This is a genomic window from Streptomyces sp. NPDC002130, from assembly GCF_040296465.1.
Taxonomy (GTDB): Bacteria; Actinomycetota; Actinomycetes; order Streptomycetales; family Streptomycetaceae; genus Streptomyces.
This window is the reverse complement of the sequence record NZ_JBEOXI010000054.1, coordinates 1-40,879: the sequence shown is the minus strand read 5'-3', so window position 1 is coordinate 40,879 and position 40,879 is coordinate 1. Positions and strand designations below refer to the sequence as shown.

The 40,879-nt window shown below is 72.4% G+C and carries 36 protein-coding genes and 3 tRNA genes; 17 read left to right on the top strand and 22 right to left on the bottom strand.

Features of this window, described 5'->3' with window-relative positions; all coding sequences use genetic code 11:
- Nucleotides 1–127: 127 nt before the first annotated feature.
- Nucleotides 128–556, bottom strand: coding sequence for a peptidase inhibitor family I36 protein (locus ABT116_RS13335; RefSeq protein WP_351631937.1), 429 nt, complete (start codon nucleotides 554–556; stop codon nucleotides 128–130).
- A gap of 234 nt (nucleotides 557–790) precedes the next feature.
- Here ABT116_RS13335 and ABT116_RS13330 point away from each other — a divergent pair, with 234 nt between their 5' ends.
- Complete coding sequence (locus ABT116_RS13330; RefSeq protein WP_351631934.1) at nucleotides 791–1,999, top strand: helix-turn-helix domain-containing protein; 1,209 nt, start codon at nucleotides 791–793, stop codon at nucleotides 1,997–1,999.
- 6 nt (nucleotides 2,000–2,005) lie between these two features.
- Here ABT116_RS13330 and ABT116_RS13325 read toward each other — a convergent pair whose 3' ends face one another.
- From ABT116_RS13325 to ABT116_RS13305, 5 genes are all read right to left on the bottom strand, one after another.
- A complete protein-coding gene (locus ABT116_RS13325) occupies nucleotides 2,006–2,773 on the bottom strand; it encodes an SDR family NAD(P)-dependent oxidoreductase (RefSeq protein ID WP_351631931.1) in 768 nt (255 codons plus the stop codon).
- A 79-nt stretch (nucleotides 2,774–2,852) separates the two neighbouring features.
- Entirely contained in the window at nucleotides 2,853–3,437 is a 585-nt protein-coding gene (locus tag ABT116_RS13320; RefSeq protein WP_351631928.1) for a TetR/AcrR family transcriptional regulator, read from the bottom strand.
- Between the two features lie 45 nt (nucleotides 3,438–3,482).
- Nucleotides 3,483–3,833, bottom strand: a complete 351-nt coding sequence (gene nirD / locus ABT116_RS13315; RefSeq protein WP_351631925.1) for a nitrite reductase small subunit NirD — start codon at nucleotides 3,831–3,833, stop codon at nucleotides 3,483–3,485.
- A complete protein-coding gene (gene nirB / locus ABT116_RS13310; protein WP_351631922.1) occupies nucleotides 3,830–6,439 on the bottom strand; it encodes a nitrite reductase large subunit NirB in 2,610 nt (869 codons plus the stop codon). Before nirB ends, nirD begins: the two co-directional genes overlap by 4 nt.
- Nucleotides 6,439–7,656 (bottom strand): NAD(P)/FAD-dependent oxidoreductase, encoded by a 1,218-nt coding sequence (locus ABT116_RS13305; protein ID WP_351631919.1) that lies wholly within the window; start codon nucleotides 7,654–7,656, stop codon nucleotides 6,439–6,441. Before ABT116_RS13305 ends, nirB begins: the two co-directional genes overlap by 1 nt.
- A 173-nt stretch (nucleotides 7,657–7,829) precedes the next feature.
- Here ABT116_RS13305 and ABT116_RS13300 point away from each other — a divergent pair, with 173 nt between their 5' ends.
- Complete coding sequence (locus ABT116_RS13300) at nucleotides 7,830–8,612, top strand: sulfite exporter TauE/SafE family protein (RefSeq protein WP_351631916.1); 783 nt, start codon at nucleotides 7,830–7,832, stop codon at nucleotides 8,610–8,612.
- Here the strand turns inward: ABT116_RS13300 and ABT116_RS13295 are convergent.
- A complete protein-coding gene (locus ABT116_RS13295; RefSeq protein WP_351631913.1) occupies nucleotides 8,609–9,502 on the bottom strand; it encodes an imine reductase family protein in 894 nt (297 codons plus the stop codon). The genes ABT116_RS13300 and ABT116_RS13295 overlap by 4 nt on opposite strands.
- A 106-nt stretch (nucleotides 9,503–9,608) precedes the next feature.
- On the opposite strand from ABT116_RS13295, the gene ABT116_RS13290 reads away from it, so the two are divergent.
- The gene (locus ABT116_RS13290; protein WP_351631910.1) at nucleotides 9,609–10,001 is read left to right on the top strand and encodes a winged helix-turn-helix transcriptional regulator; all 393 of its coding nucleotides are present in this window, start codon (nucleotides 9,609–9,611) and stop codon (nucleotides 9,999–10,001) included.
- Here ABT116_RS13290 and ABT116_RS13285 read toward each other — a convergent pair.
- Nucleotides 9,939–10,598 carry a class F sortase gene (locus ABT116_RS13285; protein ID WP_351631907.1) on the bottom strand — a complete coding sequence of 220 codons (660 nt, stop codon included), beginning with the start codon at nucleotides 10,596–10,598 and terminating at the stop codon, nucleotides 9,939–9,941. The two genes, ABT116_RS13290 and ABT116_RS13285, sit on opposite strands and share 63 nt — an antisense overlap.
- Before the next feature lie 112 nt (nucleotides 10,599–10,710).
- Nucleotides 10,711–11,232, bottom strand: a complete 522-nt coding sequence (locus ABT116_RS13280; RefSeq protein ID WP_351631906.1) for a GVDTG sorting domain-containing protein — start codon at nucleotides 11,230–11,232, stop codon at nucleotides 10,711–10,713.
- A 268-nt stretch (nucleotides 11,233–11,500) separates the two neighbouring features.
- Here ABT116_RS13280 and ABT116_RS13275 point away from each other — a divergent pair, with 268 nt between their 5' ends.
- Nucleotides 11,501–12,109, top strand: coding sequence for an NADPH-dependent FMN reductase (locus ABT116_RS13275; protein WP_351631903.1), 609 nt, complete (start codon nucleotides 11,501–11,503; stop codon nucleotides 12,107–12,109).
- 87 nt (nucleotides 12,110–12,196) lie between these two features.
- On the opposite strand, the gene ABT116_RS13270 is transcribed toward ABT116_RS13275, so the two are convergent.
- Complete coding sequence (locus ABT116_RS13270) at nucleotides 12,197–12,613, bottom strand: gamma-glutamylcyclotransferase family protein (protein WP_351631900.1); 417 nt, start codon at nucleotides 12,611–12,613, stop codon at nucleotides 12,197–12,199.
- Between the two features lie 140 nt (nucleotides 12,614–12,753).
- On the opposite strand from ABT116_RS13270, the gene ABT116_RS13265 reads away from it, so the two are divergent.
- The gene (locus ABT116_RS13265) at nucleotides 12,754–14,400 is read left to right on the top strand and encodes a M4 family metallopeptidase (protein WP_351631898.1); all 1,647 of its coding nucleotides are present in this window, start codon (nucleotides 12,754–12,756) and stop codon (nucleotides 14,398–14,400) included.
- Between the two features lie 121 nt (nucleotides 14,401–14,521).
- On the opposite strand, the gene ABT116_RS13260 is transcribed toward ABT116_RS13265, so the two are convergent.
- Nucleotides 14,522–16,648, bottom strand: a complete 2,127-nt coding sequence (locus tag ABT116_RS13260) for a molybdopterin oxidoreductase family protein (protein ID WP_351631896.1) — start codon at nucleotides 16,646–16,648, stop codon at nucleotides 14,522–14,524.
- A 393-nt stretch (nucleotides 16,649–17,041) separates the two neighbouring features.
- Between ABT116_RS13260 and ABT116_RS13255 the strand changes: the two genes are divergently transcribed.
- From ABT116_RS13255 to ABT116_RS13245, 3 genes are read left to right on the top strand one after another with little or no spacing between them, the layout of a single operon-like run.
- The gene (locus ABT116_RS13255; protein WP_351631893.1) at nucleotides 17,042–18,562 is read left to right on the top strand and encodes an amino acid adenylation domain-containing protein; all 1,521 of its coding nucleotides are present in this window, start codon (nucleotides 17,042–17,044) and stop codon (nucleotides 18,560–18,562) included.
- Nucleotides 18,559–19,815: an FNR domain-containing protein gene (locus tag ABT116_RS13250; protein ID WP_351631891.1), complete on the top strand. Its 1,257-nt coding sequence runs from the start codon at nucleotides 18,559–18,561 to the stop codon at nucleotides 19,813–19,815. The genes ABT116_RS13255 and ABT116_RS13250 overlap by 4 nt, the downstream gene beginning before the upstream one ends.
- An 11-nt stretch (nucleotides 19,816–19,826) precedes the next feature.
- On the top strand, nucleotides 19,827–20,600 hold the full coding sequence (locus ABT116_RS13245; RefSeq protein WP_351631888.1) for an enoyl-CoA hydratase-related protein: 774 nt from the start codon (nucleotides 19,827–19,829) through the stop codon (nucleotides 20,598–20,600).
- Nucleotides 20,601–20,639: 39 nt separating this feature from the next.
- Here ABT116_RS13245 and ABT116_RS13240 read toward each other — a convergent pair whose 3' ends face one another.
- Nucleotides 20,640–21,338, bottom strand: coding sequence for a SanA/YdcF family protein (locus ABT116_RS13240; protein WP_351631885.1), 699 nt, complete (start codon nucleotides 21,336–21,338; stop codon nucleotides 20,640–20,642).
- Nucleotides 21,339–21,551: 213 nt separating this feature from the next.
- Between ABT116_RS13240 and ABT116_RS13235 the strand changes: the two genes are divergently transcribed.
- From ABT116_RS13235 to dnaG, 4 genes are all read left to right on the top strand, one after another.
- Complete coding sequence (locus ABT116_RS13235; RefSeq protein ID WP_351631882.1) at nucleotides 21,552–22,319, top strand: sirohydrochlorin chelatase; 768 nt, start codon at nucleotides 21,552–21,554, stop codon at nucleotides 22,317–22,319.
- Between the two features lie 119 nt (nucleotides 22,320–22,438).
- Entirely contained in the window at nucleotides 22,439–23,716 is a 1,278-nt protein-coding gene (locus ABT116_RS13230; protein ID WP_351631879.1) for a deoxyguanosinetriphosphate triphosphohydrolase, read from the top strand.
- 134 nt (nucleotides 23,717–23,850) lie between these two features.
- A complete protein-coding gene (locus ABT116_RS13225; RefSeq protein ID WP_351631876.1) occupies nucleotides 23,851–25,116 on the top strand; it encodes an NAD(P)/FAD-dependent oxidoreductase in 1,266 nt (421 codons plus the stop codon).
- Between the two features lie 47 nt (nucleotides 25,117–25,163).
- The gene (gene dnaG, locus ABT116_RS13220) at nucleotides 25,164–27,083 is read left to right on the top strand and encodes a DNA primase (RefSeq protein WP_351631873.1); all 1,920 of its coding nucleotides are present in this window, start codon (nucleotides 25,164–25,166) and stop codon (nucleotides 27,081–27,083) included.
- A 6-nt stretch (nucleotides 27,084–27,089) separates the two neighbouring features.
- On the opposite strand, the gene ABT116_RS13215 is transcribed toward dnaG, so the two are convergent.
- Both ABT116_RS13215 and ABT116_RS13210 read right to left on the bottom strand, forming a co-directional pair.
- Nucleotides 27,090–28,088: a nucleotidyl transferase AbiEii/AbiGii toxin family protein gene (locus ABT116_RS13215; RefSeq protein WP_351631870.1), complete on the bottom strand. Its 999-nt coding sequence runs from the start codon at nucleotides 28,086–28,088 to the stop codon at nucleotides 27,090–27,092.
- Nucleotides 28,085–28,702, bottom strand: coding sequence for a hypothetical protein (locus ABT116_RS13210; RefSeq protein ID WP_351631867.1), 618 nt, complete (start codon nucleotides 28,700–28,702; stop codon nucleotides 28,085–28,087). Before ABT116_RS13210 ends, ABT116_RS13215 begins: the two co-directional genes overlap by 4 nt.
- A gap of 139 nt (nucleotides 28,703–28,841) precedes the next feature.
- Between ABT116_RS13210 and ABT116_RS13205 the strand changes: the two genes are divergently transcribed.
- A complete protein-coding gene (locus tag ABT116_RS13205) occupies nucleotides 28,842–30,146 on the top strand; it encodes an RNA polymerase sigma factor (RefSeq protein ID WP_351631864.1) in 1,305 nt (434 codons plus the stop codon).
- A 156-nt stretch (nucleotides 30,147–30,302) separates the two neighbouring features.
- Here the strand turns inward: ABT116_RS13205 and ABT116_RS13200 are convergent, their stop codons facing one another.
- The 4 genes from ABT116_RS13200 to ABT116_RS13185 all read right to left on the bottom strand — a co-directional run bounded on the left by ABT116_RS13200 (nucleotide 30,303) and on the right by ABT116_RS13185 (nucleotide 35,981).
- Nucleotides 30,303–32,231, bottom strand: a complete 1,929-nt coding sequence (locus ABT116_RS13200; RefSeq protein ID WP_351631861.1) for an ABC transporter ATP-binding protein — start codon at nucleotides 32,229–32,231, stop codon at nucleotides 30,303–30,305.
- On the bottom strand, nucleotides 32,231–33,964 hold the full coding sequence (locus ABT116_RS13195) for an ABC transporter ATP-binding protein (protein ID WP_351631858.1): 1,734 nt from the start codon (nucleotides 33,962–33,964) through the stop codon (nucleotides 32,231–32,233). The genes ABT116_RS13200 and ABT116_RS13195 overlap by 1 nt, the downstream gene beginning before the upstream one ends.
- A gap of 112 nt (nucleotides 33,965–34,076) precedes the next feature.
- Nucleotides 34,077–35,525 carry a xylulokinase gene (locus ABT116_RS13190; RefSeq protein WP_351631855.1) on the bottom strand — a complete coding sequence of 483 codons (1,449 nt, stop codon included), beginning with the start codon at nucleotides 35,523–35,525 and terminating at the stop codon, nucleotides 34,077–34,079.
- 150 nt (nucleotides 35,526–35,675) lie between these two features.
- On the bottom strand, nucleotides 35,676–35,981 hold the full coding sequence (locus ABT116_RS13185; RefSeq protein WP_104780832.1) for a YtxH domain-containing protein: 306 nt from the start codon (nucleotides 35,979–35,981) through the stop codon (nucleotides 35,676–35,678).
- A gap of 160 nt (nucleotides 35,982–36,141) precedes the next feature.
- On the opposite strand from ABT116_RS13185, the gene ABT116_RS13180 reads away from it, so the two are divergent.
- The 4 genes from ABT116_RS13180 to ABT116_RS13165 all read left to right on the top strand — a co-directional run bounded on the left by ABT116_RS13180 (nucleotide 36,142) and on the right by ABT116_RS13165 (nucleotide 37,018).
- Nucleotides 36,142–36,214, top strand: a tRNA-Asn gene (locus ABT116_RS13180).
- A gap of 5 nt (nucleotides 36,215–36,219) precedes the next feature.
- Nucleotides 36,220–36,292, top strand: a tRNA-Asn gene (locus ABT116_RS13175).
- Between the two features lie 190 nt (nucleotides 36,293–36,482).
- Nucleotides 36,483–36,559, top strand: a tRNA-Ile gene (locus ABT116_RS13170).
- A 312-nt stretch (nucleotides 36,560–36,871) separates the two neighbouring features.
- Nucleotides 36,872–37,018, top strand: a complete 147-nt coding sequence (locus ABT116_RS13165; protein ID WP_351631853.1) for a hypothetical protein — start codon at nucleotides 36,872–36,874, stop codon at nucleotides 37,016–37,018.
- Nucleotides 37,019–37,077: 59 nt separating this feature from the next.
- Here ABT116_RS13165 and uppS read toward each other — a convergent pair whose 3' ends face one another.
- The 4 genes from uppS to ABT116_RS13145 all read right to left on the bottom strand — a co-directional run bounded on the left by uppS (nucleotide 37,078) and on the right by ABT116_RS13145 (nucleotide 40,628).
- Nucleotides 37,078–38,964, bottom strand: coding sequence for a polyprenyl diphosphate synthase (gene uppS / locus ABT116_RS13160; protein WP_351631850.1), 1,887 nt, complete (start codon nucleotides 38,962–38,964; stop codon nucleotides 37,078–37,080).
- A gap of 68 nt (nucleotides 38,965–39,032) precedes the next feature.
- Nucleotides 39,033–39,998, bottom strand: a complete 966-nt coding sequence (locus tag ABT116_RS13155; protein WP_351631847.1) for a YihY/virulence factor BrkB family protein — start codon at nucleotides 39,996–39,998, stop codon at nucleotides 39,033–39,035.
- A gap of 71 nt (nucleotides 39,999–40,069) precedes the next feature.
- Nucleotides 40,070–40,312 (bottom strand): DUF6411 family protein, encoded by a 243-nt coding sequence (locus tag ABT116_RS13150; RefSeq protein WP_053672211.1) that lies wholly within the window; start codon nucleotides 40,310–40,312, stop codon nucleotides 40,070–40,072.
- A 154-nt stretch (nucleotides 40,313–40,466) separates the two neighbouring features.
- On the bottom strand, nucleotides 40,467–40,628 hold the full coding sequence (locus ABT116_RS13145; RefSeq protein ID WP_351631844.1) for a hypothetical protein: 162 nt from the start codon (nucleotides 40,626–40,628) through the stop codon (nucleotides 40,467–40,469).
- Between the last annotated feature and the right edge of the window lie 251 nt (nucleotides 40,629–40,879).

Sequence of the window (40,879 nt, the reverse complement as noted above, 5' to 3'; positions counted from 1 at the left end):
TGTCGGAGGCGGTGCTGGAGCAGGTGCCCGCCGCCGGGAAGGCCGGGCTGGTCGTCCTCACCGAGGCAGGGCTCGCGTGCACACCCGAGCGGGCGTGCACGCCACCGCGTTCGTATGCGGGGCCGGTTCAGCCGCAGCTGCCCGAGATCCACCGGTGGGAGCGGACCTTGTACGTACCGGCCAGGTTGCCGCCGTGCTGCTGGCGGGTGCAGCCGACGCGGTTGGAGTAGTCGGCGCCCCGGTAGTACGCGACGCCGCTGGAGCTGCTGGTGCCGGCGTTCCACACCGACTTCACGTTGGTCGTGGCGGCCCAGGAACAGCGGACGGCACCGCTCTGCCAGTCGGGGTCGGCCACGTCCCACGAGCACTTGCTGCCGGTGAAGTTGGCGCCGGTCCAGAAACAGACGTGCCCGGACGCGCAGTCCACCGCGGCGGGCGCGGCCGGGGCCGCCGATGCGGAGCTGGGCACGGCCAGGGCGGTGACGGCCGCGGCGCTGACGGCGAGAACCGCGAGCAGCGGGTTCCTACGGGTGTGCCGGAGTGCGGAAAGGCGCATGAGCCTGGTCTCCTCGAAGCCTGGGGGGACGGTGGTGCGGACGGCCCGACGCTGGCAAGGCGAGACCGGGCCCGGCAAGGACGGCCGGGCCGGTTGGGATGCCGGGACGGCGTCCCACCGCCCGCCTGGCGCGTTCCCGAACCGTTGGGACGGCCATGGGACGCCTTTGGTGGCACAGTGTCGGCACGAGACGCCCGACCAGCGTCCGCTGGGGATTCCGAGGGGGGAGAGGCGTTGTCCGCATGCCCTGAAACGGAGCGGTTCGCCGCGCTGTTGCGTTCGCTCAAGAGCCGGTCCGGGCTGAGCTACGAGGCCCTCGCCAGGAAGTCCGGGCTGTCCGGTTCGTCGTTGCACCGGTACTGCCGGGGCACCTCGGTGCCGCAGGACTACGGAAGCGTCCACCGGCTGGCCACGGTGTGCGGCGCCACCCCGGACGAACTGCGCACCCTGCACCGCCTGTGGGCCCTGGCGGACGCGGCGCGGGCCGCCGCGGACGCCCCGGCATCAGCCCCCGGCCGGCCCGGCGCCTCGGCCCCGGACCAACCCGACCCATCGGCCCCGGACCAACCCGGCGCCTCGGCCCCGGACCAACCCGATGCCTCGAACCCCGCTCTCCACCGGGCCGACGCTCCGTCCCCGGCCCCCGACCAGACGGACGCCCCGCCCCCGGCCCCCGACCGGAACGGTGAGCCGGACACCGAGCCGGGCCCGGGGCCCGCCGGACGGCCACGCCGGCGCCGGCTGCGCACCTCCGTCGTCACCGCCGTGATCGTCGCCGCCGTCAGCGTCTCCGCCTGGGCCCTGACGAACGGCCGGTCGTCCTCCGGCGGCGAACGCGGCACCGGCGAGGACCGGCCGTTGTTCTCGGCCGGCTGCCCGCCGGTGATCGCGATGGGCGAGCACGACGAGTGCGTGCGGGAGGTGCAGCGTCTGCTGCACGCCAAGGGTGCGGACATCGGTGTGGACGGGGACTTCGGGCCGCAGACCCTGCGCCGGGTCACGGCGTTCCAGGTGCTCGCCGGGCTGCAGCCCAACGGAGTCGTCGGGGAACCCACCAAGAAGGCGCTCTACACCTCTGACGTGCGGATGAGCGTGTGGCCCCCGGAAAAGGTGCGCGAGCGGGTCCGCGAGGTGTTCCCCGAGACGCCCGACAAGGCGGTGGCGATCGCCGACTGTCAGTCCTTCCTCGACCCGCTGCACATCCTCCCCAACACCAACGGCACCCGGAACTGGGGTCTGTTCCAGATCTCCGACACCCGCCTGCGTGACCTGGGCGGCTCGCCACGCGAGGCCCTGGACCCGGAATGGAACATCCAGGCGGCCCGGAAACTGTGGAGCCGGGACCACGACTTCGGCGACTGGCCCCACTGTGAACGCGCCGCCGACGCCCCCCACACCCCGGCACCCCGGCATTCGTCCACGACGGCACGGCCACCGCGCTGAACCGGCTCAGGCCGTGGAGCCGCCGTCCACCACCAGGTCGGTGCCCACGACCGACGCCGCGTCGTCCGAGGCCAGGTACAGCACGGCGGCTGCGATCTCCTCGACCGTGGAGACGCGGCCGACCGGTACCGCGGTCCGCATGCGCTCCGCGCGGTCGGCCTCCGTCTCGCCCGGCTTGAGGGACATGGAGGTGGCGCCGGCGCCGGGTGAGACGGCGTTGATGCGGACGCCGTCGGCGATGTGGTCCAGGGCGGCGCCGCGCGTGAGGACCGACACGGCCGCCTTCGTGGTGCCGTACGCGGTCATGCCGGGGATGCGGCCGTGAACGCCGATGCGGGAGGCGATGTTGACGATGGCGCCGCCACCCGGCTGGGTGCGCATCTGGCGCACCCCGGCCTGGAGGGCGAGCAGCACACCGGTGACGTTGATGTCGAGCATCCGACGCCAGGCGTCCTCGGAGACGTCCGCGGCAGGCTGCCCGCCGGCCTCCAGGACTCCCGCGTTGTTCACCGCGACATCGAGCGATCCAAAGCGGTCCACGGCGGCGTCGACCAAGTCCCGCAGGTCGGCGGCCCGGGTGACGTCGGCGGTGACGGCCAGGGCCTTGCCGCCCGTCTCCTCGATCAGCGTCACGGTCTCGTCGAGCGGTTCCCTGCGCCGTCCCGCGACGACGACGTGCGCGCCCTCCGCCGCGAACGCGAGGGCGGTGGCCCGTCCGATGCCGGAGCCCGCGCCGGTGACGAGGGCCGTCCTGCCGGTGAAGCGGTTCGTCATGATCTCTCCTGATGAGTTTCTTGACTGATCGGTTCAGTATTCGGGCATGAAAAAGGGGCACCCTCTCGGGGTGCCCGTTTCAGTCCAGCAGGGCCAGAGCCTGCTCCGCGGCGTCCCGCACCCGGGCCGGGTCCGCCGACGCCTTGCCGACGACCCGCAGTCCCTGCATCAGAACCAGCAGCATGCGGGCCAGGGCGCGCGGGTCGCGGTCCTGGTCCAGTTCACCCTGGGCCTGCGCGCGGACCAGGGCCGACCGCAGCAGGGTCTCCAGCTGGTCCCAGCTGTGCTCCACGCGGCGGCACGCGGCGCTGTCGTGCGGCGCAAGTTCGGCGGCCGTGTTGACGACGAAACAGCCGGTCAGCCGCCGGTCTTCGGCCGTGGACTCGGCGGCGAAGCGGCGCACCACCGCCCGTACGGCGGGCAGCGCCGGCCCCGGCAGTGACAGCTCGCTCAGCAGCTGCGGGTCGCACGACTGCTGATAGCGGTCCAGCGCCTTCAGATACAGCTCGTGCTTGCTGCCGAAGGTCGCGTAGATGCTGGCGCGCCCCACGCCGAGGTGCGCGACGAGGTCAGACATCGACGTCGCCTCGTAGCCGCGCCGCCAGAACAACTCGAGAGCTGCCTGGAGCGCGGCGTCCGGATCGAACTCCTTGGTCCTGGCCACGTACCGCAGCCTAGGCTTATCGAGAACGATCAGTCAATAAAGGTTCTACGAGGTCCGCACCTTGTACGCCGTCACCCGGACCGACTCGTCGTCCAGGCACTGGCCGGACGTCAGGTCGAAGCGCTGCTTCAGCAGGGGCGAGGCGACGAAGGGGCGGCCCTGGTGGGTGCCGGTGAGGCCCCGGGAGAGGACGGCCGCGCCGGTGAAGGGGTCGCGGTTGTCGATGGCGAACAGCTCACCGGAGCGGTCGCGGAAGACCGCGGCCTGCCGGCCGTCCGGCAGCAGTGCGGCCACCCCGCGGCCCGGGAGCAGCGCGCGCAGGTCGCACACCTTGAACCAGTCGTCGTCCAGGGCGATTTCGATCGTGAGGTCGGTGGTCTCGGGTGCCAGGGTCATCGCTGGGCGCTTCCTTCCAGTACGTCAGCGGCGGGTCGCATGCCGATGGACAGCAGCGGCAGGTCGGGCTTCATCTGGTCGCGCTCGGGCACGAAGGCGACGACGGGGTCCGGGGTGTCCGGGGCGTTCACGAAGGACACGAACCGGGCGAGCTTCTCGGGGTCGTTGATGGTCTCGGCCCACTCGTCGCGGTAGTGCGCGACATGCGCCCGCATCAGCTGCTCCAGCTCGTCGCAGATGCCGAGTGAGTCGTGGACGACGACGTCCCGCACGTGGTCGAGGCCGCCGGGGATCCGCTCCAGCCAGGTCGACGTGCGCTCCAGGCGGTCGGCCGTACGGATGTAGAACATCAGGAACCGGTCGATCAGCCGGACCAGTTCGGCGTCCGACAGGTCCTGGGCCAGCAGGTCCGCGTGGCGGGGCGTGGCGCCGCCGTTGCCGCCGACGTACAGGTTCCAGCCGTTGGCCGTGGCGATCACGCCGAAGTCCTTCGACTGGGCCTCCGCGCACTCGCGCTGGCAGCCGGAGACCGCCGACTTGAGCTTGTGGGGGGACCGGAGCCCCCGGTAGCGCAGCTCCAGGTCGATCGCCATCTTCACGGAGTCCTGGACGCCGTAGCGGCACCAGGTCTGGCCGACGCAGGACTTCACCGTGCGCAGCGACTTGCCGTAGGCGTGGCCGGACTCGAAGCCGGCGTCCACCAGCCGGGCCCAGATCAAGGGCAGCTGCTCGACGCGGGCGCCGAACATGTCGATCCGCTGACCACCGGTGATCTTCGTGTAGAGGCCGAAGTCGCGGGCGATCTCGCCGATCACGATCAGCTTCTCCGGGGCGATCTCGCCGCCGGGGATCCGCGGCACGACCGAGTACGAGCCGTTCTTCTGCAGGTTGGCCAGGAAGTGGTCGTTGGTGTCCTGCAGGGCCGCCTGCTCGCCGTCCAGGACGTAGCCGCTCGCGCCGATCGCCGGAGCGAGGGAGGCGATGATCGAACCGACGGCCGGCTTGCACACCTCGCAGCCGTCACCGCCCCGGGCCTCCTCGCGGCCGTGCCGGTCCAGCAGGTCCTGGTAGCTGTTGATGCGCAGGGCGAGGACGATCTCGTAGAGCTCCTCGCGGGTCTGCGCGAAGCAGCCGCACAGGCCCTTGTCGACCTCGACGCCGCTCGCCTCCAGCTCGGCGTTGACGAGCTGGCCGAGGACCTTCACGCAGGAGCCGCAGCCGGTGCCCGCCTTGGTGCACTTCTTCACCTCGGGCACGGTCGTGCACTGGTGGTCGGTGACCGCGCCGCGGATCGTGCCCTTGGAGACGTTGTGGCAGGAGCAGACGATCGCGTCGTCCGGCAGCGCCGACGGGCCGAGCTGGACGGGCTCCCCGGCACCGGCCGGCAGCACGAGCGACTCGGGCGAGACCGGCGGGACCGAACCGGTGAAGGCCTTCAGCGTGCCGTACGCCTCCGCGTCGCCGACCAGGATGCCGCCGAGCAGCGTGCCGTCGCGGCCGATGACCAGCTTCTTGTACAGGCCGGCGCGGGAGTCGGAGTAGACGACGTCCAGGCAGTCCTCGGCGGTGCCGTGCGCGTCGCCGAAGGACGCCACGTCCACGCCGAGCAGCTTCAGCTTGGTGGAGAGGTCCGCGCCGGTGAAGGACGCCTCGTCCGAGGCGATCGTGGCCGCCGCCGTCTCGGCCTGCTCATAACCCGGGGCCACCAGGCCGTACACCCGGCCGTCCGAGGCCAGCGCGCACTCGCCGATCGCGAAGACGTGCGGGTCGGCGACCGTACGGCACTGCTCGTCGACCGTGATGCCGCCGCGCTCGCCGACCGTCAGTCCGCAGTCGCGGGCCAGCTGGTCGCGCGGGCGCACACCGGCGGAGAAGACCACCATGTCGGTGGCCAGTTCAGAGCCGTCGGAGAGCTTCATGCCGGTGACGGCACCCTCGGAGTCGACCAGGATCTCCTGCGTGCCCACGCCCGTGTGGACGCTCAGGCCCATCTCCTCGATGGTGCGCAGCAGCGCGGCACCGCCGCCGTCGTCCACCTGGACGGGCATCAGCCGGGGCGCGAACTCCACGATGTGGGAGGTGAGTCCGAGGCCCTTCAGCGCACCGGCCGCTTCCAGTCCGAGCAGGCCACCGCCGACCACCGCGCCGACCGTCGCCTTGGACTTGGCGTACTCCTCGATCGCGAGCAGGTCCTCGATCGTGCGGTAGACGAAACAGCCCTCGGCGTCCTTGTTGGGGACCGGCGGGACGAAGGGGAAGGAGCCGGTGGCGAGGACGAGGGTGTCGTAGTCGAAGACCTGGCCCGAGCGGGCCGTGACCTTCTTCGCCTCACGGTCGACGGTCTCGGCCGGGTCGCCGACGTACAGCTCGATGCCGTGCGTGGTGATGAACTCCATGTCGGTCATGGAGAGGTCCTCGGGCGTCTTCCCGGAGAAGTACGAGGTGAGAGCGACGCGGTCGTAGGCCGGACGCGGCTCCTCGCAGAGTACGACCACGCGGTGCGTGGCGGTCAGGCCGCGCTCGGCGAGCGCTTCGAGGAAGCGCTGGCCGACCATGCCGTGGCCGACGAGCACGATCGTGGGGGTCGCCCCGGGGGTGGCCGTCATCAGGAGCCTCCATCGTTGGTGAGCAGGTGGAGCAGGGGGCCGCCGTCGGAGGGGAGCGGCTCTGCTCCCTCCCAGGCGCGGGCGAGCGCGCCGACGGTGCCGAGTTCGCCGACGAGGACCCCGCCGACCAGGCGGTCGTCGCGGACGACGACCTTGCGGTAGGTGCCGCGGGTGGCGTCGGCGAGCTGGACGACGTCGTCGCCCGGGAGCGCCTCGGTCTCGCCGAACGCGGCGAGGTCGAAGGGGCTGTCGTGCCCCGTGAGGGTGAGCCGGGTCAGCGAGCGCGTGCCGGTGTACCGGGCGTTCGTGTCCCCGGCCAGCAACTCCGCGAGAGTGTCGGCCTGTTCGAGCGCCGGAGTGGCGAGTCCGTAGAGCACGTCGGCATGCTGGGCGCAGTCGCCGACGGCGTGGATGTACGGGTCGGAGGTGCGCAGCTCGTCGTCGACGACGACGCCCTTGCGGACGTCGAGTCCGGCGGCCTGCGCGAGACCGACCCGGGGGTGGACACCGCAGGCGACGACCACCAGGTCCGCGTCGAGCGCGTATCCGTCGGCCATCTCCACCGAGCGCACCGCGCCGCCGACGCAGCGCACGTCCCGCACACGGCACTCGGTGTGCACCTCGACGCCCAGGTCGGTCAGGTGCCGCTTGACGAGCTTCGAGGCGGCCGGGTCGAGCTGGCGTTCCATCAGTCGCTCGGACTGCTGGGCGAGCACGACCTGGGCGCCGCGCAGGGCGAGTGCCCGGGCCGCCGACACGCCGAGGAGACCGCCGCCGACGACGACGGCCCGTGCGCCCGGCCGGACCGCCTTCGACAGCCCCAGGCAGTCGTCCATGGTCCGGAAGGCGTGCACGCCCTCGGGCAGTTCGTGGTTCTCGGTGAACAGCCCCCGCAGCGGCGGCAGTACGGGGTTCGAGCCGGTCGCGAGAACGAGCCGGTCGTATGCGATCACCGTCCCGTCCGCGCAGGCGACGGTACGCTGCGCGCGGTCGACACCGACGACCCGGCCGCGCACGATACGGGCCGGGGCCGGCAGGGCGATCACCTCGGGGCTGTACCGTCCGGCCAGCACCTCGGCGAGCAGGACCCGGTTGTAGGGCCGGTGTTCCTCCTCGCCGATCAGCAGCGCGGGCGTGCCGAGCTCACCGAGCCGCCGGGCGAGCCGTACGCCCGCGAGGCCGGTGCCGATCACCACCACACGCTCATTCGAGGTCATGCACTCGAGCGTGCGGTGCCGGTGTTACCCGGCAGCATCACCTCTGTTTCCCGCGGGGAACGCTGCCCTCAGCGGGCGGCGCCGGCGGGTGTGAGGGTTCCTGAACTGCGACGACGGCCGACTGTGAGGGCGGTCGCACCGGGCTGCCACCCCCCTCGCATAGGCTCGCGATCATGCCCGACATATCGCTGACCATGATCGTCCTGCTCTGCGTCGCGGCCCTCGCCGCCGGGTGGATCGACGCCGTGGTCGGTGGGGGCGGCCTCCTGCTGTTGCCCGTGCTGCTGCTCGGACTGCCGGCGAACACACCCGCCGCACACGCGCTGGGCACCAACAAGGCCGTCGCCATCGTCGGCACCACGGGCGCGGCGGTGACGTACGCCCGCAAGGCCCCGGTGGACGTGCGCACCGCCGTCCGCATCGGACTGGCCGCCCTCGCCGGGTCCTCGGCCGGGGCCTTCTTCGCGGCGGGGATGAGCACCGACGTCCTCAAGCCGGTGATCATGGTGGTCCTGCTCGGGGTCGCCGCCTTCGTGATTTTGCGGCCCGCCTTCGGTACGGCCCCCGCGACCGGTCCGGCCGGCCGCCGCCGCATCCTCGCCGCGATCGGCCTCGCGGGCCTCGGCATCGGCTTCTACGACGGTCTGATCGGCCCCGGCACCGGCACCTTCCTGGTCCTCGCGCTCACCGCGATCCTCCACCTCGACCTCGTCACGGCCTCCGCCACCGCGAAGATCGTCAACTGCTGCACCAACGCGGGGGCGCTGGCCACCTTCGCCTGGCAGGGCGCCGTGCTGTGGCAACTGGCCGCCCTGATGGCCGTCTTCAACCTGGCGGGCGGCACCCTCGGCGCCCACACCGCCCTGAAGCAGGGCAGCGGCTTCGTCCGCATCGTGCTGCTGACGGTCGTCTTCGCCCTGGTGGCGAACCTGGCGTACGAGCAGTGGATCGCCTAGCGCCCTCGCAGGTCCAGCAGCTCGACGATCCCCGTCCCGTCCTCCTCCCCGTGCCCCTGCGCGAGCCTGCGCTCCATGAGCTCCATGTACGGCGTCAGCAGCTCCGGGCCGACCCGTTGTTCCCCGGCCGTGCGCAGCAGGGTGGCGTTGCCCGCCACCTGCATCGCCAGGTTGGAGACGACGCCCTTGGTGTAGTCGCCCGTCTGCAGCTGCTCGGCGGTCTGGTGCGCGGCCGGGGCCATCGCGGTCAGCCAGTCCACGAGCAGCGGGGCGAAGTCCTTCGGCGCGATGTCCTCCGGGCGGATCAGCGCGAAGGCGTGGGCGATGCCCGCGAACATGCCGCTCATCGCGCTCAGCAGCGCCACGTCGTACAGCGCGGCGAAGCCCGGGTCGGCCCCCACGTAACGGGTGCCGGCCGGGACGGCGAGCGTGTCGCGGTGCTCCTCGAACAGCTCGGGGGAGCCGCTGTAGAAGACGTAGCCGCCGGAGCCCGGGGCGCCGATCATCGGCGGGACGGCCATGATCCCGGCGTCCAGGAACCGGGCGCCGCGTGCTTCGGCCCAGGCGGCGCGCGCCCGGCCGTCCCCCGGGGTGCCGGTCGTCAGGTTCACCAAGTCCCGCCCGGTGAGGTCGGTGTCGTCGAGGGCCTCGCCCACAGAGGCGTCGTCCAGCAGACAAACGATCACCAGGCGGTTCGCGGCCACGGCCTCGGCGGCGCTCCGGGCGACGGTGGCGCCCTCGGCGGCGAGGGCCTCCGCACGGGCGGCGGTGCGGTTCCAGACGGTCACCTCGTGCCCGGCGGCGAGCCAGGCCCGGGCGAGGGCGGTGCCCATGGCCCCGGTGCCGAGAAGAGTGAGAGGGGTACGGGAATCAACTGCGGTGTCGGTCATGGCGTTTAGGCTCGTCGCAGGGAACGTGCCTGCTCAAGTACGTACTTCGAAGTGGGTGGTTACCCCGGGGGAAGAGTCCAGGCAGCGAACGGGGAGGAGACCGGGCATGGGGACGACGGGACGGCGGCCGGGTGCGTACATCTGCGGGATCGACGCGGCGATGGATGTGATCGGCGGCAAGTGGAAGGTGCTGATCCTCTGGGCGCTGAGCGAGCGGGCGTGCCGCTTCGGGGAACTGCGCCGCCAACTGCCCGGTGTCACCGAGAAGGTGCTCGCCTCGCACCTGCGGGAGATGGAGGCCGACGGGCTGGTGCACCGCGAGGCGTACGACGAGGTGCCGCCGCGGGTGGAGTACTCGCTGACGGCCCGGGGCGTGTCCCTGAACGAGGCGCTGGAACCACTGGGTGCCTGGGGCAGGGCCAACGTCCTGGAAGCGTCACCGGCTGCCGGTCAGGTGCGCGAAGACGACGACGTTCCCCTGGTACCCGGTGCCGCGTGACCAGCCGCCGCCGCAGGTGATGACCCGCAGTTCGGGGCGTCGGGCGGCACCGTAGACCTTCTCGTCGGGGAAGTCCTTCGCGGCGTACACCTCGACGGCGTCCACGGTGAACACCGCGACGCCGCCGTCCCGCCGGTCCACCTCGACCGTACTGCCCCTGGTCAGGGCGCCGAGGTCGTAGAAGACGGCGGGACCGTCGGCGTTGTCGACATGTCCGGCGACGATCGCGGTGCCCCGCTCACCGGGGGTGGCACCGGCCTCGTACCAGCCGGCGAGGTTCTTCTCCGCCGCGGGCGGCACGTCGAGGCTGCCGGTCTTCGTCAGGCCGAGCCCGGTCAGCGGCGCGTCGACGCGAAGGGCGGGGATGCGGATCCGGTCGGGCGGCGAGGGCGGTAGCGCGGGCACGGCCGCCCGCTCACCGGCCCCGCCGTCCAGCCCGGCCCGGGCCTGCGCGGCGGACGGCTGCGGCGGGGCGTGTGTCTCGGCGCCGTCGCGCAGCAGCCACACCCCTGAGCACAGGGCGAACACCGTGACGGCCGCCATGGCCGCGTTCGCGGGATTGCGGACGCCGCTGCCGAACCCGGGGACCCTGCGCATACCCACCCTTTTCTGAGCTCCGGCCCCGTACCCCCCTCCGGGCCGCGAGGGGCGTCGGACCCGGAGGGGGAGGGGACATGCGGTACCGGCGACGGACAGCGGAGGGTGTCCGTCAGATCCCGTCGCCTCTCGCCCGGCGATGCAGGAGCCAGGTACCGCCCGCGGCGGCGACGGCGAGAGCCGCCACACCGGCCGCGGTCTGCACGGGATCGGGGCCCAGGGCGCCGCCGACCCCCGTCTTGACACTCCCCCGGGGATGCACCTGCCCGCGCACCGGCGTCAGCGTGACCACCACGTCCCCGGTGATCCGCCGGCCGCTGCCGCCGCAGATCGCGGTGATCTCGTACGTGCCCGGCTGCGCACTCGGCGGCACCCTGAACCGCCCGGTCGCGTCCCGCCCGTGCGCGTCCGGCGCCAGGCCGATGGAACCCGCCCCGACCGCACCGGCGTCACCCGTCGCCGAGCCGCCGTCGCCGCAGGCCGCCGTGCGCACCGTGACCTGCCCCCCCGGCACGACCGAGGCCGGGGACACCTCCAGGCCGCCGGCGGACGCGCCGTGGGCGGGGGCGCAGGCGAGGGCCGCGGCGGCGACGGCGAACGCGGTGGCGGTCAGCGGCCGGGCGGTACGTCGCATCGGTGCTCCCTCGAGCGGTTCGGTCGTGCGCATGCCCTTCGAGGTAACGGGCAGCGGGACGACCGCGCTTGCTGAGGGAGCGTCAGAATTGGGGTGAATGGGTGTCAGGGAGTGGTGAACCGGCTGCTTGTCACGGCCGTTTCGGCAGGTCACGGGCGTTCGGCGGGCGGGGTGCGGAAAAGCCCGGGGGTGCGCGTGTGAACGGGTGACCCGGGTGTACGCGCCGCTGCTTGACCTCAAGGATGGTTGAGGTACGAGGCTGGGTCGCATGAATCCCACCGTCACCGACTCAGCCGCTGCCGCGACCGACCCGCTCCGCCTGACCCTCGTCGTGGGCAGCAACCGGCACGGCCGCTTCGGCCCCGTCGTCGCCGACTGGCTCCTCGCCCGCATCCGGGACCGGGAGGACCTGGTCGCCGAGGTCGTGGACGTCGCCGAGGCCGCGCTGCCCATGTCCCTCGAACCGACCCCGGAGGCGACCGCCGTGCTGTCCGGCGTCACCCCGAAGCTGGCCCGCGCGGACGCCTTCGTGGTCCTCACCCCCGAGTACAACCACTCCTTCCCGGCGGGCCTGAAGAACCTCGTCGACTGGCACTTCACCGAGTGGCAGGCCAAGCCCGTCGGGCTCGTCTCCTACGGTGGTCTGTCCGGCGGTCTGCGCGCCGCGGAGCACCTGCGTCAGGTCTTCGCGGAGCTGCACGCCGTGACGGTCCGCGACACCGTCTCCTTCCACAACGCCGGTGCCGCCTTCGACGACCGGGGCGCCCTGCGCGACCCGTCCGGCCCGGACGCGGCGGCGAAGACCATGCTGGACCAACTGGTGTGGTGGGGCCGTGCGTTGCGGGAGGCCCGGGGGAGGTGGCCGTACGGGGACTGAGCCCGCCTCGGACGCACACGCCCCTCACGCCGCCGCCTCTCTCACGCCGCCGTGCCCCTGACGCCGAGCCTCTGACACCGCGGCCCGTCACACCCGCGCCCGCCAGTCCCCGCCCGCGATCGCCCGCCCCCGGGTCCGCAGCCGCGCGGCGACGGCGGGCGCGGCCACGTAGACCCAGGCCCGGACGGCCGCCCCGTCGGTCTCCCGCACGACCTTCCGCTCGACGCGCTCGTACAGACTGCGCGGATCCCCCGGCACGTACTCCTCCAGCCGGTCCAGTTCCGCGAGCAGGCCCGAGTACGCCTCGGGCAGCGCGGTGACCAGCTCCCCGCTCACCGCGCCGCCGCCCGGCTCCTCGACCGCGTACGGGTAGCCCGGCCCCTCGTACAGCACCGCGTCCGCGAGTCTGCCCGGCTCCTCGGAGCGGGTGCGGCCGTGCAGGAAGAGGCCGTGGTTGACCTCCCCCGGCCGGAGGGTGCCGTAGACGAAGAAAGGCAGGGTCACAGGAACGATTCTGCACCCTCACACACCTCCACAGCGGGGCTATGGACATGCCAGGTCCGCGCCGCCTTAACTCGCGGTCAACATCAACGCCGCCCCCCGGTCGACCCCACGCGACCGGGTGCGCCCGTATGAGGAGACCGATGAGTCGGATACGTCATGTCCGCGGTTCCCGTCTCGCCCTCGCCGGTGTGGCCGTCACCGGCACCACCGCCCTGCTGGCCGCCGTTCTCTCCCCGGCCGCCGGCGCGGCCGATCAGCCGACCAGGCCGGGTGCGATCGAGGACGCGGAGGCGGTGCTCGCGGACCGGGCCGGAGCCCTGGGTCTCACCCCGGCGCAGGAGACGAAGGTCCGGGACGTCGTCGTCGACGAGGACGGCACCCGGCACGTGCGCTACGACCGCACCTACCACCGGCTCCCGGTGCTCGGCGGCGACTTCGTGCTCCACCTGCACCCGGACGGCACCTACCGCGGCACGAGCCGGGCGACGAAGTCCGCGCTCTCCCTCGCGAGCGTCACCCCGAAGGTGACCGCCCCCAAGGCCGCCGACCTCGCGGCGAACCTGCTGCGCGCCGCGCACCTCGGCGAGACCCTCAAGAAGCTCACCGCCAAGCCCCGGCTGGTCGTCGACGCCCTGCACGGCGCTCCGAAGCTGGCCTGGCAGACCGACGCGGTGGCGCACGACGAACTCGGCAACCCGGTCGGGCGCACGGTCCTGACCGACGCGACGACCGGCGCCCGGATCGACGCCTGGGACTCCCTGGAGTCGGCGTCGGGCGACGGCAAGTCCCTCTACGGCGGCACGGTCCCGCTGGAGACGACCGCGTCCGGCTCGTCGTACCAGCTGAAGGACGCGACCCGCGGCGGCACCTACACCGGCGACGCCGAGAACAAGACGGACAAGTGCCTGCTGACCGTCTGTCTGACCCGCGCCCCCGCGACGCTCTTCACGGACGCCGACAACCAATGGGGTACGGGCGCGACCGCCGACCGGTCGACGGTCGCGGTGGACGCCCAGTACGGCACGGACGTCACCTGGGACTACTACAAGAAGGTCCACGGCCGCGCCGGCATCGCGGGCGACGGCAAGGGCTCCTTCAACCGCGTCCACTACGGCAAGGACTACAACAACGCCTTCTGGGACGACAACTGCTTCTGCATGACGTACGGCGACGGCGACGGCAAGCTGATGGGCCCGCTGGTGTCGCTGGACGTCGCCGGGCACGAGATGTCCCACGGCGTGACGTCGAAGACGGCGGCGCTGACGTACTCGGGCGAGTCCGGCGGCCTGAACGAGGCCACCTCCGACATCTTCGGCACGCTGGTGGAGTTCCACGCGGCCAACGCCGAGGACCGGGGCGACTGGCTCATCGGGGAGAAGGTCGTGCGCTCCGGCCTCGGCCGGGAGGCCCTGCGCTTCATGGACAAGCCCTCCAAGGACGGCAAGTCGGCGGACTGCTGGAACGCGAAGCTCGGCGACCTCGACGTGCACTACTCCTCGGGCGTCGGCAACCACTTCGCCTACCTGCTCGCGGAGGGCAGCGGCGGCAAGACCCTCAACGGCGTCGCCTACAACTCCCCGACCTGCGACGGCTCCACGGTGAACGGCATCGGCCGGGCCGCCCTGGGCAAGATCTGGTACCGCGCCCTGACGGTCTACATGACGTCCTCGACGGACTACGCGGACGCCCGCACGGCGACCCTGAGCGCGGCCAAGGACCTCTACGGCGCCGACAGCACCGAGCAGAAGGCGGTGGCGGCGGCCTGGAAGGCCGTCGCCGTGAGCTGACCCCTAGGGCCTGTCGTTTGGATCAGGCCGCAGGGAACCGGCGGATCCTTTCAACGCCGCAGATGCGCGTGCCCGGCCCCGCGTCTGTGGGCTGATCCAAACGACAGGCCCTAGGGGACTTCTACCGCTCGACGGCCTCCAGCCGCACCGCGCACGCCTTGAACTCCGGCATCCGGGACGTCGGGTCGAGCGCGGGGTTGGTCAGGGTGTTGGCGCGGCCCTCGCCCGGCCAGTGGAAGGGCATGAAGACGGTGTCGGGCCGGATGGCGTGCGTGATCCTCGCGGGCGCCACCGCCCGGCCCCGCCGCGACACGACGGCCACCGGATCCCCCTCGGCAGCTCCGAGCCGCGCCGCCAGCCTCGGGTGCAGCTCCACGAACGGCCCGGGCGCGGCGGCGTTCAGCTCCGCCACCCGCCGGGTCTGCGCCCCGGACTGGTACTGCGCCACGACCCGCCCGGTGGTCAGCAGCACGGGGTATTCCTCGTCGGGCTCCTCGGCGGTCGCCCGGTGCGAGACGGGGACGAACCGGGCCCGGCCGTCCGGCGTGGCGAAGCGGTCGAGGAAGAGGCGGGGCGTGCCGGGGTGCACGGCTGGTGCCTCCCCGCCGGGAAGGGCGTCCTCGCCCGCGTCGGCCGCCTCCGCCGCCGGACAGGGCCAGAACACCCCGTTCTCCTCCGCCAGCCTCCGGTAGGTGATCCCCGAGTAGTCCGCCGCACCGCCCGCCGACGCCCGGCGCAGTTCCTCGAAGACCTCCTCCGGGTCGGTCGGGAAACCCTTCTCCACGCCCAGCCGGGCGGCGAGTTCGTGCAGCACCTCCAGGTCGCTGCGGATGCCCTCGGGCGGGGTGATCGCCCGGCGCCGCAGCAGGACCCTGCCCTCCAGGTTCGTCGTCGTGCCCGTCTCCTCGGCCCACTGGGTCACCGGCAGGACCACGTCCGCGAGCGCCGCCGTCTCCGACAGCACCACGTCGCAGACCGCCAGGAAGTCCAGCGACCTGATGCGCTCCTCGATGTGCGCGGCCCGCGGCGCCGACACCACCGGGTTGGACGCCATCAGCAGCAGCGACCTGATGTCGGTGCCGAGCGCGTCCAGCAGCTCGTACGCGCTGCGCCCCGGCCCGGGCAGACTGTCCGGGTCGACGCCCCACACCTCGGCGACATGCGCCCGGGCCGCAGGGTCGTCGAGCTTGCGGTAGCCCGGCAACTGGTCGGCCTTCTGCCCGTGTTCCCGCCCGCCCTGCCCGTTGCCCTGGCCGGTCAGACAGCCGTACCCGGACAGCGGGCGGCCCGCCCGGCCGGTCGCCAGGCAGAGGTTGATCCACGCGCCCACGGTGTCGGTGCCCTTGGACTGCTGCTCGGGTCCCCGGGCAGTGAGCACCATCGCCGACTCCGGCTCGCAGAACAGCCGTACGACCTCCCGGAGTTGGGGAACGGACACCCCCGTGATCCGCTCCACGTACTCCGGCCAGTGCGCCATCGCGGCGGCCCGGGCGTCCTCCCAGCCCACCGTGCGTTCCTTGACGTACTCCTCGTCCACCCGCCCCTCGGCGATGACCAGGTGCAGCAGGCCCAGGGCGAGGGCGAGATCCGTGCCCGGCCGGGGCGCCAGGTGCAGGTCCGCCTGCTCGGCGGTCTTCGTACGGCGCGGGTCGATGACGATCAGCGTGCCGCCGTTCTCCTTCAGCTCGGTGAAGAACCGCAGCGACGGCGGCATGGTCTCCGCGAGGTTCGACCCGACGAGGATCACGCAGCCGGACTTCGGGATGTCCTCCAGCGGGAAGGGCAGCCCGCGGTCCAGCCCGAACGCCTTGATGCCCGCGGCCGCCGCCGACGACATGCAGAAACGCCCGTTGTAGTCGATCTGCGAGGTGCCGAGCACGACCCGCGCGAACTTGCCGAGCGTGTACGCCTTCTCGTTGGTCAGCCCGCCCCCGCCGAACACCCCGACCGCGTCCGGCCCGTGCTCCGCGCGGGTGCGGCCCAGCCCCGCGGCGATCCGGTCCAGCGCCTCGTCCCAGGAGGCGGGCACCAGCGTGCCGCCCTCGTCGCGCACCAACGGGGAGGTCAGACGGACGTTGCTCGCGAGCACCGCCGCGGACGTACGGCCCTTGCCGCACAGCGCGCCCCGGTTGACCGGGAAGTCCGCGCGCTCGCTCACCTCGACGGTCCCGTCCGGCGCGGGCGTCAGGTTCATCCCGCACTGCAGGGCGCAGTACGGGCAGTGCGTGGGCGTCACGGTGCTCTGCATGCCGTTCAGCGTGCGTCGGCCGTGTTACGCCCGGGACGGTTCCCTGTTACGCGGCCGGGACGGCAACCTCCCCGCCACCGCCCCGCCCGCGTGAGGCAGGAGCCCCTGGCCTGGTCAGGCACAGGCCCGCCCTCCTTCAGGTCGTCGCCGACCGCCGCGGACGTTGCCCCTGGGACGAAAAACGCCACATGTGGCTCATTGCGTTCCTTTCTTGGCCGATCCGACCTCGTTGAGAGTTGAATCAGCCGCACTACGCTCTCGCTACGCGCAGCGCTCGCACGACTCCGCACGGCGTTCGACACCCGGGCATGCCCGCCGCTCACGGCTGCATCCACCCGCGGCCCCGCCGCAGGTGGCAATCCGACCTCGAAACAGCCAGGAGGCCACCCGACCATGCCTCTGCGCCACTTGACCCCCCTCGACCAGCAGCTCTTCCGGCAGTACGGCCGAGGCCCCACCGTCCCCGTCCCCGACCTGCTCCTGCACCACGCCGTCGCCCGGCACGCCACGGCCACCCCGCACGCCGTCGCCGCCGAACACCGGGGCGCCCGCATCACCTACGGCGAACTCGACCGGTACGCCGGCGCCCTCGCCGCCCGCCTGGTCCGCGAGGGCGTCCGCCCCGGTGACCACGTCGGCCTGTTCGTCCGCCGCTCGATCCCGATGCTGGTCGGCCTGCTCGGCATCCTGAAGGCCGGCGCCGCCTACGTCCCGCAGGACATCGGCCTCGCACCCCCGGCCCAGCTCACCCACGTCATCCGCACCGCCCGGACCAGGGTCGTCCTCACGGTCGCCGAGCACGCCCACCGCGTCCCCCTGCCGGACGGCCATCTGCTGCTCCCGCTCGACGAGCCCCTGCCGTACGCCCCGGCCCCGCGCGTCCGCGTCACCGGCGACGACGGCTGCTACGTGCTGTTCACCTCAGGCACCACCGGCCGCCCCAACGGCGTGAAGGTCACCCACCGCAACGTCGCCAACCTCCTGCTCACCGCCCCGGGGGACCTCGGTGTCCGGCCCGGCGACCGCGTCGCCCAGCTCCTCAACATCGCCTTCGACATGGCCGCCTGGGAGATCCTCGGCTGCCTCGCCCAGGGCGGCACGCTCGTCATCCGCGGCAAGGACCTCGCCGCCGCGGCCCGCACAGCCGACGTGCTGATCGCGACCCCGACCGTGCTCTCCGGCCTCGACCCGGCCGCCTGCCCCCGGGTGCGCACGGTCGCCGTCGCGGGGGAGCCCTGCCCGCGCCCGCTGGCCGACCGGTGGGCCCGGCAGGCCGCCTTCTTCAACTGCTGCGGCCCCACGGAGACGACGATCGTCAACACGATGAGCCGCCACGACCCGTCCGCCCCGCTGCTCACCATCGGCCGCCCCACCCCCAACAACACGGTGTACGTCCTCGACGCCGACCGCCGTCCCCTGCCGGTCGGCGAGGTGGGCGAGATGTGGGCCGGCGGCGACTGCGTCTCCGCCGGCTACCTCGGCGACGACGCCCTCAACGCCGAGCGTTACGCCCCCGACCCCTTCCTCGGCGGCGGGCGCCGCATGTTCCGCACCCGCGACCTCGGCCGCTGGACCCCCGGCGGCGAGCTGGAGCACCTCGGCCGCACCGACGACCAGGTCAAGGTGCGCGGCTTCCGCGTCGAGCTGGACTCCGTGTCCTCGGTCCTGGAATCGGCCGCGGGCTGCACCCGGGCCGTCACCCTGAAACGCGACGCCCGCACCCTGGTCTCCTTCGTCTGCCCCGCGGACGTCGACCCGGAAGCGGCGCGCCGGGCGGTCGCGGACGCCCTGCCCTACTACTGCGTCCCGGAGCGGATCCTGCCGCTCGCGTTCCTCCCCGAGACCGACCGCGGCAAGGTCGACAAACAGGCGCTGCTGCACATGATCGAGGAGCGCGTGGCGGTGGCCCGATGACCACCTCCCCGCCCCGCGACCAGCAGACCACCGGCGACCTCCCGCCGCTCCTCCCCGGCCCCCGCCGCCTGCTCAAGCACCCCCGGCTGATGCACTACAACCGGCTCGCGGCCCTGGTGCTCCTGGCCAACACGGCCTTCGCCTGGGTCAGTTGGCCTGTGGCCGCCCCCACCCTCGGGCACGCGGCCCTCGCCAACCTCGCCCTAGCCGTCGTCGTACGCCAGCAGTACGTCATCAACTTCCTCTTCCGGCTGGCGACTTCGGCGCCGACCAGCTGGCCGCTGCGGGTCCGCTGGACGCTCGGCAAGGTCTACCACTTCGGCGGACTGCACGTCGGCGGGGCACTGGCGGGCACGGCCTGGTTCCTGGCCTCGACGATCACCGCATCCGACGGCCCCGCCAGGACCGTCGGCTGGACCCTGATCACCCTTCTCGCGCTGGTCATCGCCACCGCCCTGCCCCCGTTCCGTTCCCGCCGGCACGACCACTTCGAGAAGATCCACCGCTTCGGCGGCTGGACGGCCCTGGCCCTGTTCTGGACGCACACGCTGCTGTCCTCCCCCGGGCCGTGGCAGGTAGGCGTGCTCGCGGTGGTCACCTTCAGCGTCGCCCTGCCCTGGCTGCGGCTGCGCAAGGTGGACGTCCACCTCGAACGCCCCTCCTCGCACGTCGTGCTGGCCCGCTTCGACCACGGCGAGACCCCCTTCGCGGGCTCCTCCACCGCGATCAGCCGCAGCCCGCTGAAGGAATGGCACTCCTTCGCCAACGTGCCCGCCCCCGGCGAGTCCGGCTTCCGGCTCACGATCTCCCGGGCCGGCGACTGGACCGGCGCCTTCATCGACGACCTGCCCGAGCAGGTGTGGGTCAAGGGCATCACCACGGCCGGCGTCGCCAACATCGAGGTCCTGTTCACCAAGGTGGTCTACGTCGCCACCGGGAGCGGCATCGGCCCCTGCCTGCCCCACCTGCTCGCCGCCCAGGTGCCCTCCCGGCTGGTCTGGGCCACCCGCGACCCCCGCGCGACCTACGGCGACGCCCTGGTCGACGAGATCCTCGCCGTCCAGCCGGACGCCCGGATCTGGGACACCTCCCGCCACGGCAAGCCCGACATGGTGCGCCTCGCCCACGAGGCCTGCCGGGACTTCGGCGCCGAGGCGGTCATCTGCATCTCCAACAAGAAGCTGACCTGGCAGGTGGTGCACGGCCTGGAACGGCGGGGCATCCCGGCGTACGGCGCGATCTGGGACTCGTAGAAGGGATGCCGATGAACAACCTGAAGCTGGAGCGGGACGGCCGGGTCGTGACCGTACGTCTGCACCGCCCGCACGTACGCAACGCGCTCAGCTCGGCGCTGCTGTCCGAACTCCTCGACGCGCTGCGCCCGTTGGACGCGGACCCCGAGGTCGGATGCTTCGTCGTCACCGGCTCGGACACGGTCTTCGCGGCCGGCGCCGACATCAAGGAGATGGCGGGGAAGTCGGCCGTCGACATGATGGCCGAGGACTACTTCGGCGCCTGGGAGGAGTTCGCGGACCTCCGCACCCCGAAGATCGCCGCTGTCAACGGTCACGCCCTCGGGGGCGGATGCGAGCTGGCGATGATGTGCGACCTGGTCGTCGCGGGGGAGTCGGCCGTCTTCGGCCAGCCCGAGATCAAGCTCGGCGTGATCCCCGGGATCGGCGGCACCCAGCGGCTGACCCGGCTCGTCGGCCGGGCCACGGCCATGGACCTGGTCCTCACCGGCCGCACCATGGACGCACAGGAGGCTGGACGCTGCGGTCTCGTCTCCCGTGTGGTCCCGGACGACCGGGTCCTGCCCGAGGCCCTCGAAGCGGCTGCGGTGATCGCCTCGTACGGCAGCGCGGCGGTCAGGGCGGCCCGCGAGTGCGTCGACCGGGCCCTCGAAACCGGTCTGCGCGACGGGATCCGCTTCGAACGCCGCGTCTTCCACGCCCTGTTCGCCACCGACGACCAGAAGGAGGGCATGACGGCGTTCCTGGAGAAGCGCCCCCCGCGCTTCCACGGACACGGACACTGACAACCACCGACCGGCCGGGGGCGCCCGCCCCCGGCCGAGTCACCTACGAGGATCTCCGGCCGCCGCCAACGCCCGCTCCACACCCGGCTCCCGCGGCCCGAGGAACCGCGGATCCGGACGGAACACCGCGTCCAGCGCGGCCTTCCCGGCGGCGAGAATCTCCCGGGCACCCCCGTAGTACCAGGTCGCGTCGTGCACGGCGTCCACGCCGACCCCGTACGAGGAGACCCCCGCCGCCTCGCACAGCGCCACCGCCCGCCGGATGTGGAAGCCCTGGCTGATCAGCACGGCCTGATCCACCCCGAAGATCTTCTTCGCGCGCACGCAGGAGTCCCAGGTGTCGAACCCCGCGTAGTCGCTGACGATCCGCCCGTCGGGCACCCCGTGCCGCGTCAGATACACGCGCATCGCGTCCGGCTCGTCGTAGTCCTCCCGGCTGTTGTCCCCGGTGACGAGCACCACCTCCACCCGCCCCTCCCGGTACAGCTTCGCCGCGGCGTCGAGCCGGTGCGCGAGATACGGCGAGGGCTCGCCCTCCCACAGCCCGGCACCGAACACCACCGCCACATCGGTACGCGGCACCTCCGCCGCCGTACGCAGCCGGTCACCCGCCACGGCGTACATCCACGTCGCCGGGAGCAGCGCCAGCACGCACCCGGCCATCACGGCCTGCACCAGCCGCCGCTGCCCCCGCCGGGTACGCGGCAACCGCGGTCTTCGGAACGTCACACGACGCATCGGACGGTCCCTCCCCAGGTCGGCCCCTCGACAGTCAGGGACGTGCTCCCGGGCCGCCCGGTTCATCCGCAGCCGCGTGACCAGCTTCACTCGGTATATGGAAACCGCAGGTCAAGGCACCTCACACACCCCTGCCCCCCATCGTGAACCGCTGGAAAACACCCGTGACGCCCATGCAACGGGAAGGCAACGCGCCGCCGAGACCATCGGTGCATGCCCAGTCAGCTCAGCCTCGTCCCGCCGCCCGCCACGCGCCGCCCGGCCCCGCCCGCCCTCGTGGTCGTGGCCCACGGCAGCCGCGACCCCCGTGCGCTGAGCACCGTGAGGGCGCTCCTCGACCGGGTCCGGGCCCTGCGCCCCGACGTGCCCGTGCACCTGGGCCACATCGAACTCAACGCCCCCCTCCTCCCCGACACCCTCGCGGCCCTCGGGGACTCGGAGGCGGTCCTCGTCCCCCTCCTCCTCAGCCGCGGCTACCACGTCAAGCAGGACATCCCCGAGATGGCGGCGGCCTCCCGGGCCCGCACCCACCTGGCCGCCCCCCTGGGCCCCCACCCGCTCCTGGTCGACGCCCTCCAGGCCCGCCTCACGGAAGCCGGCTGGGGCGGGACACCCCACCGCACCAGCGCGGTCGTCCTCGCCGCTGCGGGCTCCCGCGACCCGGACGCGAAGACGGACACGGGCCGCACCGCCCACCTCCTGGCGACCCGCCTCGGCGTCCCGGTCATCCCGGCCTACGCCTCGGCCGCGACCCCCACGGTCCAGACCGCGGTCCGCACCCTCCTGGCAAGGGGCCGCCGCCACATAGCCCTCGCGTCCTACTTCACGGCCCCGGGCCGCTTCGCCACGGAGTGCGCCCAGCAGGCCCCCTGGATAGCGGCGGCCCCCCTGGGCACGCACCCGTCGATGGCCGAGCTCGTCCTCCACCGCTACGAGGAGGCTTTGGCGAAGGCGGCCTTCAGGCACCTGGTCTCGGCTTGATACCGGGGGGCGGTGACGCGCCCTGAAAGGGGCGCGGGGAACTGCGCGACAAGCCACAAACCACCCGCACCCGCCCGAAAACAGAACCCGGCACACGCAGACGCGCTTACTGTCGTCACATGGACGGCACCGCACAACACCCCCCCGCCTACGACCCGACGTCAGTCGACCGCTGGGCCCCCGAACCCGACAAACGCCCCGGCCGCACAGCCTTCCAACGCGACAGGGCAAGGGTCCTCCACTCCGCCGCCCTGCGACGCCTCGCCGGCAAAACCCAAGTGGTGACGCCCGGCACCCTCGGCCCCGCCTGGGACGCCAGCCCCCGCACCCGCCTCACCCACTCCCTCGAATGCGCCCAGGTCGGCCGCGAACTGGGCGCGGCCCTCGGCTGCGACCCGGACCTCGTGGAAGCCGCCTGTCTCTCCCACGACCTGGGCCACCCGCCCTTCGGCCACAACGGCGAACAGGCCCTCAACGAGTTCGCGGCGGACTGCGGCGGCTTCGAGGGCAACGCCCAGTCCCTCAGGCTCCTCACCCGCATCGAACCCAAACGGTTCACCCCGGAGCGCTCCGTCGGCCTCAACCTCACCCGCGCCGCCCTCGACGCCGCCACCAAGTACCCCTGGCCCCGCGGCGCCCACCCCACCGATCCGGCCTCGAACAAGTTCGGCGTCTACGAGGACGACCGCCCGGTCTTCGACTGGCTCCGCAAGGACGCCCCCGGCACCCGCACCTGCTTCGAGGCGCAGGTCATGGACTGGTCCGACGACGTCGCCTACTCGGTGCACGACGTGGAGGACGGCCTGCACGCCGGTCACATCGACCCGAACTGCCTGCACGCCGACCCCGAACGCCGCGACGTCTTCCAGGTCGCCCTCGGCCGGTACGTCCCCGCCGGCACCGACCCCGCCGAACTCGCCGAGGCCCTGGACCGTCTCCTCGCCCAGGAGTGGTGGCCGCACGGCTACGACGGCACCGCCGTAGCCCAGGCCCGCCTCAAGGACGCCACCAGCCAGCTCATCGGCCGCTTCTGCCTCGCCGCCGAGACCGCGACCCGAACGGCGTACGGCGCCGGACGGCTCACCCGGTACGCGGCCGAACTGGTCGTCCCGCGCGAGACCCGGCTGGAGTGCGCCGTCCTCAAGGCCGTCGCCGACCTCTACGTCATGCAGCGCGCCGAGCAGGAGCGGCTGCGCGCCGACCAGCGGATCGTCGTCGCCGAACTGGCCGAGGCGCTCACCGCCCGCGCCCCGGACGGCCTGGACCCGCAGTTCCGCGCCCTGTTCGACCATGCTGCGGACGACCGGGCGCGCAAGCGGGTGATCGTCGACCAGATCGCCTCCCTCACCGACACCTCCGCCCGTTCGCTTCACGCCCGTCTGACGGGGCAGGGTTGAGACTGACGCGACGGGCGGGACGCGAGCACCCCCGAATGTGACCCTCCGTGGCCTGATCGGGTCACTCCCTCTTCCCGCATCACGCTCCGTGCGGGACGCTCGCAAGTGGCGACACCCTGACGAGGAGGCACCAAGTGGTCGACGCGGATCAGACATTCGTCATCGTCGGAGGCGGACTGGCCGGCGCGAAGGCGGCCGAGACGCTCCGCGCGGAGGGCTTCACCGGCCGCGTGATACTGATCTGCGACGAACGCGACCACCCCTACGAGCGCCCGCCCCTGTCCAAGGGCTACCTCCTCGGCAAGGAGGAACGCGACAGCGTCTTCGTGCACGAGCCCGCCTGGTACGCGGCCCACGACATCGAGCTGCACCTCGGCCAGACCGTCGACGCGATCGACCGTACGGCGAAGACGGTCCGCTTCGGCGAGGACGGCACCGTCGTCCGCTACGACAAGCTGCTCCTGGCGACCGGCGCCGAGCCCCGCCGCCTCGACATCCCGGGCACGGACCTGGCGGGCGTGCACCACCTGCGCCGCCTCGCCCACGCCGAGCGCCTCAAACACGTCCTGACCAACCTCGGCCGGGACAACGGACACCTCGTCATCGCCGGTGCGGGCTGGATCGGCCTGGAGGTCGCGGCGGCGGCCCGCGAGTACGGCGCGGAGGTCACGGTCGTCGAGCACGGGCCGACCCCGCTGCACGGCGTGCTGGGCCCGGAGCTCGGCGGGCTCTTCGCCGAACTGCACCGCGAGCGCGGGGTGCGTTTCCACTTCGGCAGGCGGCTGACGGAGATCGTCGGCCAGGACGGCATGGTGCTCGCGGCCCGTACCGACGACGGCGAGGAGCACCCGGCGCACGACGTGCTGGCCGCGATCGGCGCGGCCCCGCGGGTCGCTCTCGCGGAGTCGGCCGGGCTGGAGATCGCCGACCGGGCGCATGGCGGTGGCATCGTGGTCGACGAGCGGCTGCGCACCTCCGACCCCGACATCTACGCGGCAGGCGACGCGGCCTCCTTCCACCACGCCCTGTTCGCCACGAGCCTGCGGGTGGAGCACTGGGCCAACGCGCTCAACGGCGGCCCGGCGGCCGCGCGCTCCATGCTGGGCCGGGAAGTGACGTACGACCGGGTGCCCTACTTCTTCTCCGACCAGTACGACCTGGGGATGGAGTACTCCGGCTGGGCGCCCGCGGGCGCCTACGACCAGGTGGTGATCCGCGGGGACGCCGGGAAGCGCGAGTTCATCGCGTTCTGGGTGAAGGACGGCCGGGTGCTGGCCGGGATGAACGTGAACGTGTGGGACGTCACGGACAGGATCCAGCGCCTGATCCGCTCCAAGGCGAGGGTGAACACGGAGTCCCTGGCGGACCCGCACGTGCCGCTGGAGAGCCTCGCCTCATAGCCGCCAGGGCTGTCAGGAGTGTCGGTCCGCCACCGTAGACTTCACGCGTGGCAGGACGGATCAACGACGAGGACGTGAAGGCGGTACGGGACGCGGTCCCGATCGACGCCGTGGTGTCCGAGTACCTCCAGCTGCGCAACGCGGGCGGCGGGAACCTCAAGGGTCTCTGCCCGTTCCATGACGAGAAATCCCCGTCCTTCCAGGTCAGCCCGAGCAAGGGGTTCTTCCACTGCTTCGGCTGCCAGGAGGGCGGCGACACCATCACGTTCGTGATGAAGATCGACCACCTCTCCTTCTCGGAGGCGGTCGAGCGCCTGGCCGGCCAGGCGGGCATCACCCTGCGCTACGAGGAGGGCGGCTACAACCCCTCCCACCAGCGCGGCGAGCGGATCCGCCTGGTCGAGGCCCACAAGATCGCCGCCGACTGGTACGTGGAACAGCTCGCCACCAGCCCGGAGGCCGACACCGGCCGCCAGTTCCTCGCCGATCGCGGCTTCGACCAGGCCGCCGCCCAGCACTTCTCCGTCGGCTACAGCCCCCAGGGCTGGGACCACCTGACGCGCTTCCTGCGCGGCAAGGGCTTCACCGACAAGGAGCTGATCCTCTCCGGCCTCTCCCAGGAAGGCCGCCGCGGCCCCATCGACCGCTTCCGCGGACGCCTGATGTGGCCCATCCGCGACATCGGCGGCGACGTCGTCGGCTTCGGCGCCCGAAAGCTCTACGAGGCGGACAACGGCCCCAAGTACCTCAACACGCCCGAGACGGCGATCTACAAGAAGTCGCAGGTCCTCTACGGCATCGACCTGGCGAAGAAGGACATCGCCAAGGCGTCCCGCGCGGTCGTCGTCGAGGGCTACACCGACGTCATGGCCTGCCACCTCGCCGGTGTGACGACCGCCATCGCGACCTGCGGCACCGCCTTCGGCGGCGACCACATCAAGATCCTCCGCCGGCTCCTCATGGACAACGGCTCGGCCCGGGTCATCTTCACCTTCGACGGTGACGCCGCAGGCCAGAAGGCCGCCCTGCGCGCCTTCGAGGACGACCAGAAGTTCGCCGCCGAGACGTACATCGCCATCGCCCCGGACGGCATGGACCCCTGTGACCTGCGCCTCGTCAAGGGCGACGATGCCGTCGCCGACCTCGTCGAGCCCCGCACCCCCCTCTTCGAGTTCGCGCTGCGCCAGATCGTGAGCCGCTACGACCTCGACACCCCGGCGGGCCGCGCCTCCGCCCTGGACGAGGCCGCCCCGATCGTCGCCCGCATCAAGAACAGCGGCGCCCAGCACGAGGTCGCCGTCCAGCTCGCCGGCATGCTCGGCATCCTGGACACCCAGTTCGTGGTCAAGCGCGTGGCCCAGCTGGCCCGCTGGGCCCGCGACCGCGGCGGCAAGGGCCCCGCCCCGGAGCGGCACCACCAGGGGCAGCGGTACGCCGGACCGGCTCAGCCCGCCGCCCCCCGCGGCCCGGCCCTGAACCTCCGCAACCCCGTCTTCGCCACCGAGCGCGAGCTCCTCAAACTCGCCCTCCAGCGCCCCGAGTTGGTCTCCCCGGCCTTCGACGCGTACGGGGTGGACGAGTTCACCGCCCCGCCTTACGCCGCCGTCCGCCAGGCCATCCAGGACGCGGGCGGCGCCGAACAGGGCGTCGCCGACCCCCAGGACTACCTGGTCAGGGTCCGCGAGGCCGCCCCGGACGACACGGTCCGCGCGATGGTGACGGAGCTCGCCGTCGAGGCGATCCTGCTGCACAAGGGCATGAAGGGGGCCGACGAGGTGTACGCGGGCGCCCAGTTGGTGACGGTCCGCCGCCGGGCCGTCGAGCGCCGCATCCGGGACATCACGAGCCGGCTCACCCGCCTCGGAACCCACGGCGATCCGGCCGAGCTCGCCGCCGTGCAGAACGAACTGTGGGTCCTCCAGCAGTACGACCAGACCCTCCGGGAGCACGGCGCCGCCGCGCTCTGACGCGGGTCAGGCCCCGGCCCCCTCGAAGGTCGGCGTCACCGCCCGCACCAGCCGCTCGGCGAACTCCCGCTCGTCGTCCCTGAACCGCGGGTACTCGGTGACGAAGTGGTTCCACTCCACGTGGCCGACCGCCTCCACCACGTCCTCCAGGAGAATCTTCTCGCGGTACGGGTACGGCCACTCGCCCGACAGCCGGAACACCTCGTGCAGCAGCTCGTGGCGCAGCGGATGCCGCTCGGCCAGGAGCACGGCGTCGTACAGGTCCTTGCCCTGCGCGTACGTGTCGTTGATCACCCACATCAGCTTCCACGCCAGCGACAGCTCCGGCGTCGCGGCCTGGACGAGCGCACCGCCCGGCAGCTCGACCGGCTCGGGTTCCTCGGGCAGCCGCTCGTTGAAGACGAAGTCCAGCTGGACGTGCCCGCCGGGCAGGCCGGGCGCGCCCCAGGGGAGCACCATGCGCCGGCCGGGCACGCGGTCGTACGTCCAGATGTCCTCGACGACCGCGCCGCGCGCCGAGATCCCGACCCCCGGCCCCCGCTCCCCGGCCAGCTCCTGCGCCGCCGCCGCGATCCCGGTCAGCATCCGGTCCGTCCGGCCGTCCTCCATCCGCCAGGTGTGCGGAACGACGACGAAGTCCAGGTCACCGGGCTCGCGCGCGGCTTCCCCGAACCACGCCGACATCAGCACGCTGCCCCGCAGCACCAGCGAGTCCACCCACTCCGAGCCGCTGATCGCGGCCAGCACCAGATGCAGCGCCTGCCGGCGGGCCGCCCGCCACGCCTCGCCCCGCTCCGGGTCGGCGAAGCTCGGGTCGGTGGCGCGATAGGCGTTCTGGAGGTGCTTCAGGGCCGGTTCGAACACCGGGCGCTGCACCACGTCGTCCCCCGGCACCGGACGCAGCGTCTTCGGCAGGTGCTCCGCCCTGCGGGTGGCGTCGTCGAGCGGCTCCCGGGGGATCTCGGAGCTCCGCCAGCCGAACCTCTCCCACGCCGTCCCGGTCATGTCCCTACCCCCACCGGCTCCTCCAGCCATCCCTCGTCCACCGACACATCACTGTCGTGCAGCACGAACTCCCGCTCCACACCCAGCACTTCACAGCCCCGCAGCTCGGTCAGCAACCGCTCCAGCGCACGGCCCGCGCCGTCGGCGTCCACCGCGTGGCAGCGCTGGGTCACGAACCGCTCGTGGTGCTCGCCCCGCACCCGCCGGGCGTTCCACGACAGATGGGCGCCGTGCGGCACGACGCGCGCCGCGAGCGCCGCCAGGTCCGTGTCCGCGCTGAGCCGCAGTTTCACGTGGTGCTCGAAGTACCGTCCGTCGTCGCAGGGCCGGCGCGGCACCTCCGGCGCCCACGGCGACGACTCGACCTTCACGCGCACCGGATCGAAACCGTCCGCCCGCAGACGCGCGGCCACGTCCCGCACGCGCGCCGATTCGCAGGCGTACGACGGCGAACCGGACAGGGTGAGCATCGGCTGGTCGCGCATCCGGCCCCTGGACAGCACGATGTGCGTGAGCTTGAACCCGCCCGCCGCCGCCCAGCGGCGCAGCCGGGCGAGCTCGCCGGGGCCGGCGCAGCGGACCGTCACATGCGACTCGTACAGGGAAGCGGACATCGGACGATCGTCGCAGACCAGTGGCGCATGAGGCATCCGGGTTTCGCACGAGGGGCGACCGCGCGGTCACGGACCGGAAACAAAAAGTCATCGCACGCCCCTCGTGGCGACGATGTGTCTTACCCCACACTGGGTTCCGGTGCCTGAGTCCTCGGAGCGCGGCCGATCCGTCACCCACGGGTCCCAGACCCCCGCGGTTCCGCTCATCGCGTACGGGACGGAAAGCGGCGAGGCCGACTCCGCCCCCGAAGTACCGCTGCCGTACTCCTTGGCAGCGATCATCCTGGAGGTCGCCCCCGTGCAGACCCAGACCCTCACCCAGACCGACGCCGGTGCCGCCCCCGGCGCCGACGGTGCCGCGCCGGACGCGGAGGCCGACGCCCTGTCAGGGGTCCCGGCGCAGAGCCGCGCCACGCACCACCCCGAGTCGGAACCGGAGCCCGAGGAGCCGGAGGAGCCGCCCGCCGAGGCCGTCGAGGCGACCGAGCCCGTCGAGGCCGTCGAACCCCCGCCGGTCCGCACCGAGACCGGCAGCCCCTCCTCGGACCTGTTCCGCCAGTACCTGCGGGAGATCGGCCGCATCCCCCTGCTCACCGCCGCCGAGGAGGTCGAACTCGCCCGCCGCGTCGAGGCCGGCCTGTTCGCGGAGGAGAAGCTGCGGCTCACCCCCGACCTGGACAGTCAGCTGGCCCTCGACCTGGACCGGCTCGTCGTCATGGGCCGCATGGCCAAACGCCGCCTGATCGAGGCGAACCTGCGCCTGGTCGTCTCGGTCGCCAAGCGCTACGTCGGCCGCGGCCTGACCATGCTCGACCTCGTCCAGGAGGGCAACCTCGGCCTGATCAGGGCGGTCGAGAAGTTCGACTACGCCCGCGGCTACAAGTTCTCCACGTACGCCACGTGGTGGATCCGCCAGGCCATGTCCCGCGCCCTGGCCGACCAGGCCCGCACGATACGGGTCCCGGTCCACGTCGTCGAGCTCATCAACCGGGTCGTCCGCGTCCAGCGCCGCATGCTCCAGGAGCGGGGCTACGAGCCGACGCCCGAGGAGGTCGCGGCCCACCTGGACCTGCAGCCGGAGCGGGTCAGCGAGGTCCTGCGCCTCGCCCAGGAGCCGGTGTCGCTGCACGCGCCCGTCGGCGAGGAGGACGACGTCGCCCTCGGCGATCTCATCGAGGACGGCGACGCGGCGTCCCCCGTCGAGTCGGCGGCGTTCCTGCTGCTCAGGGAGCACCTGGAGGCGGTTCTGTCGACCCTGGGGGAGCGGGAGCGGAAGGTGGTCCAACTCCGCTACGGCTTGGCGGACGGCCGCCCGCGCACGCTGGAGGAGATCGGCCGCATCTTCGGCGTGACGCGGGAGCGGATACGGCAGATCGAGTCGAAGACCCTCAACAAGCTGCGGGATCACGCCTTTGCGGACCAGCTGCGGGGTTATCTGGACTGATGCCGGGTGCGGGCCGGTGGGGGCCGGTCGCGCAGTTCCCCGCGCCCCTGAAGGGGCGTCAGCTGCACGTCCCCAAGGGGCGCGGGGAACTGCGCGACCAGCCACGGCGGCCCCGCAGCCGCCCCACGACACCACCCGGCACCCCCTGATCGCGACTCAGTCCACCTCGGCGACCGCCTGCGCGAACTGGGCCTTGTACAGCCGCGCGTAGGCCCCGTCCGCCGCCAGCAGCTCCCCGTGCGCCCCCTGCTCGACGATGGACCCGTTCTCCATGACGAGGATCGTGTCCGCGTCCCGGATCGTCGACAGGCGGTGTGCGATGACGAACGACGTGCGGCCATGGGCGAGTTTCGCCATGGCCTTCTGAATGAGCACCTCGGTACGCGTGTCGACCGAGCTCGTCGCCTCGTCCAGCACCAGGATCACCGGGTCGGACAGGAACGCCCGGGCTATGGTGATCAGCTGCTTCTCACCGGCACTGACCCCGGTGCCCTCGTCGTCGATCACGGTGTCGTACCCGTCCGGCAGCGTCCGGACGAACCGGTCCGCGTGCGCCGCCCGGGCCGCCTCCTCGATCTCCCCCCGGGTCACCTTCCGGGACGCCCCGTACGCGATGTTCTCCGCGATCGTGCCGCCGAACAGCCAGGTGTCCTGCAGCACCATGCCGATCCCGGCCCGCAGTTCGTCCCGGGACATCCGCGCGATGTCGACCCCGTCGAGCGTGATGCGCCCGCCGGTGACGTCGTAGAACCGCATCAGCAGATTCACCAGCGTCGTCTTGCCGGCGCCGGTCGGGCCGACGATGGCGACCGTGTGCCCGGGCTCCACCTTCAGCGACAGGTCCTCGATGAGCGGCTTGTCGGGGTCGTAGCGGAACGACACGTGCTCCAGCGCCACCTGCCCGCGCAGCTCCTCGGGGCGCACGCCCGGCACCGGGTCCGCCTCCTGCTCCTCCGCGTCGAGCAGCTCGAAGACCCGCTCCGCCGAGGCGACACCCGACTGCACCAGATTCGCCATGGAGGCGACCTGGGTCAGCGGCATGGAGAACTGCCGCGAGTACTGGATGAACGCCTGCACATCACCGATCGACAGCGAGCCCGAGGCGACCCGCAGCCCGCCGACCACCGCCACCAGCACGTAGTTGAGGTTCGACACGAACATCATCAGCGGCTGCATGACCCCGCTGTTGAACTGCGCCTTGAACCCCGCCTCGTACAGCGCGTCGTTCTGCTCGGCGAACTGCTCGGCCGACTCCTCCTGCCGCCCGAACACCTTCACCAGGGCGTGCCCGGTGTACATCTCCTCGATGTGCGCGTTGAGCTTGCCGGTCGTACGCCACTGCTGCACGAAATGCGGCTGCGACCGCTTGCCGACCCGCGTGGCCACGACGAACGACAGCGGCACGGTCACCAGAGCGACCAGCGCGAGGATCCAGGAGACGTAGAACATCATCGCGAGGACGCCGATGATGGTCAGTACCGAGTTGATGAGCTGCCCCATCGACTGCTGGAGCGTCTGCCCGATGTTGTCGATGTCGTTCGTCGCCCGGGACAGCACCTCACCGCGCCGGCGCTGGTCGAAGTACGACAGCGGCAGCCGCGACAGCTTCGTCTGGACGTCCTCGCGCATCCGGAACATGGTCCGGTTCACGGCCCGGTTCACCAGCCGCGTCGCCACCGCCATCAGCAGCCCGGCCACCGTGAAGACACCCAGCGCGAGCAGCAGCACATGCCCGACGGCCGTGAAGTCGATGCCCACGCCCGGGGTGAAGTCGGTGCTGCGCAGCATGTCGGCGACGTCTGTGTCCCCGCGCTGCCGCATGGAGTCGAGGACCTGCTCCTTGCTCGCCCCCTCCGGCATGCCCCGCCCGACGATGCCCGCGAAGACCAGGTCGGTCGCCTTGCCGAGGATCTTCGGCCCGACGACGTTCAGGCCGACGCTGAGCACCACGCACAGCAGCAGCCCGTAGATGGTGACCCGCTCCGGCCGGAACTGCGCGACGAGCCGTTTGCCCGACCCCTTGAAGTCGAGCGAGCGCTGGTCGGGGCCGCCCCCGGCCATCATCCGCCCCATGGGCCCCGCCATCAGGCAGCCTCCGCTTCCGTGAGCTGGGAGAGCACGATCTCCCGGTAGGTCTCGTTGTCCGCCATCAGCTCGTGGTGCCGTCCGGTGCCGACGACCCGGCCCTCGTCGAGGACGACGATCCGGTCGGCGTCCCGGATGGTCGCCACCCGCTGGGCGACGATCACCACGGTCGCCTCGGCCGTCTCCTGTGTGAGCGCGGCCCGCAGCGCGGCGTCCGTGGCGTAGTCGAGCGCGGAGAAGGAGTCGTCGAAGAGGTAGATCTCGGGCCGCTGCACCAGCGTCCTGGCGATCGCGATCCGCTGGCGCTGACCACCGGAGACGTTCGTCCCGCCCTGCGAGATCGGCGAGTCGAGACCACCCTCCAGCCGCTCCACGAAGTCCTTGGCCTGCGCCACCTCCAGCGCGTGCCACAGCTCCTCGTCGGTGGCGTCCGGATTGCCGTAGCGCAGGTTGGTCGCCACCGTCCCCGCGAACAGGTACGGCTTCTGCGGCACCATCCCGACGGTCTTCGCCAGCAGCTTCGGGTCGATCTCCGCCACCTCGACACCGTCGACGAACACCTGCCCCTCGGTCGCGTCGAACAGCCGCGGCACCAGCCCGAGGAGGGTGGACTTCCCGCTGCCGGTCGAGCCGATGACGGCGGTCGTCTCACCCGGCCGGGCCACGAGGTCCACCGCTCGCAGCACCGGCTCCTCGGCGCCCGGATAGCGGAAGCCCGCTCCGCGTATCTCCAGATGCCCGTGCCGGCGCAGCTCCCGTACCGGCGCCGACGGCGGCACGACGCTCGAGGAGGTGTCCAGCACCTCGCTGATGCGCTCGGCGCACACCTCCGCGCGCGGCACCATCATGAACATGAAGGTGGCCATCATCACGGCCATGACGATCTGCATCAGATAGGCCAGGAACGCCGTCAGATCACCGATCTGCATCCCGCCGCTGTCGATCCGGTGTGCTCCGAACCACACCACGGCGATCGACGACAGATTCACCACCGTCATGACGATCGGGAACATCAGCGCGAGCAGGTTGCCGGTGCCCAGCGCGAAGTCGGTGAGATCGGTGTTGGCCTTCCGGAAGCGCTGCTGCTCGTACTCGTCCCGGACGAAGGCCCGGATCACGCGGTTGCCGGTGATCTGCTCGCGCAGCACCTGGTTCACCGAGTCCAGCCGCTGCTGCATCGCCCGGAACAGCGGCCGCAGCCGCCGCACGATCAGCGTCACGCAGATGCCCAGCACCGGCACGACCGCCACCAGCACCCCGGACAACGGCACATCGAGACCGAGCGCCAGCACGATGCCGCCCACGCACATGATCGGCGCCGACACCAGCAGCGTGAACGTCATCAGCGCCAGCATCTGCACCTGCTGGACGTCGTTCGTCGTCCGGGTGATCAGCGACGGCGCACCGAAGTGACCGAGCTCACGCGCGGAGAACGACTGCACCCGGTCGAACACGGACGCCCGCAGATCCCGCCCCAGGGCCGACGCCGTGCGGGCCCCGTAGTACACGGCACCGATGTTGCACACGACCTGGACCAGCGAGATGCCGATCATCAGGCCGCCGTAGCCGAGGATGTAGCCGGTGTCGCCGTTCACGACACCCTGGTCGATGATGTCCGCGTTCAGCGTGGGCAGGTAGAGCGTGGCGCAGGTCTGCAGGAACTGCAGCAGCACCAGCAGAGCGATGGGTCTCTTGTAGGGCCTGAGGTAGGTCCGCAGGAGTCGTATGAGCACGCTGCTTCTCTCGGAGTGAAGGACGGGGCCGAGTGGTTGCCCCTGGCCCCTATCGTCGGACACTCCACCCGCGTTACCTCAACCGAATTAACCCAACAGGCGGTCAAACCCTTCAGAGGGCTCCGGGATGCGTCTGCTCCCGCACCGCCACGAACTGCTGCCGCACCGCCTGCCCCACGGCCAGCTCGTCCCCGGGCTCCAGCACCTGCGCCACCGCGCCCTGCCAGGACGGCGGGTTGCGCACGTCGAGCGTGCCCTGCGAGGCGCCCAGCGCCCAGGCCGCCTGGCGGGCGGCGCCGATCGCCGCGTAGTCCGCGGGCTGCGGCACCACGACCTGCGTCCCGAACAGCGCCGGCGCGGCCGCCTGCACGGCGGGCAGTTCGGCGGCCGGCCCGAGCAGGAACACCCGCCGCACCTCCACACCCCGGCCGCGCAGCACGTCCAGCGCGTCCGCGAGCCCGCACAGCATCCCCTCGAACGCGGCCCGCGCCAGGTGCTCCGCCTTCATCGACTCGCGCCTGAGCCCGGCCAGGGTCCCGGCGGTGTGCGGGAGATTCGGTGTCCGCTCGCCCTCCAGATAGGGCAGCAGCACCAGCCCGTGGGACCCCGGCGTCGACTTCATCGCCAGGTCGGACAGGCTCTCCAGATCCGGCAGCCCCAGCAGCTCGGCGGCCCCGCGCAGCGTCCGTACGGCGTTCAGCGTGGTGACGACGGGCAGGTGCATGCCGGTCGCGTCCGCGAGCGCGGTGATCATCCCGGACCCGTCGACCAGTGCCTCGGGGTGCACGGCCATCACGGACCCGGACGCGCCCAGCGACACCACCGCGTCGCCGAGGCCGATGCCCAGCCCGAACGCCGCCGCCATGGTCTCGCCGGTCCCCACGGAGATCAGCAGCCCCTCAGGCGTCGTACCGGCCGCGTCCGCCGGGCCGATCACCTCCGGCAGCATCACCTGGTGGCCGAGCGCCAGCTCCACGAGGTCGGGCCGGTAACCACCGGTCGCCGCCGACCAGTAACCGGTGCCGGACGCGCCGCCCCGGTCGGTGGTTCTCCTGACCGGCCGGCCCAGCAGCTGCCACACCAGCCAGTCGTGCGCCTGGAGGAGGATCGCGGTGCGCTGCGCGTTCTCCGGCTCGGTCCGGGCCATCCAGCGCAGCTTCGTGATCGGCTGGGCGGCCTGCGGCACACAGCCCACGGCCTGCGCCCACGCCTCGCGCCCGCCGAGCGCGTCGATCAGATCGGCCGCGGCGACCTGCGTCCGCTTGTCGCCGCCGACCATCGCCGGCCGCACGGTGTTGCCCTGCGCGTCCAGCGGCACGACGGCGTTCTGCTGCGCCGAGACGCCGATCGCCTGCACGCCCTCCAGCAGCCCGCCGCCCGCGGCCTCGCCCAAGGAAAGCAGCCAGGCCTGCGGGTCGACGTCCGACGGCCGGCCGCCGCCCTCGGGGCTCTCCACCGGATGCGGCGCATATCCCTGCCTGAGCACGGCTCCGGAGTCCGTGTCACAGACGACGATACGAGTGAAATCGGGTGAACTGTCCAACCCGGCGACTATCCCCATGGCCAAAATTCTGCCGTACCGCTGCGCTGGCAGGAGCCGTGGGCGCCGTCGGGGTTCTCGTCCGGGGCTGGCTGCGGGGCCGTCGTGGCTGGTCGCGCAGTTCCCCGCGCCCCTGAGGGCGCGCCCCCGACCGGCACCACAGCGGAACTGTTACGTATTGCTCGTGCCCCAGTCGTCCTCGCCGCCGTTGTGGGTGGCTCGGTCGCGGAGGTGGCGGACGCGGTCCGCCACCGAGTCGGGGACCCGGTCGCCGACCTTGTCGCTCACCACGTGGTACGCCTTGCCCGCGAACTCACGGCCCTGGTGGGCCGCTGTCTCCGCGGTGTTGCGCACGGCGGGGTTCTGCGCGAACTGCCGGGCTGATTTCTTCAACTGCTCGTAGCGCTCTCGTCCGGCCCTCGTGCCCAGCACGTAACCCAGGACGACTCCGGCGACGAACGTGAGCCGGTAACGCATGGCTGCCACCCTTTCCTTGCGTAGGTCTCCGGTGCGGCGTCGGCGCCGGGGAGTACCGATTGGCGAAGCACCCCCCTGCTTGCGCTAATGTATGTGTCGCAGCGAACGCGCGCCCCCTGGCGGATACCCAGGTAGGTGCGTTCGATGCAAAACGAGACCTTCCTCGGTAGCTCAATTGGCAGAGCAGCCGGCTGTTAACCGGCAGGTTACTGGTTCGAGTCCAGTCCGGGGAGCTCGGTCCTCCGTAGCTCAATTGGCAGAGCAGCCGGCTGTTAACCGGCAGGTTACTGGTTCGAGTCCAGTCGGGGGAGCAGGTCGAAAAAGGACCCCTCGCAGGGGTCCTTTTTCATGTCCGTATCCCTGTCCCGGGAACCGCGCGGCACGCGGCGCAGTCCTCAAGGTCACGTAGGCCGTGCGAAGCCGCCCAGCCGAAGCAGGAGATCGTATGAGCGGCTATGCTGCGGCAGACGGCGCGCACACATGTACGCGACACGCCGCTATGGGGCGGTAGCTCAGCCGGTTAGAGCAGCGGACTCATAATCCGTCGGCCGTGGGTTCGAGTCCCACCCGCCCCACCAACGGTCACCCGTGCAGGAACGTTCTGAGTGGGACAACGTCCGGCCCCCCTCTGAGCAGCAGCCGTTCCGGTCGCCCCTTGGACGGGGGCTGCCTGCCAGGATCCGCCGGGTCGGACGCCGCAGGCTCACCTGCCTGATGCTCGCACCGTCCCTACCGGCGTGCTCGAGCAGCGCCGCCCGGGGCGCGGGGGCCAGGGGCGACCAGGGCAGCACACCAGCGGCTGCCCGTTTGAGCAGCCTCGGCACTCGTGCGGTCCGCCGGAGTGCGAGTGGCTTCACAGCGCGCGGCCAGGCCGTTTCGGGGAACGGAACATGCAACTCGGCGCCTACGCGCGGGCTCGGGAGCCGAAGCGGCTGCTGACCGTGTCGGCCGGCCACTTCGACGTGTACAAGGCAGGTCCGGCCTTCGACCGGGTCTCCGACGCGGCGGCCGGGTTCTTCGCCGGGCATCTGCGGTGACGAGCGCACGTCGACGGGGCACGGTGACGAGGGGCCGCTCCAGGGCGGCCCCTCCCCGTTCAGCCGCCCGACCCCGCAGCAGGGGCGGTCACACAGCGGGCCGCTGACGGTCCGTCGGCAGGGGCGGGCTCACCCGTGGCGGCCGGAGTCGCGCCGTGGTGGCGCTGGCGCCGGGTGAAGGCGCTGACCGCCTGCCAGAGGTCGCGGCGGTCGGCGTCGGGCCACAGGCCGGGGGTGAAGTGCAGCTCGGCGTAGGCGGTGTGCCAGGGCAGGAAGTTGGAGACGCGCTGTTCGCCGCCGGTGCGCCAGAGCAGGTCCACGTCGGGCATGTCCGGGAGCGGCAGGTGCCCCGCGAAGTCGTCCTCGGCGATCAGGCCGGGCTCCAGACGGCCGTCCCGGGCCCGGTGGGCCAGGGCGGCGGCCGTGCGGGTGAGCTCGTCCCGGCCGCCGTAGTCGATGCACATCGTCAGCGTCAGGCCGGTGCGGGCACGGGTGGTGCGCTCCCGCAGGTGGAGCAGGTCGACCAGGTCGGGCGGCAGACGGCCGGCCCGGCCGTGCCAGCGCAGCCGGACATCCAGGTCGCCGAAGGGGTTCTCGGCCAGCTCGTCGCGCAGCAGGCCGAGGATCGCGTCGACCTCCTCCGGCTCGCGGTGCCAGTTCTCGGTGGAGAAGGTGTAGAGCGTCAGGTGGCGCAGGCCGATGTCCAGGGCGCCGTGCACCACCTCGCGGACGGTCGAGGCACCGGCGCGGTGGCCCGCGTGCCGGGGCAGGCCGCGCTGCTGGGCCCAGCGGCCGTTGCCGTCCATGATCACGGCGACGTGGGCGGGCAGCAGGCCGGGCGGGATCTCGGGGGGCCGCTCGCCGCTCGGGTGGGGCGGCGGCGGCCGGAAGGCGCCGGTGGGTGCCGGTTCGACTGCTGCCGGTGGCCTGCGCGCCCCGGGGCGCTGCGGCGGCGGCACCGTGAGCGGGGTCAGGCTCCAGGCCAGGGCCGCGCGGGCCCGGGCGGGGGCGAGGATGCGGGCCCGGGTGCGCAGTGCGGGCCGGGGCGGGGAGCGCAGGATGCCCGGGCCGGCCGCGTCGACGGCGTCGAGCTGGGCGCACAGCAGGGCGGCCATCGTGTGCAGGACCGTGGCGGGGCCGGGGTGCATGCCCCGGGTGAGGGCCTCCTGGCTCACCCACTGGCGGGCCAGGCCGGTCAGGTGCGTGATCAGGGCGGCGACGGCGGGGCTCCAGCGGCGCTGCGCCAGGTCGGCCGCGGACCCGGGATGCAGGTCGAGGACCTCGGCGGGCAGGAGCAGGTCGCCCTGGGCCAGGTCGGCGGACAGGTCGGTGAGGATGTCGGTCAGCCGGACGCCGTCGAGGAACTCCTCGTAGGCCTCCCGGGTGTCCAGACGCAGCGCCACGGGGACACCGGCCCGGTCGAAGACCGTGCGGACCAGACCGAACCAGGGCAGCAGGTTGTCCCGGCCCCAGGCCCGCCACTGCGCCCAGTCGGCGAAGTGCCTGCCGCGGGTGTCGTCCTGCACCTGGGCCATGGCGTCCCGCAGCTCCGACAGGTCCAGGCGCCAGCGGTTCGCGGTGTCCACCAAGGCGCGGCGGACCGGGTCCGGGCTGGAGCCGGTGGGCAGTTCGCGGTGCAGGGCGGTGATCCAGGCCTCGACCCGGGCCGCCCGCTCGGCGGCGGGCGCGGTGCGGTCGTCGCCCAGGTCGTCGAGGGCGTTCGCGGCCGCCCACAGGGCGTGCAGCGCCGGACGCAGGGCCGTGGGCACCAGCTGGATCAGCGCGTACTCCGCCGGGTCCTGGTCCTTCGTCCGGCGCCGGCACAGCCGGTAGGCCGCCCGCAGGGCCGGGTCGTCGCCGGTCACCGGGCGGTCGGCTCGCTCCGGGGGTTCGGAGGTCGCTTCTCGGTCAGCCGGTGCTGTGGTCGCGGGGGGCACATCGCTCACACCGAGGACGATACGTCCTGGTTCAGCGGGTGGATCACAGGGGCCCGGGCGCGCGTCAGGGGCGTCCCTCACGGCCCCGGCCCCGGATCCGGCCGCACGGCCTCGGTGATTCCGGCCCGGGCCGCTTCCAGCTGGGCGGCGAACGCGATGCCGAGGAACAGCGCCACACCGGTCAGATTGGCCCACAGCAGCAGGGCGACGAAGGCCGTCAGCGGCCCGTAGACGGCACCGAAGGAGCCGCTCGTCGCGACGTAGAGCGCCAGCAGCCAGGTGGCCGTGATCCACAGCACCAGATGGACCGCGGAGCCGAACGCGAGCCAGGTGTAGCCCGGTTGGTCCCGGCGGGGCGCCCAGCGGAAGATCACCGAGGAGGCGACCCACGCGAGCAGGACGCCCAGCGGCAGGTCGAGGGCGCCCCACCAGTCGAGCCAGGTACCGGACCAGCCGAGGGCCTGCACGACCGCGCTGCCGACGGCGTCACCGGCCACGAGCACGAGGAACCCCAGCACCATCGGCATGCCCGCGGCGACCGCGAGGAGCAGGGACCGGCCGTACTTGGCGACGAAGGGCCGGTCGCGCTCGATGCCGTAGATGCGGTTGGCGCCGCGTTCGACCTGGGCCATCGCCGAGGCCAGGTTGAGCACGGCGAAGGCCAGGCCCAGCCACATGGCGACGGCGCCCCAGACACCGGAACCGGCACTGCGCTCGGTGCCCTGCAGGGCGTCCTCGACCAGGCTCGTGCTGGCGCCGGGCACGATCCCGCCGAGGGTGAGTTCGATGATCCGCCCCACGCTCTCCGTGTGCACGGTGGTGGCCACGCCGACCAGGGCGATGGTGAACGGCACCATGCCCAGGACCACCTGGAAGGCGAGGGAGCGGGAGCTGCTGAAGCCGTCGGCGTAGCGGAACCGGGTGAACGCGTCGACGAGCAGCCGGCGGCCTCCGTAGCGCCGCAGGGCGGTGAACGCCTCGTCCCCGGAGAGTTCCTCCCCGATCATGTCCCGCGTCTGCGGGACGTGCACTGCGGTGCCCATCGAGAAAAGTTCTCCTTCTGCCTGCCCTGCGTACCGGACCAGCATGCCGGGCGGCGCGGCCGCGCGGTGGGTCAGAAGGGCATGCGGCCGCGGGTGCGGCGGCCTGCCGAGCCGCTGCGGCTCACCGCGCGGGAGCTCGTGTGGAAGGGCTTGGCGAAGAGCCTGCCCAGGACGCCGGGTGCCTTGCCGCCGGCCCGGGCACCCGCACCGAGCGAACGCTGGGTGCCGCGCTCGGGGTGGCGCGAGAGGCGGGGGACGAGGAAGGCGAGCACGGCGAGCAGCACGCACCCGGCGATGACGACGGCGACGATCACGATTAACTCCCTTGACTGGTGGGGGAGATACGAGTTCCCCGCCGGGCCGCCTGTATGTGGCCGCCTCCGTTTTGAAGACTCTCCGTTTTTGAGCACTTCCGCGTGATGGGGGCTCCGCCGTTACGGAGACTCCGCCTTTACGGGGACTCCGCCGTTACGGGGACTCCTCCGTTGTGGTGTCCTCGGGCGTGTCGCCCTCGCCCGGGGTGCTCTCGTCGCCGCGGTCGCCCTCCGCCTGGGACGGGGTGGGACGCGGGGTCGTGTCCTGCTCGTCGTCGCGGTCGCCTTCGGCCTGGGACGGGGTGTGGTCGCTCATCGTGTACCTCCTCGCGCAGCAGTCGGCTGCCGGGTACCCCGGTCGGCCGGGCAACACCGGGGAACGCCGGGGTACCCGGACGCCGGCCCCTCAGCCCCGGCGGCGCCTCGCCACGGCCCGCTGCAGCGCCGTGCGCAGCTCGGCAGGCGGCGCCGGGCCTTGTCCGCTCGGACGAAGCCGCCAAGTCGCGGCGGGAAGTGGGCGTCCTCCCCGGCGGGTGCCCTTCTCGCATCGGACACGGGCGAGTTCCT

Bases quoted from the DNA above. Each gene is read 5' to 3' on its own strand.
- ABT116_RS13335 (WP_351631937.1), bottom strand. From the start codon at position 556: ATGCGCCTTTCCGCACTCCGGCACACCCGTAGGAACCCGCTGCTCGCG.
- ABT116_RS13325 (WP_351631931.1), bottom strand. From the start codon at position 2,773: ATGACGAACCGCTTCACCGGCAGGACGGCCCTCGTCACCGGCGCGGGC.
- nirD (WP_351631925.1), bottom strand. From the start codon at position 3,833: ATGACCCTGGCACCCGAGACCACCGACCTCACGATCGAAATCGCCCTG.
- nirB (WP_351631922.1), bottom strand. From the start codon at position 6,439: ATGACGGCCACCCCCGGGGCGACCCCCACGATCGTGCTCGTCGGCCAC.
- ABT116_RS13305 (WP_351631919.1), bottom strand. From the start codon at position 7,656: ATGACCTCGAATGAGCGTGTGGTGGTGATCGGCACCGGCCTCGCGGGC.
- ABT116_RS13300 (WP_351631916.1), top strand. From the start codon at position 7,830: ATGCCCGACATATCGCTGACCATGATCGTCCTGCTCTGCGTCGCGGCC.
- ABT116_RS13295 (WP_351631913.1), bottom strand. From the start codon at position 9,502: ATGACCGACACCGCAGTTGATTCCCGTACCCCTCTCACTCTTCTCGGC.
- ABT116_RS13290 (WP_351631910.1), top strand. From the start codon at position 9,609: ATGGGGACGACGGGACGGCGGCCGGGTGCGTACATCTGCGGGATCGAC.
- ABT116_RS13285 (WP_351631907.1), bottom strand. From the start codon at position 10,598: ATGCGCAGGGTCCCCGGGTTCGGCAGCGGCGTCCGCAATCCCGCGAAC.
- ABT116_RS13280 (WP_351631906.1), bottom strand. From the start codon at position 11,232: ATGCGACGTACCGCCCGGCCGCTGACCGCCACCGCGTTCGCCGTCGCC.
- ABT116_RS13275 (WP_351631903.1), top strand. From the start codon at position 11,501: ATGAATCCCACCGTCACCGACTCAGCCGCTGCCGCGACCGACCCGCTC.
- ABT116_RS13265 (WP_351631898.1), top strand. From the start codon at position 12,754: ATGAGTCGGATACGTCATGTCCGCGGTTCCCGTCTCGCCCTCGCCGGT.
- ABT116_RS13260 (WP_351631896.1), bottom strand. From the start codon at position 16,648: ATGCAGAGCACCGTGACGCCCACGCACTGCCCGTACTGCGCCCTGCAG.
- ABT116_RS13255 (WP_351631893.1), top strand. From the start codon at position 17,042: ATGCCTCTGCGCCACTTGACCCCCCTCGACCAGCAGCTCTTCCGGCAG.
- ABT116_RS13250 (WP_351631891.1), top strand. From the start codon at position 18,559: ATGACCACCTCCCCGCCCCGCGACCAGCAGACCACCGGCGACCTCCCG.
- ABT116_RS13245 (WP_351631888.1), top strand. From the start codon at position 19,827: ATGAACAACCTGAAGCTGGAGCGGGACGGCCGGGTCGTGACCGTACGT.
- ABT116_RS13240 (WP_351631885.1), bottom strand. From the start codon at position 21,338: ATGCGTCGTGTGACGTTCCGAAGACCGCGGTTGCCGCGTACCCGGCGG.
- ABT116_RS13235 (WP_351631882.1), top strand. From the start codon at position 21,552: ATGCCCAGTCAGCTCAGCCTCGTCCCGCCGCCCGCCACGCGCCGCCCG.
- ABT116_RS13230 (WP_351631879.1), top strand. From the start codon at position 22,439: ATGGACGGCACCGCACAACACCCCCCCGCCTACGACCCGACGTCAGTC.
- ABT116_RS13215 (WP_351631870.1), bottom strand. From the start codon at position 28,088: ATGACCGGGACGGCGTGGGAGAGGTTCGGCTGGCGGAGCTCCGAGATC.
- ABT116_RS13210 (WP_351631867.1), bottom strand. From the start codon at position 28,702: ATGTCCGCTTCCCTGTACGAGTCGCATGTGACGGTCCGCTGCGCCGGC.
- ABT116_RS13200 (WP_351631861.1), bottom strand. From the start codon at position 32,231: ATGGCGGGGCCCATGGGGCGGATGATGGCCGGGGGCGGCCCCGACCAG.
- ABT116_RS13190 (WP_351631855.1), bottom strand. From the start codon at position 35,525: ATGGGGATAGTCGCCGGGTTGGACAGTTCACCCGATTTCACTCGTATC.
- ABT116_RS13185 (WP_104780832.1), bottom strand. From the start codon at position 35,981: ATGCGTTACCGGCTCACGTTCGTCGCCGGAGTCGTCCTGGGTTACGTG.
- ABT116_RS13165 (WP_351631853.1), top strand. From the start codon at position 36,872: ATGCAACTCGGCGCCTACGCGCGGGCTCGGGAGCCGAAGCGGCTGCTG.
- ABT116_RS13155 (WP_351631847.1), bottom strand. From the start codon at position 39,998: ATGGGCACCGCAGTGCACGTCCCGCAGACGCGGGACATGATCGGGGAG.
- ABT116_RS13145 (WP_351631844.1), bottom strand. From the start codon at position 40,628: ATGAGCGACCACACCCCGTCCCAGGCCGAAGGCGACCGCGACGACGAG.